This is a genomic window from Eisenbergiella sp. OF01-20 (assembly GCF_003478085.1).
GTDB lineage: Bacteria > Bacillota > Clostridia > Lachnospirales > Lachnospiraceae > Eisenbergiella.
Genome location: NZ_QUES01000001.1, coordinates 1 through 57,671 on the forward strand (window position 1 = coordinate 1; position 57,671 = coordinate 57,671).

The following is a 57,671-nucleotide window of genomic DNA, read 5'->3' on the forward strand; positions in this document are numbered from 1 at the left end:
ATATAATGGTACCCATATCCGCGGCACTCCTCAAAAAATGGTTCACAGGCATAGAGGCTGTCTGCGCTCAGACATACTGGCAGGCGTGGGAATTCCCCATGCTGCTTTTTTAGCAGCCGACGGCAGGCTTTCCGCTCACAGTCCTGTTTTTCAACCTCATTGCCTTCGTTTTCTACAAACTCTGTCATGATGCTCACAAGGATATCGTTCCGAAGTACGAGTTTTGCCTCCAATACATAGTAATAGTATTCCCGGTATTCCTCCGGGGTACCTTTTCTATGGATACGGTACAGACTCTTAGGGTCCAATTCCCTCCGGCTGCTCTCCAACTGGGTTCCATCCACAATCACCTGCCAGTACTTTCCCCTTATACGGGAGCCTTCAAACACACGGCTCCGCAGCAAACGGCGCACCAGGCCGCAGACTACCCCTTGCAGCTGACTGGGGTCCAACCTCTTAAGATAGTCATTTATCCTCTCCCAGTAGGGCAGTTCCGGGAGCTCCGGCCTTCCACACAGGTATCCGATATTTTCGATCACGGTATCCGAATTGAATTCCTGGCTTGTTTTTCTCATGCTGCTGATATAAAATATAGAGGAGAGGATGCGTGTCATCAGTAAGACATGGCTCTCGTAAGTGATATACCTCTGGTCGCGAGGATCCTCCAAGTTCTTTAACGGGGACAGGAGCCCGGGGAAATAGTGATGGATCACCTTTACCAGTTCACATGCCAGATGAAACTGGGCCAGGTGTTCCCGCGTATCTTTTCTGGTGATCTTTGCTTTTGTTTTCATGATAAAAACCTCCTTTCTTTATGCGGTTGCGAAGAAATAATTCTTTGGTCAGTTTTATTATCTCGCAATCCCACGTAAAGTGGGAGGTTTTTTTTATTCTAATTTTTTAATCGTCAGAGCTGGAAAGATATATATGGATGCACTGAAAGGCTCAATTATATATGAACCATCAAAATATCAGTTGTTAGAAAGAGGGTGGAGTAACGACAATAAATTAGAAGTATCGATTGTTGCAGAAGACTTGAATCAAATCAAGAGCCAGTTTGAAGCTATTCAAGAAATATTTAATCAAGATTATAGTCAATCAGATCTTGCTGATGGCATTCGCTCAGAAACGCAGGAGTTATTGACAATAGATGGAATTGAAAGTATCTATGTAAGTTTCGTGAGAATTCCTATACATGTATTTGTAAGTAATAATAGTTTGGATATTGATATTGTTGCGAACAAAAGAGTTTATAATGAGCTGTTATCAAATTATAAAGATGATATTATTCAGCAGATTGTAGGGGAACAAGTTTTAAAAAATCATTTTAAACGAAAATATTTAAGGGATAACTATTTGTGTGAAAGATTTGGAGAAGTGGAAAATTTTTTTCAAATGATTAAGAATGAGCATTTTGCTAAAGGAAGAAAAAAGAAAGAGATAAAAAAAATAAATTCGTTGATTTTATCATCTAGACAATTACTGGATGGAGAAGTGGAGCATATCTTAGTATTCCTTGCAACGGATTCATCAATGGTTTGCTTGGAAGTTGATAATCTTGATGACTGGGCGTATGATACGCAGTTTGTAGGAAAATTGTCAAGATATGTGGGGAAAGCGAAACTGGAAATTTCATATTCTAGATGTAGAGATGAGGGGAAAGCACTTCGAAAATTACAGCAAGGGCATGTTGTTGAACGATGTAAAAGAAGTGAGATAAATAAATATGTCTGTTGGAAATTTGATGACAAATATGAGGTATATGGAGTACCAATAGAGCGTACGGTATTGAATGCAGACACAACATGTGTCATTATTAATTATTTTTTGCATGATCTCAAAAATATGTAGTGTGATAACACTACTTTAGATAGACTACAGGAATAAAAAAATCGAAACAAAGTAGTTTTGACTGGCTCTATTTTGACTCTAAAAATTTAGAGTGGAAAAAATACGAGAACACTTTTTGAAGAACATGTATAATAAATACGCTAAAAATCAGAGTAAAGCAGTCAGTTCAAGCTACCCGCACCAGAATTTGAGTGATACAAACTTATCCTCGGAAGGCCTATTTTACAGGCCTTCCGGTTTTTTGTTCTGTGACATTACGGTGACATTATTCTATGTCTGTTATCACCTCATTTAACAAAGTGATTGCATCTTTTTATACTTTATGTACCTATTATGAATATTTACCTGTTAAACATAAAAGTATGGTACAATATTTACAATATACGCTTTTGAAATAATGAAGTGTAGTGGTTGCAGGCATCCGGCCCATCGCGAAGCGTTTCATTGTCTGGATGCAGTAACAGTTTAGATTTGTCTGAACTGCTACCTTGTATTCAATTGTGTTAAAGGATCATTATTTATAAGTATATAATTCGATAATTGTTCGATAATGGTGGGTAAGATGAAAGGAGAAACAGATTTACTATTATTATATAGCAAGGATAAAGTGATATTTAAACAAAAAATATCAAATCCTGAAATGTGGGATATCGCATTGGCTCGCCGTAATCAGCTTCTGAAAATACACTTGTCAAATGTTTCAAAGTTGGCTCGGGAATTTGGAGTCAACTTTGGCATGGGGGAATTCTTAGGGGTTATAGGATATTTACATGATTATGGGAAAGGTTCACCACAATGGAAGGAATATCTCATAAAAAAATTAATGTATGAAGATATTCCGACGATTCCCCATAGTAAATATGGCGCAAAATACTGTTTTACTAAAGCTGATTCATTTCAGTATATTGCCAATGGTGCCCGCAAAGAATGGTTTGATGTGAGGGCATTCGGCAGGTATTGGCGTTTATAGGGAAAATGAAAAGGAAGCTGGTGTATCAATCGTGATAAGGGGGCCTGTAAGTATGCAAAGTGCGTTCAGTATTGGTTCGGTAGATGTTGAAAGCTTGAAGATTACAAAAAGTGTAAATTTCGAAACAAACGTAAACAATCCATCGAAAAAAGCAGGTGATACAATAGGGCAAAAACACCGTGTCAGTAAAGGGGTATATGTAACATATGGAAGCATTAACAGACAGCTTTCAGAAAAAACGCATTTCTAATATGAGGATGTGGAGAATCTGAAAAAAGCGATACTAAAATTATTTGATAATGATGAATCTTCTGCACGTCAAAGCGGAAGTATGGAAGTAATAAAAGTCATCTGGTGGACACATACCGACCAAGTAGTATCTTCTGCTAAGGTACACCGTTGACTTAAAGTCAATCATGATGGAACCTATATGCTGACCTCTATAGACGGAGTAAAAACAGAGGAGCTTGACGGGCAATAAGTCCATAGAGACAGTAGTATTGATTGTCAGAAGCTGGTAGTTTAAAGACAGGGGCAAAGGAAAAAATCGTTACCGTGGTCCTGGTGGATAGTTATAATATTCTTATGCAGGGATATGTCTGTGACGGAAAAGATACACAACAAATTATGAATATCGACGGAAGGATGAAAAAAATGGATGTAATCAATAGAATGTCTGAAATTATCGGTCTTGAACCAATTACAGATAAAATTAATTATGTCTGCCATTCCGTTATTGATTGTGATACATACACGAGAAATAAAATAGAATATGTAGTTCATGGCCGAAGCATCCCTGCCTTTCTGCTTGTCCCCAAAGGCCATGGACCCTTTCCAGCCGTTTTGGTTAATCATCAGCACCATAGTCAACGAAACTGGGGCAAAAGTGAAGTTTGCGGATTAGTTGGTAATCCGTTACAGGCTTTTGGAAGTAAACTTGCTTGTGCAGGATTTGTGGTAATTGCTCCCGATGCAATATGTTTTGAGGAACGAAGGGTAAACGCATCTGGTACGGAAGAAAACCATAAAGAAGATGAATGGAATCATTTCCTTGCGCTATGTCATGGTATTTTAACAGGTGAAACACTGGCGAAGATTGCTATAGAAGATGCCATAGGTGCAATTAGTGTTCTTAATGGTTTGGATATTGTAGATAAATTTAAAATCGGCTGCTTAGGTCATTCCTACGGAGGAAACACGACATTTTTCGCTGCCGCTTTTGACCAAAGAATAAAATATGCTGTGTCAAGCGGAAGTGTTGTCAGCTATAAATATCGTATGGATAACTTAACAGGCATAGAAATGTCCAGTATTATCCCTGGATTTCTCAAAGAATTTGAAATTGCAGATGTAATAAAAGAAATAGCACCGAGACATTTCCTGATTATTTGTTCCGATGATGATAAGTATTCAAAGGATGCGCCACAAATCTTTGAGACGGTAAAAAAGCACTATACATCAAAAAATGCAGAACATAACCTGCAGATAAAGCAATATAAAGGCAGTCATCAGTTGACACAGGAACGCGTTGACTATATCTTAAATTGGATAATCGGCTTTGCTAAATGACTCGTATGCATAAATCCAATTGCCGTAATCAGGAGGATACGTAATATGATTGATGCACATGTTCATTTAGAAAAAGGGGAATATTGTATCGAATGGATTAACGAATTCATTTCCTATGCAGTATCCCGAAATATTGATGAAATTTATTTTCTTGAACATACTCACATTTTTAAAGAATGCCAGAGTTTATATGATGAAATGTCCCAATATAATGCGTATCAAAATCTATGGTATAAGAAAAAACTAAAAATGTCACGGCCGCTGAAAGACTATACAGATTTCATCGAACGAATGAAGAATAATCATTTTCCGGTTAAAGTGAAGTTTGGGTTGGAGGTATGCTATTCCCCCGGGCACGAGGCGGATATAGAAAGGCTGAAAAAAGCATATCCCTTTGATTTCCTTGTTGGTTCAATACATTTTATTGACGGCTGGGCCTTTAGCCATATAAAACAGCCATGGAAAAGGGAGGATTATGATTTAAAAGTTTTGTATCGTCGTTATTATAAATTGATGTATGCGTTAGCAGACAGTACTCTTTTTTCGGGGTTAGCGCATCCGAATTCATTGCAATGCTTTGGAGCATATCCGATAGAAGATTATATGGAAGAATACGAAAAAATTGCTGATGTGTTAAAGAAAAACAATATGTATATTGAAGAAAGCAGCGGATTGGCAATCAATTATGGGGATATGGAATTAGGAATGAATAAACGGATGCTGGAAGCAATGAAGAACAAAAAAGTCAAAATCGTTACCGCATCAGATGCCCATATTCCTCAAAATGTTGGTAAGCTGATACCGGAAATGTATGATTATCTCACTAAGGAAAATCGTATTCTCCATTTAAACCAAAATATGGATGGATTCTTTTGAGTCGCATGATACAATAAACTTGTTGTTGTAAGATTATTGCTGATATGGTGTTAGGATAGCAGAATATAACAGGAGAAAAGGAATGGCAAATTTACAAGTGAAGAAAGAGATATTAGAGATAGTGGATAATCAGTTAAAAGCAAATGATCCCCCTTGCACGAAAGCAGTTTATGAAAGATTACTTGAGGCCGGATGTTCTAATAGAGAGGCAAAGGAAAAAATCGGCACTGTAGTCTTAACGGAAATTTATGATATCCTAAAGCAGGGAAAATCATTTTCTGAGGAAAAATATGAAAAAAGTCTGAAAGAAATGCTTCAGCAAAGCCTTGATTTTGAAGAGGATGGTTCTCTTAATGCAGAATGGGATGAGCTTGTTCAAAAGGGATATGAATGTATAGGGAAGCAGAAAACAGAGGAGGGATTGGGATATTGGGAAGAGGCCTGGTTAAAATTTCAGTCTGTTATGGAACAGCAGGCAGAAGTGCTTCCGCTTATTGAATTGATGGAAGAACTGGATTATAGTTACCCAATAGATGGATGGTTACAGGATTATGAAATGGAACTTGGTAATGCCGGAAAAAATGAGGAAAGAATTGCTTTTTGCCGGAAAGTATTAGAAATATTCGATTGGAAGGCGGAGGATGACAGCTGCTTTCAGTGTGGGGTGGCAGATTCCCTTTTTGCAATGGGAAAGAAAGAGGATGCCTGTAGCTATTATGAAAAATGGCTGACTGAGGATCTCCGGAACAGTAATGGAATAGCTGGATTCAGTTGGCTCCTTTTGGAAAACGGGGAAGCAGAAAGGGCATATGAATTAGTAAGAAAAGCAACATGGGGTATCTCCTGCAACATAGATAATTTGATTCTCTTTATGCGGGCAAAACAATTGGCGGAATATGTTGGAAAACAGGATGAGAGTGAATGGTATCAGCAGCAGCAGGATAAGTTTGAGGAATCCTTTCGAAATTTGGAATGGGGTGAGGAGGATATTTTTGATGAATTTACAGCGCCCAAACAGATACCTGTTGTAAAGCCGCTAAAGATATATCCGAACGATCAATGTCCGTGCGGAAGTGGAAAAAAATACAAGAAATGCTGCGGAAAAAAATAATTACAATAAGAAGAAAGCGGATGGTGAGGGTTAATGAATTTATCAAAGTTTTTAAACTCAGTGGATACTTTATCCCAGTTGATGGACAGGGAACAGCTTACAGCATTTATTCATGAAATTGCCAGATCGCTTCCGGAAACAAATCGTACTAATTTTCTGAAAAGACTGAAAAACAGTACAGATTCTGCGGGAAAAGAAAAGGATTATAAGGAAACAGATAAGAGCAGGTACATAGAAATAAAAAGAAAGCTTGAAAAGATAGAAGAATGGGAAATGAGTTAATGCAGTACTCTTAACGAAGAATATGATGATTGGTATAATAGTGATGCGGAGGAGTATCAGGATTATTCGGAGGAACCTCTTACAATTGAGGAACTGGAGGATTATAATCTTGCGAAGATTAATTATAAGGATCTGGCAGTAGAGGCCTTGTATCTTACGTATTCTATAAACCCGCTGGATGGAAGAGCGCAAGCCTTGTATAGCATAATTCAAGAAGCAGAAATAAGTGAGATTTCTTTGGAAATGATTATGCAGTGTGGAGAAGAACTTACAGAGTTTAACGAATTCCTTCCAAAGTGGATTGCATACCTTGGAAATCAAAATTCTCATATAGCCCTGAAACTGTTGAATGAGGCGATGGAACTTTCAGGCGATGCATAGTGTTTGTTGACGAGTGCGAGAGCTTACAAGGAGCGGCATCCCGGACTATACGAAAAATATATCAGGGAAAATCAGAATAAATTAAGTTATGAAAATTTGTTGTTAGTGGGTAAAGAAGCATTGGAAAGAATCGTTCCTAAGCATTTGGTCAGAAGTCGTATAGCATTACTCCTTGCAAATATGGTAATAAGAAAAAGCGGAAAAGTAACGACAGAAGTGGAGCAATACTGGATGGAGACATTTCGTTCCGATTCATGTACGGTTCATTTCCTGCGCATGATGATGGAATGCCGGGATTTTTATAAATGGCAAAAAAAACTACAAGAAATCAATCATGGTTTTCTTATTAAAAACAAGAATGGAAATTCATATGCTTATGACAGAGCTTCTGATTTAAAGGAGAATGAGCCGAATCTGGAGAATATTTATCTGACTGCAATCTTAAATGGAGAATATAATTTTATAAAGGAACAGGGAATGAATTATAAAGGAGCGCTGGGGTGGAGCGCGTCTTATATGAAAAATGGGCTATCTGCATTTTTGCTGCTTCTCCTGAATTCTGAATTGCTTCTGCAGGGGGGAAGGGAAATGTTTTGTCCAATCGAAACGGCGGCATCCATTGTCTGAAACGGAGCAGGATAGCTATTTGAAATGGGTTGAGCAGCTTGTAAGAAAAAGAGTGGATGGTATTATGGAAGGTAATTATAGAAAGTATTATCATGAATGTGCAGGATATATTGCAGCATTAGGTGAAGTGATGGAGTCCAGAGGCATCTTGAAGGGAAAGCAAAGATTGATGCTCGGGTATAAACAGGACTATTCCAGAAGAAGGGCATTTCATGAAGCATTAAGGAATTTTGGTATGAGGGATTAACATGAATAAAGAATATGATGGATACCGGTATGTAGAAGGCGGCGTATGCGCCGCAATAGGGTTTTCCGCTAATGGTCTGAACTGCGGTTTGAATCCTGACAAGTCCAAAAATGATTTGGGAATGATCTATAGTGAAAGGTTGTGTACGGCTGCTGCAGTATATACGCAAAATAAGGTAAAGGGCGCCCCTGTCCTTGTGACAAAGCGGCATCTGGAGGCCAGTGGCGGTACTGCAAAGGCGGTTATCGTCAATTCGAAAAATGCGAATACCTGTAACGCAGATGGCGTGGATATTGCAGAGGAAATCTGCGGACTTGCGGCAAACGCTCTTGGGATTTATGCCCGGGAAGTGATAATTGCATCTACCGGCGTTATAGGACAGCCTATGTCTGTGAAGCCGTTTGCGGAGCATATGCAGGAGCTGGCGGCAGGTTTATCCAAAGATGGGCATAGAGAAGCCGCCACGGCCATTATGACGACAGATACGGTCAGAAAAGAAGCGGCTGTAGAATTTAAGATTGCAGACAGGGTATGCCGTCTGGGAGGTATGGCAAAAGGAAGCGGTATGATACATCCCAATATGGCAACCACCTTGAATTTTATAACAACGGATGTGTCAATAAGCGCAGAAATGCTGCAGAACGCATTAAAAGATATCGTGAAAACGACCTATAACTGTTTAAGTATTGATGGGGATACCTCCACCAATGATATGGTGAGTGTTATGGCGAACGGCGAGGCCGGAAATCCGGAGATTACCGCAGATGGGACTGCATATCAAAGCTTCCGTCTGGCATTGTTTATTGTTATGTCGGAGCTGACAAAAATGCTGGCGGCAGATGGTGAAGGCGCCTCCAAGTTCCTGGAGTGCTCCTGCTCAGGAGCACCTGATCAGCGGACTGCCGTAATGGTAGCCAAAAGTGTAATTCAATCTTCTTTAGTAAAATGCCTGATGTTTGGCGGAGATGCAAACTGGGGACGGATTATGTGTGCAATTGGTTATGCAGATGCAGAATTTGATATGAACAGAGTGGATGTGGATGTATCCTCTGACGCTGGCACTATAGAAGTATGTAGAGGAAATTCCGTAATCCTGCCATTTTCTGAAGAAAAAGCAGCGATGATACTGGGAGAAAAAGAGATTACAATTGCTGTTAATCTGAATCTGGGAGAAGCCGAGGCGAAAGCGTGGGGCTGTGATCTGACCTATGATTATGTGAAAATAAATGGGGATTACCGTTCCTGACGAACCTTATTGGGAAGCTCAGATTCTGTTTAATTACAATAAAGGAGATCCATAACATGCATCCTCTTATGAAACCGCAAAAACTGCGTCCGGGAGATACCATAGCAACAATATCCTTATCAGGAGGACGGGCCGGCGATCCTGACATGATAGAACGATATACCTTTGGAAAACAGCAGCTGAAAGAACATTTCGGTTTGCATGTTGTGGAAACGCCCAATTCCCTGAAAGGGAAAGCATATTTGTATAACAATCCCCGATGCAGGGCGGAGGATTTGAATTGGGCGCTGACGAATCCACGGATAAAAGGAATCTTCGTGAATTCGGGGGGAGATGACGGTGCACGACTGCTGCCGTATCTTGATGTTAATCGGATCAGAAGCAATCCTAAGATCCTGCTTGGCTATTCCGATGTATCCGTGTTTCATATGATGTTTACCTATGCAGGGGTCTCTTCCTTTTATGGGGCAAACGTGCTTTCATCAATAGCGCAGCCGGATGGCCTTGATACTTATACGGAAAAGTGGATCCGGAAGGTTCTCTTTTCCGGATCCTGCATCGGAGAAGTGGAGCCTGAAGATAAACGGGCTGAAATCCAGTGGGATAAAACGAAAAAGTCCGAATGGGTCACGAATACCGGCTATGAGCTTCTGCAGGGGAAAGGCAGGGTAACAGGCCGTTTGCTGGGGGGCTGCTGTGGTTCTATGCAGCAGATCATGGGAACGGAAATATTTCCGGATAAGGAGCTATGGAAAGACAGTATTTTGTTTATGGATATCGGTACCCCTTATGGGGTGGAGACGGCAACGCTTCATCAGCTGAGGGCTTTTGCCGCAGCAGGGATATTCAAGTATGCAAGAGGATTACTCTGTACGGGAATGAATGACAGTGATAAGGATATATTGATAAAAGTAATACGGTATGAGGAAGGTTTAACAGATCTTCCGGTTTTGTATAATCTTGCTATTGGCCACAGAATCCCTATGACGGTTATACCAACAGGAGCCTTGGCTGAAATTGACTGTGATCATACTACTTTTTCCATATTGGAAGCAGGCGTAAAAGAATAATTTTAACGCCTGCTGCTATTATTCGTTTATAGAAACAGGGGGTTCTGATAATAAGCGTGGGTTTAAAGCGGCTTGTACCTGGAAGCACAGGAAAAACAGGGAAGATAACATGGGGGTAGATATGGTTTATGACGATTTGCTGGATAACATTGCGGAACAGCTTTCGGCAGCGGGACATACGGAGCTGCTGGAGAAGATAAGAAACCCGGAGGTCTGTATCCATTTGGCTTTATGCAGGGAACCTTATATTCAGTACATGATTAGCGGTAAAAAAACAATCGAATCCAGAATCACGAAGAATAAATGTATGCCCTACGGAAAAGTGGAGAAGGGGGATCTGGTTATCCTGAAACAGACATCAGGACCGGTGCTTGCGGTTTTTTCCGTAGCTGAGGTGAACAGCTTTGATACCCGGTATAGCAGCCTGCCGGAAATAAGACACACCTATCAGAAGCAATTGTATATCCATGATGACTGGTGGGAAAATAAAAAGGATGCCCGTTATGCTGCTTTGATCGGAATCAGGGAAATTGCCGCTCTGCAGCCAATCCGGCTTGCTCTGGAAAAAAACAGGCAGTCGTGGATCATACTGAGAGAGCGGGGGGAGAAACCAAAGGTACCGCTGAATATAGCGGAGAAAGCAGCTTCTTTCTATCCATATGCAGGAATTGATCAGCTTCAGGAGGCATTCAAAGCGGGAAAATTGACGGTAAAAGAACTTGTATTGCTTTACCTTAATCGGATAGCAAAGTTTGACTGCGGTGACAATGGCTTGAAGGCTGTTTTGGAAATTAACCCGGATGCGCTGTTTTTGGCGGAGGCTTTGGACAGAAAGCTGGCAAGAGGAGAGCAGACAGGCGCCTTGTTCGGCATACCGGTTTTGATTAAGGACAACATCAATACGTCTGACAGAATGCATACGCGTGCCGGTTCTTTTGCGCTGAAGGATAATTATGCCCCTGCCGATGCGGCGATCGTCAAAAAGCTGCGTGAGGCCGATGCTGTTTTGCTGGGTAAAGCAAATATGACGGAATTTGCCAATTTTATGACCGACGGGGAAATGCCGGACGGTTACAGTGCCTGCGGCGGTCAGGTGATAAATCCCTATGTGCGGGAAAAAACACCCGGCGGTTCCAGTTCAGGCTCCGCTGTGGCAGTTGCGGCCGGGTTCTGTACGGCGGCAATCGGTACGGAAACCTGCGGCTCCATCGTTTCCCCGTCGGGCCAAAACGGAATTGTCGGGATAAAACCAACTCTGGGTCTGGTCGGCCGAAGCGGGATTATTCCTATTTCCAGCACGCTGGATACGGCAGGGCCTATGGCAAGAACGGTCCGGGATGCTGCAATTGTTCTTGATGTAATATCCGGTGAGGATCCGGATGATCCGGCAACCTTTCTGCAGCCCGTAACGGTATGTGCGGACGCAGCGGCGGAGAGCAGTCTGACGGGTCTGAAAATAGGTATTTACCGGCCGGGAACAACTGCCTGTCAGGAAATGCACAGAGCACGATTTGCTTTCCTATGTAAAAAAATAAGGGAATCGGGTGCAATTCTTACGGATAACCTGGAATTCCATGAGGATTTTAATGTATGGCATATAACGAAATACGAGTTCAAATCGGCCATGAATTATTATCTTTCCACATGTCATGCGGACACCAATATAAGAACACTGTCGGATATCATAGCCTGCCATGAGGCGTACCCGGATATTGCATTACGATATGGACAGAGAAATCTGGCGGAAATAGAAGCGCATACCGGAGGAAATCTCACGGAGGCGGAATATCTGCATATGCTGGTCAGGCGGGATGAGGTGATACAAAGTTTTGATGCGTTATTTGCGAAATATGACATTGATATTATAATGTGCGAAACCTATAACAATACCATTGCCCCGTTCACAGGATTCCCCAGCCTAATTCTTCCTATCGGGCAGAGAGAGGATAAGCTTCCTATAGACTGTTATTTTATGGCGAGGCGGTTTCAGGAAAAAACATTGATTAAGGCGGCAGCCGCAATAGAAAAGCTCCTCGGGGTAACATTACGTCCTGTACTTTAATACAGATGTGGTAACTTGTAAGGGCATGATATATTGTAAGGTTGACATGACAGAAAAATACGGATATACTAAACGTAAAGTTTACCTTACATAGGAGCTTCGCATACGGACAAGAACAAGTGTGAAAGTTCCTTTTATACTACTTATTGTTGCAGTATCACGGGTTTACCTGCGATATGCGGAGGATAGAAATGAAAAACAGGATAAGGCAGCTGCGGGAAGAAAAAGGGTTAACCCAGGAGCAGTTAGGAGAGATGGTAGGGACCTCCAGGCAGGCCATTAACGCAATAGAAACGGAAAAGTCCGAACCGTCCATCTGGCTTGCCTATGACATTTCCCAGGCTTTTGGATGTTCAATCGAAGAAGTTTTTTTATTTGGAGAAAGTCCCAGAAAATCAAGGGCGGACAGCAGCAGGAGGGATAATCATGGCAATCAGGCAGCTTCGATATAACCAGGATCCGATTTTGCGGAAACGGTGTAAAGAGGTAAAGGAAGTGAATGACAGAATCAGGCTTTTGCTGGATGATATGCTGGATACCCTGCATCATACAGAAAACGCGGCGGCTCTGGCCGCCAATCAGGTCGGTATCGTAAAAAGGCTGGTGGTCATCGATTATTGCGACCGCCTGCTGAAACTGGTAAACCCGCAGATAATCGAAAGCAGCGGTATCCAGGAATGCATGGAAGGCTGTCTCAGTTTTCCGGGCCGTTTCGTGAAAACCATCCGGCCTCAGCGGGTCACTGTCCGTGCCCTGAATGAGTACGGAGAAGAAATCCGGATATCCGGAGAAAACGAGATGGCAAAATGTTTATGCCATGAAATCGGACATCTGGATGGTGAGATTTTTCTTGATAAGGCCATTGAGGAAGATGAAAATGAGGGAAGCTGACCCCCTGTATCTGGGAAAGCTTCCTGTAATGGAGTAGGAGGAAGGATGCAGCCGATAAGGGGGATGGCGGATGAAAGATGAGAGACTGGAAAACATGCCGGATAACGATCTGGAAGTTACTGCATGGAGGGATGCTTTTTCAACAGAAGTATGTACTTGGAAGTATCCGAAACCTTATGATATTTATAATCTTCCCGATTATGAAATATTGTGCAGGAAATCCATCGGTTTTGCCAATGAGGAAAAAAAGAAAAACTTCAGAGGGGTTCTGTGTCAGGGGAAACTGATCGGTTTTTTTAACCTGAAGGATGAAGGTTCAGAAGTTTTTTTCGGTATCGGAATCCGGCCGGATTGGTGTTCAAAAGGCTTTGGAAGCCGTATCATCCGATTGGCGACAGCGGAAAGTGCCCGCTTATATGGCGCCAAAACAATATATCTGGATGTAAGGGAATGGAATCAAAGAGCTGTTTCCTGCTATTCGTCTGCCGGATTCCGTGTCCGGGAAAGGCTCGCACAGGATACATATGCGGGAAGCGGGGAATTCATCCGAATGGAATTTGATTGGAAGGATAAACGATGAAAATGACTATTATTTTTCCGTCTTTTACAGAGGCTCTTCTTCATAGTGAATCGGAAGCTTAAGAACCTCCGGCTCCAGTTTGTCATGATAAATATCGTCTCCGCCCGCTTCCACATAGACTTTTCCTATTTCTTTAAAGGTTTTCAGGCCTTCGGGCGTCACATATTTCTGCTTTGTAAATTCCATATGCAGCCTGTAAAGTGTGGAGCGGAAGGAAGAGATGGTACGCTCATTGTCCCTGTCTATATGGGATTCCAGCAGTACTTTTATTTCCTTAACATCGGTGTGAGTCTCTGCTTCATATTGGCGGAGTGTTTCGATTTCTGACTGATGCTGCTTCAGTGTGTTTTGTATCAGGGTATCCTTATCCTCAAGCCCTTTCCTTTTTCTGTAATATCGGGTTAGAAGGCTTCCGAGAGTGGTAAACAGCTTAGACAGGCAGGAAATCAGGGATGAGAGAAAAAAGATGACGCCAAAGATTGTTATCGTGTCATATGTTCTTAGAGAATCGATGATTGTATCCATGTAAACGTTAAACCTTTCTACAGCTTGATGTATTTATTGGAAACATAACCTGTTTTTTTCTGGAATTCGATATAATACCAGCCGGTAGCGGTATCCTGATGAAGAATGTTCACGGTGTCATTTGCCGATAAAATAAACGCGGCTTGTCCGGAAATAGGGGAGCGTCGGCAGTTTAGCCGGCTGCAGTTGGAAACGGTTCCTTTGACGGAACGGATATAAGAATAGCTGCACCATTTATCCTCTGTGCGGCTGATTTTACACCAGTTATTTTCCATTATGTATATATTTACGGTGTCTCCCTTGTGCATCTGAGCGATGATTTGCCCGGATGTGGAGGGAGCATTTCTTATATTGAGGGTTGATGCGGTAATTTCATTCCAGTGCCTGTTATCCGGAGCAGATGGGGGAACGGCGCCGGCAGCGTATTCTTTGTATAAATGATTAACATCTATGGGATTCATAGAACCGGGAACGCGGGCGGAGCCATACTGCCATATTTCATATTTTTCCGCGGAGGGGGGATTGACAGAATATCGTGCGCACCAGATATCATATTTTTTGAGGCGGCTGTAATCAACCATGGTCTGAAACCAGTTATCCGAGGCATATACGCCCGGCAGATAGCCACGTTCCCGGATTCGGTCACAGAATGCCATAATATTTTTGGTACGCTGTTCTTTTGTGAGATTGTCGGCACGTCCCGAATGGGATTGGTTGGCGTATTCGGAATCAATGAAGATGGGATAGGTGACCGGATAGTTTTTGATTTGATTTATTGTCCAGTCGGCCTGTTGGATAGCTTCTGTTTCGTTGACGGATTGATCATATAAATAGAAGCCAATTCTCATGTGATTGTTCAGGGCTTCTGTTGTGTAGAAAAGGAACTTCTTGTCAAGAGTCAGGACGCCGGTGGTGTAAGAACGGTAGCTAACCCGGATGATTATATCTTTGTATTTGGCAGCGGTGAGGGACAGGTTGATGGTATTGTGATGGGAGATATCGATTAAATCACGAATCGGATTGGAGGGCCGGGAATGAGGGGGAGAATTGTATTTTCGTGCGTTTGTATAGTCAATACCGGATAGTTCTCCATAGTATGTGAAGGCATTTCCGCGGGAAGAATATTTGGTTCGGACAAGATCGTCGGCAGTACTTTTTGCTTCCAGGATCCACGCTTCGCCGGTATCGTCAATTTCAATGATGCCGATATGTCCGCTGCGCCAGATAAGCATACCGTTCATCAGGCGGCTGGGATCGGAGACTCTGTACAGGTGGGTCATTTTTGCTTTTAGCTGGGAACTTCCTATGTGGGGGATTCCGAAGGATTTGCATACAAAACCGGAACAGTCAATCCCTGTTTTCCCGACTTTGCACAAGGCCATGGCTTTGATGGATGGGGTATAGACGGTGGGGTACATGGAGGCGAGGGCGGCGATTTTGGATGGGGTTATGGGTTCGTATTTCAGGCCGTATATGTATACGATGCCGGTGGAGAGCATTTCTTTAGCAAGGGTGATGGCGGTTGGGATTGAGGTTGGCATGTGGTGGGGGTCCTTTCTTTGTTGGTGGGTGAGGATGGGATGGGGTAGAGGCGGTGGAGATTTTTAATGGGGGGAGTATTTTGTTGTGAGGGAGGATAATGGGGATAAGATTGAGACGGATTAAAATAGGGGAGGGCGGAGAACGTGTTGAGAATTGTGGAGGAAATTATTGCAGATAGGGTTAGATGTATAGATGAAATAAATGCATTAGTTAAATAGATTGGTTTGGAGGTTAGATTATAAAATAGCGATTTAGGAGGGTTAAAATTTAAGGAGGAGTCAGGAGTAAAGTATATACGAGGTGCTGATGCAGTATGGGTCCCATTTAACGGCATATCCTATATTGCAAATCTCAAAGGCAAGTATGGGACAGGCAACAATGCTTATATAGCGGCTACGCCCGAAGAAATTCAAGGTTATGAACTTGTACTTTATGGATTTACAAATTTAAATGTTGCAGGAGCAATGCAAGCTTCAGTGATTAGTGCCGATAATGCTCGTGTTCAGGCGGGTTCTCAATATGGTACTGTTGTTTCTGGCATGTTTGGCGGTTATTACATCAAAACCGGAACTCCTTATATAATCAAGGAACACGCTCTCGTAAAAACCTCAACAGCGAATTTGAGTAATAACATTCCCGGTTATAGGCTTGTTGGAGGTGTATTACATTTTAGCGACTATACTTCTAGTCAGTCTGGAGGTGCTGCAATAGGAAATCTGACTATGGACAACACATCTGATACTATGATCGCTAATATTTCATTCCAATACTCCGACGTTATTGCAAGTGCAAAACTTTTATATTTGCCAGGTTCAAGCCCTATATGATTGCATGCAGGGAAAGATTATTAAATTTAAGATATTCTAAGGTTGGTTATCCTTACAAAACTTTCCTTACCCGTATCACTTCCTGGTGTTAGCGTTATCCTCAAAAGCACATATGGGCTTATATTCATATCCTTTCCTATGGAATAGGAAAGATTCGTTGAGATGCCACCTGATGTAGTGCCTACAAATGAATAAGTAATCCACTGATTATTGTACTTTTCTATCTTTTCAATGTAGAAGGTTTCATAATCTTCTACGTTGAATTTATACGCTACCTGGCATTGGCGGTTTGCACCCCCAACATATGCCCATAGTTCGGGCATCACAATAGGGTTTTTACCCAATTTTTTTGGTACTGAATCGGCACCCATAACATACTTCCCGGTGGCATCTTCATAGAAGGATAGGCCCCCTAAATCGCTACTTTGTTAAATTGACAAACAATGATATTATTGTACATAAGCAAATAAATAATATGGATTTTCTAAACGTTTTATTAAATAAAGTAGCGATTTATCCTCCCTGAACGACAGCGGAGCGATTAAGGGCATGGATGCCAGGGAGGACGGTGTGTATATTACTTATATACCCACTACTGGTGCCGATACAGTGACAAAAAAATTAGGTAACTCCATTTATTTGGGAACTGCAAGGGGCACTTTTAAAACTCTTACTCCTAAACTGGAAATACCATATACCTATGATTTAAGTCAATCCGATGCCGAATATATAAGGTTTGTGGTTAATCCTGAGCCTACAGGAATTTTTATGGGTTCTGTAGAACAATCTTCTAATGTACCTTGGATGGGTTTAAATTCTTATAATATTACAATTGATACAGAACACAAAACTTTAAACATTACGATGACTCTAAACGTACCCTGGGGAAGTATTGGTAATTGTGAATTTCGATGTGCATTCGATATTTATCTTTTATCATTTTAAAGCGGGCATTAAATTAATAAAAAAATGGAGCCACTGGTATAAGCATTTCCGTAAGAATTTTTAAAGGCAGCTGTTATCGTTTGGCTTGTTGCAGCTTTTATTGTAAATATACTGTTGTTCATAATCCTATTTTCGTCAGGCATCGTTATACAGCTTGATAGCAGTTCCGATTCACAATCAAGCTGGATTTCAAGCGTTTTATTCATTGTGCTTATTACATTTACCACAATGATTCCTTCAGTAATACCGTCAGGAAGCTGAATGGAAATTGCTGTGCTATTATTTATTTTGTTTTCGGCAGCAATTTCTCCTGATTTAAAAGGGTGAACTGTATCAGCACCATCCTTCCAGCCTGGCCGCCCATCGACTGTATGTCCGAAATGATTGCCCCCTAAATCGCTATTTAATTCACTAACCAACGCCGTACTAGCCGCAATTTTGTCGCTGTTCGATTCCCGCGAGCTGGAGATGCCATCGATGGCACCTAATTTGGCCTGAGCGGTCTTTCCATCATCGAATTCCAGTGTATTTGCTTTCGTCCAGTGGGATACAAGCTGGAAACCGGATGAAGTTAATATGTATTTTTTGAATTTTTTGTAACCTGATACAATGCTCATATTATTTCCCTTTCTTCGTATTCTTTATTCCAGAAAAACATACCTTCCATTTCTTCCAAAGTAGGTTCTGTATCTGAATAAACGTTATAAATTTGGCGGTTTTTGCCTGAGAGCTGCTGCTCGATAAAAACCAGTTTCTGTTCTATGAAATTGAAAAGGGAGGCGGTGAACGCCTCCAGGTCAGGATGATTCCGGATAAGGCCGGCGGCGCCTGCCGGATTGCCGGCTTTCAGGAGCGCTTTGTGCTGGTCGGAAACATCCTTGTTCCGCAGACGGGCTGAGCTGTGCGGGATGTAGGTAAAATCGTCATTGTTCATGGAAGCCTCCGTATCTAGTATTCGGCGAACCATTCGGTTCCGGGGCCGAAGTCACCCGCCGGTTCCGTCTGGTCTTCTGTAATTATTACTGATTGGGATAAGGATGCAACCTGCCACAGGTCGTGAAGGCCCTGTTCGATTTTGTTTATGCTGTCCATATCAATGATATAGGGCTTCAGGAGCTCCTGATTTTCTTCAAGCAGCCTGGAAGCGGAGGCATAATCCTCCTGGTCCATGTATTTATAGTATTCCAGGACAAGGGGGGCAACCGAAGAGTCCACATCTTTATAATTTGATAATTGATAAGCCAATATTTCACCTCCTTCCTATCTTGGAATCTCATAATCGTAATATAGTGGATGAAAACGGTACATGGTTATGGAGGTAGTTGGTACGGTGCCTCCCAGGTTATGAGATACGTTTTTAATAATATATTGGTAAGGATCGGGGGTATCCTGTTTTTGCCAGGTTACCTTTTCAAATACATCCAGCCAGGGGACGCACAGGGTGGTAATGGTTACGATGTCGTTCCAGGATGAGGTTTTTATATTTTCATAGATGGCATTTTCCATTGCCACGGAATCGGATTGTATGTTTTCATAGGTATCCCCGGTTTTGACGTCGAGTACGATGCCTATCTGCTGTATGGTGAAGGGGTTGTCCGGTTCCACCCGGAATACAATATTCTTGCAGTTATACCGTTCTTTAAAATAGTCTTTGGTATATACGGGATCGTCCGAAGAAGCGGTAAGCACGCATACGGCGTGGGGCTGGTACTGGCCGAGATAGTAGAAACGGCCTGCTTTTTCCACCCTTTTATACTGCAGAACATAGGTTTCATCCTTATGCATGGTCCCTTTTTCAACGGGTGTGGTGGTGTTTTCGTAATAAATGGGAGTGGGAGAGAGGTTGTTAATCTGCAGCTGCATACCGTCCTGGTTATCGCTGGTTGGGATAAAGGCAATATAATCATTGGATGCATATTTGTCATATTCGCTGAGCTGCAGACGGTAGGTATTTCCCGAGGTGGTGCATTCCGTAGCCATTCTGTCAATATCGTAGACGGAACCGAGGACTTCAGTTACATTTTTTATGTTTTCGATATCATAGTCCACGGATTCCCCGCTGTCTGTGATTACCGATTGCAGGAAGGCATTGTCCAGGGTAATCGGATCATTTTCACATGAAGGGATCGAATGGCAGCAGAAGTTATTGTATACGTCAAAATATTTCTGGATATTGGGATAGAGTCCCGTAATTTCGTTAATTTCGTCGGAAACCATACAGCCTATATTAAATTCCAGGTCATAGGGAAGGCGGTTCCAGTCGGGGTTATCCTCCCGGTATTTCTCATAGTCCGGGTTATTGGAGGGCATACCGTAAAATTCACCGATATCATCAATAATATAATTGTGGATATCGCCCTGTTGTTTGAGGATGGTTGAAAGGATATCGCGTAAAGTGGATTTATTTCCTTCCTCATCCTGAACGGGAATCTTAATGAGAGGGGTACCGCCCACCTGTCCGTTGCGGGTGCCGTTTAACTTGGCGAACCAGTCGGACACGGTCAGGGAAAGCGTGTGGCTTGTGCTGTTATATTGGGTATTGGAAGCCGTAATCAGATAGGTGCCGCAGGGGTACCATACATAATCTTTTTTTATAATGCTGTACAGGCCGATTTCAAAGGTAAAATCCAGGCCGAACCAGCTTTGGATTTTTTCTTCGATGTTTGTCTGGAATTCATCCAGGGATAACGTAAGGTTCAGGGTACGGCGGATATCGGATTCCCCGTTTATACCGTAGGTCCCGGCCTGGGAAATTCCGTAAAGCACATCGACGATCCGGCTGCCTATCATAACGCTGAGGCGGTATTTATAGTCCAGGGATCCCTGGCTGAAAAGAAGTTTATCTTCTTCGGTTATTGTATATCTCATAAATCACCACCATTCTACGCCGACAGGGCTTAATCCATTGATATACAGGGATTGGGGATCGTTGACGTCCCCTGTCTGGGTGAACTGGAAGGTGATTTTGCGCAGGTCTTTATGACCCTCCTCCGTGTCGGTCGGCGTACCCACAATTTGTATCATCCAAATGCGTCCGTCATCCCATTTGAGTATTTTGGGTTTTTTATCGGTTAAAAAGTCAATGAAATCCTTTCTCAGCTGTACGCCTCCGGCGAGGTCTACGATACAGTCCCGGGTATCCGATTTGAGGAAAACGCCGGTAACTGTGCCGGTATCGTAATTAAAGGCGCCGTTGCTTATGACCTTGGCGTATTGGCTGTTTAAAAGGTTGACAGCTTCCCCGGAGACTGTCCTGGTCGTATCGCAGCCGTCCAGGTTGTAAATGGTTCCCACGGCATTGTCCTGGTTTACCAGGAAAAATCCGTTAAAGCCGGAGTGGACTTCCTTGGTGACATAGCTGTTTTCAATCCCGTTGCAGGTGGAAGCAAGCATAAATTCGTAATCGGTGTCTCCCCGTGCATAGCGGTAAAAGTAAAGCATTTTGAAATCGTCTATGGTGTTGATGGTTTTCGTATGAATGGTCATCCAGTCCATGCTTCCTTTTTCACGGCATTTAACCACCATTATGTCGGTGTTTCTTAAACTGAAGCCGGAATTGCCGGCATCCAGGCTGTCGTCGAAGGGAGCGCTCAGCAGCGTGTCTCCATTCCATTCGTTATGGGTGCTTTCGATAGGCTCCTCCGCGTTTTTGCTTACATAGAGATGATCAAAGGTGCCGTTTGTGAGTTTTATTTCCGTGATCGGGCTGACATGTACGGCAGGAGGATCCAGGGTGTGTGAGCCGCTGAAAAAAGTGGTTCCAAGAAATAGCATAGTGCGTCAGTCTCCTTTCAGGTATCTTCGATAGTGGTGTTCGCTTCATAATACACACGCAGGTCATACAGTCCTTTTTTGAAGCTTATTTCAAATACTGCGGTATAAAGATCCGGATAATCGGTACCGGCGGCCATGAGCAGGTTGTTTTCAGTGTCGGTGAGCAGGAAGCCCTGCGAATCGGAAAGGAAGGGCTGAGGCAGTTCTGCAAATATGTGGTAGTTTCCAAGGGTTTCTCCATAGGGGATATGCAGTACTCCATAAAAGGCTTTTCCAAGTTTTTCTATGTGCAGGTCGAGGTAATTTCCGGTTTCCGGGCAGCGCATTTTGAAAAAAGCGGCTTGCAGAGGGATTTTCCTGGCTTTGACAAATACTTTGAACTCGTCGGTAATGGTAAAGCCGGCGTTATAGGTCAGGGTGTTGTCACTGCCGATAATCAGTTCGCTGTTTTTAATGGTGTAGTTGTCATTGTCGATCTCATAGCCGATGTCAATAACTCCGCTTTCCAGGGATATACTGCCGTCTTCCGGCTGGTTCTTTACTTCAAACAGAACATTGGCGGGCATGAGGAAGTACTGGACACTTAATTTGATGTATCCGGTATCTAAGGAAAAGCCGTGGGCTGTGGTACCGGTTGCCCTCACATAATACTCACTTTCATTTTTCAGGCCGTAAAAGGTGTGGCTCATGTCGGATGTATCGTATTTATGGCCGGAGGAAGCTGCAGGGGATTTATCATAGTTATAGAGAAAAAACTGAAAATCCTGCAGAGGTTCCTTTTCTTTTTGGAAATAGAAAAGATCGATTTCAGGGTTGGCCGTATGGATAATCGTATCATTCGGTATGTTTTCAAAATGAAATTCGGGCGTAGAATAACAATAAAAGAGTACGGGGGCGGAAAGGGCGGACGTATTGCCGTAAGCATCAAATACCTGGATTTGGATCTGGTAGCTTTTGCCGGGGGTAAAGGTATCCGCCGGAAATACGTGATCCAGACGCATGCGGTCCTGTTCGGCATCATATATGGTCTGATAGGTTTCGTTATCCAGTACAACGGCGCGGTTGCGGACGGTCTGGTTCCCGGTATACGTAAAAGGAACGGAATGGTTGTACCGGGGATCGAACGCGTTTATGGGATGTATCATTGGAGTATTTAAAATTGCCATGGCATCCTCCTTAGTATTCCTGAAGCCAGTAATTGTTTACGGACAGGCCGGAAGGTTCGGTCGCGCTGATTTTTTCTTTGGTTGCACCGCCGCTCAGGGTGGTGGTGATGGATACGTTTCCGGAAAGGTTGGTGGAGGCGGAACCGGTTACATCCCCTGTGAGGGAGATTGTCCGGTTGGCGGAAAGCCTGGCTGCACTGGCAGCGGCACCGCCCGGCGTGTCGGAACCGGCATAATTGTGGGTATGGGATTTGGCAGCGGCATCGGTAATGCCGTAGCCCGCCAGGGTGGCAGGGTTGGTGCCGCCGGTTACATGGCCCTGGGCGTTTACGGTAACGCTTTTGTAAGTGCCTGCCGTTACCCCGCTGGACGGGTGGGTATATTTATTAGCTTCAGCAGCAATCCCGTTTAACTTGCCCAGAAGAGCCGTCGTGAAATCATTGGAGGACAGGCCTTTTCCTGTTTCCTTATCCACTTTGTCGGAGACGGTATTCCATTTGTCAACCACTGGCTGGGAAATAGAATCCAGAATGCTTTTGTTGGCATGGGTATGGTTCTGGCCCGTGTCCACATCGGCAGAGGTGAGATAGCCGGCATCGTTGGTAAACTGAGACAATTTGGTAGGCATGTCGGTTATCTGTGACTTGGCGTGGGTATGGGCGGAGGGCGGGAAAGCGGCGGGTTTATTTTTGATATAAGAATCCGAGGCGGTATCGGTTATGTTCCAGTCCGCCTGGACATTGACCTGGGCGCCGTTTGCGATCCCGGAAAGCTTATCCAGTGTGGCCTGTGTGATTTTGTCAATTGTGTCTTTGTTTGCATGGACGTGTTTTTTGGTGTTGGCATCGTTCCAGTTTGTCCGTTCGGACGCTGTGACGGCGGCATCGTCGGGAAGGCGGTAAACGGGGGTTTCCGTGCCGTTGATTTTGATATTTCCGTTGACGGAGGAAGCTTCTGTTTTCGTGGCGTCCATTCTGGCATGGGCCGCCAGGCTGTGGTCGTACGCTTGTTTTCCCAAATCGCCGGGGAAAGCGGTAACCCCATCGCTGCCTAAGGCAACACCGATGCCGTCGGCGCTCACGACGGTTTTCCCCACAGAACCGGAAATGCCGGTAGTGTCAGGCTTGGCCGCTACCGAATCGGCGGCGACGGAGATTCCGTTTCCGGCTCCTACGTGAAGGGTACGGTCGGCCGACAGGGAGCCGCCGCCTGTAAGACCGTTCCCGGCATTGATTTTTCTGGTCTCAATGACCGCGCCGTCGATATTTGTCTGGCAGACGGTCCAGTCGGAAGGAAGGCCGCCGGAACCGTTTCTGTCCGTGAGCGCGATGATCAGATCGCCGGTTTCACAGGTCTGCCCGGCGTAGGTGCCGGGGGTGATAACGCGGTAGGTCCAGCCTGTCAGATAAGCGGAGGGCAGGGCGGTAATGGTACCGCCGGTTCCGAGTGTTCCTTTAAAAATCATGGCATCGGAAGCGGCGATTCCGTTGGCAATTGCCCGGCTGACATATTCCGTATTGGCAAGCTGTCCGTCATTGCTGTCCGGTTCCGCGGTGGGGGCGGTGGGGATACCTGTAAATACGGGACTGGTGAACATGACGGCTTTGGATTCATTTGTAACATTTCCCAGGCCGACCTGGGCTTTTGTTGTGGCATGGGGATTGCCGGTATCGGCTTTATGTGTGTTGAGGCTGTCTTCCAGGTTTTTGCCTGCACAACCTTCAAAGACGGTTCCGGCTGCGTTGCCGAAATTTAGGTTGGCGGAGGGAAGCTTTGTGTTTTCATCCAGAGGGGCGATGCCGTCCGCGGCACCCACGGTCTCCTGATGGGCATAATAGGTATTGATATCATCGTGCCATTTCAGATACTGGACAAGCTGCCTGAGCGTACCCTTGCGGGTAGTATTCTGGTCTTCTATGATCGTGATGTCAGAATCCTGGAGATTCTGCACCTCTTCTAAATTTTTCAGTTTTTTATAAGGAATGGGCATATATTCACCTCCATAGTGAGGATAAACGATTATAATTTTGCAAGGATCACCTTTCGGTTAAAGTCCCCGGAAATGCAGTAAACCAGGCATTTGTTTCCGGGAGTGAAGGTGAGTGCGGTTCCGTTTTTAATATCATAGGGCTTCTGGTTGACAATGACCCGGCAGGTGCCGTCCCCATTGTCTTTCTGGATAAAGCCTTCATAGTCGTATCTGGTGTTGTTCAGGGTATCGGCAATTGCCCTGGCCAGGACGGAAATTGCCTTTTCGTCGTATTTTTCCATAGTGTAAAGGGTATGCATCAGCTGCAAACCCTTGTCCGGTCACCCCCTTTTTGATAATTCCTGTTTAATTTGTGTCGGCAGCCGCATGACGATTTGTTTGGATAGTGTATCCGCGTTCTGTACATTTTCAAGAATGACATCGCCGATGCTTACGTTTATGAGGCTGTTCTTATTATCGTTTCCTAAGAGCTGCATGGATGCCATGGAAGCAAGAGAATTGTCTAAAATGGTGTTATGCAGCTGTAATTCGGGCACAGAAGAGAGGACAGAGTGCGTATCTCCCAGGAATACCCCATTTGTGCCTCTGGCGGATGCTTCCCTTTTTTTACGGATTAGGGCAAGGGTCTGGCTGTTGTTAAGTACCTGATCGCCGGGGCTTAAATCGGTCAGTGTGGGAGAAGAAGTAATTTCGTAGGTTCCGTTTTTATGTATGATGGTTTCCAGCTGATTGTATTCAGATACCATGGCATTTCTGGTACCATGGGAAACGCCGCCTTTCGCAAGGGCAGGGCCGAGAGGACTGCCGGAGTTTATAGAGGTTTCCGTTGCGTTCATTGTGGAAATGACAGCCGCGATATTCATGAGGTTACTCAGGATGGCAGAAAGCACATTGTTTAATTCCTGCCATTTTTGGATCTGAGCAGGAATTCCGGTTTCCTCATCCAGCGCGGCCTGGGATTGGGCAGCCATTGCTTCCAGCAGGGAACCGGAATCCTCGCCGTTGCCTTCACTGCCTTCGGAGGAATCTTTTTTCCCGGAGGAGGAGCCGGCAATGGCTGCTTTGGCTTTGTTTACACTTCCTACGATACTTTGGGAGGAATCTTCGGAAGATTCTTCTCCGGCAAACGCATCCGCAACATTGTTGATGATGGGAACGCTTTCATCCTCCAGTTGTTTCACTGCATCAATAAAAGAAACATCTCCGGTTCCGGCAGATGTTTTGGTATCGGTATTGGTTCCGAGTTGTATGCCGGTACTGCCGATGACAGATCCTGTCATCTGGCCTGCCGCGGCTGCAACATTGGCAAACTGATCGATTACGATTCCGAGGGAATCATTAAGATTGGCAAAATCGACGCCTTGGCTCAGGATGTCCATATAGCCCTGGGTATCCTGCAGAAAGCTGGGGAGGGCGGAGACATCGATGCCGGTCAGGTCGGATAAGGAGGACAGCATTTCTTTGTTGCCCGCATAAATATCGGATAGGATTCCAAGGTATTTTTCTCTGACACGTTCAAGAAGTTCGTCATTGGAAAGGTTTTCGATATCCTCCTGTGAAATCCCTATGGATAGGAGCCGGGCGTTCATTTCCATTTCTTCCTGGAGTTCCTGAAGCGCTTCCCAGCGTGATTTGGTTTCTTCCGCACCGTCGATCTGGGCATCCCAATAGGATTCGGTATTGGCTATCAGCTGTTCGTAATATTCATCAACCCGGTCGATCTGTTCACTGATTGCATCCTGCTGTTCTTCCAGGACTTCTTTTTTCTTTTCCAGGAGGGAGATTTCTTTTTCGATATCGGCAATGCGGATTTGATCCTCCGCTTCTTTGACGGCCTGTTCCTGATCACGGATAGCACCGGTATCTGTCTGGTAAATAAAACCTTTATCTTTGCCGCTGTAGACGTATTCGGTGCGCTGGTTGCGCAGCCTTTCAAGCTCATACTGTTCCTTTTCCAGGTTTATGGCATTTTCGCGGGCTTCGTTTTCTTCGTTAATGGCATCGATCTGGGCCTGTTTGGAATCGATCTGTTTATCAATTAACTTGATTTGTTCTTCGATGGCATCCTTTTGGGCTTCTAGGGCTTCCTTGGCCGCCTCCTGCTGTGATTTCAGGGAATCGACGGCGGCGTCCTTTTGATCGTTCAGGGAATCGATATGTTTATCGATCTGTTTGACAACATCGGATATGACGGATTCGTATAGGTCTCGCATACCGTCGAGGTATTCTTTTTGGTATTTGTTGTATTCATCGATGTATTTTTCGTTGCCTTTGAAATACCTTTCATTCATGGCACGAAGGGTATCGAGGTATTGTTTTTCGTTGATTTTGTCGCGGTCTCTGATATCTTTGAGCTTTTTGTATTGTTCTTCAAAGGCGGTTACGGTGGCGTCGGCGGCTTCTTTGCTGGCAGCTCCTGCGGCTTTGGCGGCACTGGCACCGGCTTTTTTGCTCCCTGTCATAAACGATGCAAGTGACGACATCATACTATCTACAGAGGTATTAAACATGTCGTTATATTTAGTCAATATGCCCTGGATTTCTTCATCGGTTGCACCGTCTTTTTGGGCTTCAGCAATACTTTTTGCTATTACGGCGGAGGTATTCTCATTCAAAGCTTGTGTTTCTGAATTGATTTTCTCAACTGCCGTTTGCGAGGCATCCGCATTTTCATTTGTTGCGTTTTTTGATTTGCTTTTGGCAAGTGCTTCAATTTCAGCAGCAGCGGCATTCTCTAATTTTGTACGGTATTCTAAGAGCTGCATTGCAACAAGTTCTCTATAGGAATCTTCATTAATTACCAACTGACCATTTTTTACTTCCAACATTGCTATATAGTTTTCATCGGCAGTTAATAATGATTGAAGTGTATCTAATGATAAAGAACCATTTTCGTTATATTCTGCAATTGCATTTGATACTATACCATATGAAGATTGTAATCCGTCTATTTGCGCTGTTAATCCATCAAATTCTGCTTGTGCCTTTATGGAATCAGCAATAAGATCCTTTATCATAGTACCAAATTTTGAATCGGAACCAATGTTGGAATCTGCCAAAATGGAATCTGCATATTTTTCAGAAATTGATTCTAATTCATTGCCCAGTGCTTTAAGGCTGTCAGGTTGTTCCTCAATAAATTCCCAATTTAATGATTCTCCCATTCCGGCTACTGCACTATTAATATCTTTAATCGAATTTATAAGTTCTTCGGAAGAATAATTTCCTGAATATAGAGTGGCTAAAGAATTTTTTAGTGTATTGATATTTCCGGTTGCCTTACTGAGACCATCTAAAGTTGAATTTGTAGATTCGTTTCCATACTGTTCTGAATTATTTGGAACGCCTTGTTGTTTTAAGTCATTAAAGTATGTTACGGCACTTTGTGGATCTTTGTTGTATTCTTCGGAAAGATTATCAACCGCATCTTTCTTGGAAGTGAAGACTACAGGGATTTTAATAGAATTTTCTTCACAAAAGGATTTAATTACTTTATATGCTTCGTTAAAGCTTCTTAAATATTCTTCAATGGACTCATTATCAGTAGGAGGGGCATATAGGTTAATTAATGCTTCCTTTGTTGAACTATTTCCTGATAATTGTTCTATAAATTCGATTATTTGGTTTTTTACAAACGCCATTTTATCTTCATCATACTCAAGGGATCCCCAAACTGTTTTACTGCTTATATCTTCTATATTAAATCCTTTTAAGTACTCAGAAACAAAAATTTGTTGCTCATCAGATAAAGAGGAAAAGCCGTCGGCATATTCTGCGATATTGTTCAATTCTGTTTGAATAGAATTATTAGCCGCAGAAATGGAATCTTTCATGTCTAAATATGTCTGAGCACAACTAGTAGCTTTTTGTGTAAATATATCAAATTGGCTGTCATCAAGTTTAACATCTTCAGAAGATAAAGATTTGGTAATAACATTAATATTTTTTGCTATTTTTTCTACATAATCGTCCCAAAAACTACTTTCGCTCCAAGTACCATTATCATTGAAATATTTTTGGATTTCTTTTTCGACATCTTCTACTCCAAGCAATGACATAATCTGTTTTGCCATATCTGTAGATGAAAAGTTAACTCTATCTGTATTGTATAAATCATACAGAGAATCTTTGAATGAAGAAAATTTGTTACCGTATAACACATTTCCGTTATTGGATAAAACCTTGCCGTCTAAGGCTTTGCTATATTCCGCAATATGACCGGACATAGCAACATCCAGTTGCTCAAGATTAGTCATTTTCCCTAATTCATTCTGACGTTCTTGTTTTTGTAATTCAATTGCACGTTCGATTAATCTGTTTTTATCTACAAGATACCCATTTTCTGTATTATAACCCTCTGTCAGGGAGGGAGAGATATCCACTATCTGCTGTATGATTTCTTTATATCTTTCATATTCTTCAGATGTTAATGATATATTCTTGCCATACTGGGATACACCTTTTGATAATTCATCAAATTCGGTTTTTAAACCTTTCAGAGTAGAAATATTCGAAGAATTGGTCTTTTTAAAATCATTATAATTGTCACTTAATTCACGGGCTGATTTTATGGCATTTTCATTTTTGTGAATTAAATTATCAATAACACTACATAGGGCAGATATAGCGATACTTATCCCCATGCTGAGAGCAGCATTTAGGGCAATAGCAGCAACTTTTGATGCAACCATAGAAAAAGTCAACCCGTTATGTGCTGCTTGTGCACTTTTAACTGCATCATTATAGTTGGACATGGTTGCAGCGTTGTTATTAAAATTTTTGAAAAAATCATCCAGAAAATCGTTATTGGTACCTTTGTCTAAAAAAGAAGCTAAAGCTTCAGAGCCGTTATCAAATGCCTTATTATATTCAAGTAATTTTTCTTTTACAGTTGTTTCATCAAGAAAATTGATAGGGTTACCGTCTTTCCAGGCATCTGCAATTCCGGATAGGGTGGCATCATTTGTCAGTGAAATATAATTGTTAACATTTTTCCATTTTGCGGAAATGGCATTTGCCATATCAGAAAAGGAAATGCCAAACATCCCCCATTTTGAACTCATGGTGTCTATATCGCTATTTAGAGTTTTGAATATCGTACTAATATGATGTGTTTGGCACATCTTAAGATGCGTGAGATTTATTTACAAATATTATGATGTATAGTAGAATATAACATAGGATCTGTATTTGCAGGAGAATCTGAAGGGGATATTATGAAAAAGATATTGATATTATTAGTTGCTATAATGGATTTAATTCTCATTGGTTGTGGCGAAAGCAATCAAAATATTGAAACAGCATCTGTAACGGAAACGGAGTCTGTTACAGAAATGGAAACAGAGTCTGTTACGGAAACAGCAGAGTTATTGACTGCTGAACAAATATCATATTATGAAGAATTCGCTCCAATAATGGATGAAGCTTTATCAAGAATAGCTTCAGAATCTGATAAAACCTTTGTAATGAGAAATATATACTTAAAAAAAAGTTTAGATGATAGGTTTAATGAATATACGATATTATTTAATGGTATAATCACCTTAACGTCACCCGGAGAGGCATACCAAACGGGTGTCATCGAATATGCAAGCGTAAGCTATGGTTATAGTACAATTTTTGCTGCATCTTCTTTTGAATCCAACACTAGAGCATTGGACAATGAAATGAAAAAAGCTAAGGAGATTATAAACGGCGGGTACTCCCAAGCAACTGAAAATGATGTTTTTGAAACCTACGCTCCCGATATAATACATTGGACTCGTCTTGGGGAAGACGGTTGTGATATATATTATGGTCGTATGGTTGATTCAGAAATGGAAAAAATCCAGGAAAAGTATAGCACTAAATTTAATTAAATATACTCGTAACATAATTCGTTCCAATAGTAGCATATGTGGTAGCAGAATTTTCGCTATTTCTTCACCATTCATTCCAATAGCAGGAATGCCAAACATGCAATAAAGGCAGAAGGTAAAGTTCCTGCCTAATAATTTCACTGTATTGCTCAGTGCTAGTCCCGAATGTCTGTTTAAACAGCATCGTTTCATATACTGCTTATGAGGATGTCATTACTGTGGGGATTCCGCTCAGATGAGACGGCTTTCCTGCTGACCAAATGAAACTCACGCATTTTTACAAACCTGAAATTGTCACCAATGACAGGAGAGTAGCAGAGTATTAACATTTTTCCCAGGCATAGAATTATTAACTATGCGCCTATTCAGGCCATATACCTCATTTAGCTTGATGTATTGCATCAAGTGTAATATCTAAAACTTATCTTTGATAAGAAACTTTATTACTGTCGGCATATTTATATGAGGGTTAACCTTTTAACCCTACCGACATTTTTTATTCCGGCGAATAAACCACCGGCAAGTCCAAGTGATCCTGCCGGACCAAGAGCATCAGTCAGTTTATTAACCATTTCCAATAAGGAATTCAAAGCATTGATGCCTGATATAATAGCATCTGAATTAGCGATATTCCCAACCGTATCCGTCCAGGTATTGGAAAGCCGGTTGAGGCTGCCTTCCCAGCTGTCTGCTGAACTCATGGCAGCTTCCATAGCGCTGCCGCTGCCTGCGGCATAGTCTGTAAGCATCTGATCAAAGGAACTCATATTTTGAAGAAGGGCGTCTAATTCTTCTGACTGTTCACTTCCTCCGATAGAAGTAAGGAGTTCTCCTTTTAAGGAATCGGAGTCCCCCAACCGGTTATAGGCATCTGATAAATCCCTGAGAATAGAAATAGGATCCCGAAGCTGTTCCGAACCATCGACCATTTCTGTCATGGAAACATGGACGGCATTTAAGGTGTCAACAACATCCGATGATGTGGTATCCTGTAAATTGCTGAGAATAGAGTTGATACTGTTGCCTATTTCGTTTCCGGATCCATGTGTGACAGAGCCGATAGTCCCTATCATGGCCGATAGTTCTTCCACTGTAACACGATAGCCGGATGCAGCAGTTCCAATAGTACTCATTGCTTCTGCCAAGTTGTTCAGAGAAATATTATTATGAGTTGCGATGCTGGTCTGTCCATCAAGGACTTCATTGAGTCTTTTTGCCTCACCATTAAATTTATAGGCCGCGTTTAAAGCCAATATATATTTGTCGGCTGTTTCAGCGGTCATGTTTCCGGCTGTTTGGGCAAGAAGAGATTGTTCAGCCAAATTTTTTCCCTGTTCTCCGGTATAACCGGAGTCGGCCATTTTCTTTACGCCGGATAAATAATCAGATGCTTTTTTCCCATAGGTGCTGGCAGTTTCAAAAGAGGAATTACCAAGCTGTTGTAACTGATTTTTCGTCAGATTTCCTGTTTTCCCAATATCAGTGAGAAGGGTATCAATACCTTGAAGTTCTTTTATAGATTCCTGCACCTGAGTTTTGATTCTATCTTTAATATTCCATTCGGATAGTTTGCTCATAGCACCTTTAAAGATATCACCCAAATTTTTTCCGGCTTTTCCGGTAACAGCTGCCTCATCTGTTATCTCCGAAAGATTTTTTATTAAGTTGGACGGAGCAGGATCATCATCTATTTTAGTGATCGTTTTCCCTAAATCAATAAGCTTTGTATTTAGTTCGTCACTGATGTCAGCAACACTTTCCAAAGATTGCTTTAGGTTGGCTTGCTGTTCCAGTACTTTTTCATCAACTTTTACGTTGAGTTTGATTTGACTTTGTTTTTGCAGCCTTTTTTGCATAGTTGCTAACTGTTGTCTGATTTTTTTCTCAGATTTTGTTTCGTCCAGTGCAGCTATTAAAAGTAAGCGTTTGTCATTTTCCATAAACACCTCCTGTTTTGGAGTACGAATCGTGCCGGTTTATTTTGCCGCTTCCATTTCCCGAAGCTTCTGGGCATCGTCGTGTATCTTTTCATACATTTTATCCTTGAAATCAGGGGCTGCCGTCATTTCTTCCATAAACTTCAGTACGGTTTCCATATTCTCACCGGTGAGTTTATTTTGTATGTCTGTGGTGTCTCCCAGAAGGGCGTGAACCAGATCTGCCAGCTCTTTTATATTGCTGCAGATATCCGCCCCATTAATAATCAAAAGCGTCAATGCATCCCTGCGCAGTTTCCTTAATTTCAGATAGTTCTTCATTTTTGTTATCATAAATTTTCCTCATTATTTTCTGTTTATTCTATTTCCAGTTGCCGCCGCCCGTCACCGCAGCTGTTCAATTGCCTGTTTAACCTTATCATATCCCACCATGGATCCCATCCAGTTAGCGATTCCCATGAGCGGTACATAGATAATATTCAGCCAGGTAAACGGAATGCCGGAACCGATATAATACAGAATCATTCCCCCGCATCCCACAACCAATGCAATTACCAGTACTACGATATTGGACGCATAGCTGACATGCTGCTCATCCAGAAACTTTTTTACCGCTTCGGTTACGGTTGCCGTTAAAACGGCGAAAGACATCAGTAAAAAGAGAAAGTCAGTACCATTCATATAATCACTCCCATCCGGCAGAACTGCTGTTGTCCCTGCCTGCTTCTGTTGCCGCCTGTCCGTTATCCGGCCTGTTTTCCAGCCAGTATTTCCAGGCCACCTTGGTTTCCGGAATAAAATAAAAGGCTATCAGTTTGCCGCCGTAGCCTTCATCGATCCAAACGGGCTGGACGCCCAGCTTGGCGTAGGTTATGATCTGCCTGATATTACAGATCCTGCATAAATTGGTTTTTCCATAAACTTCCGTTACGTCTTCAAAGGTTTTATATTTGATGTTGTCCATCTCCTTTTCGTAAAAAATAGGGATGCATGACCCACAAAAAGAATATTGTGAGTGCAGGCATCCCTGTCGCGGTTGTCCGGCCCTTCCCGGTACAGCGTACCGATACTGCATTCACAATATGGGTACGTTGTACCGGGAAAAACCGGACAGCCGCCGCTGTCAATTCACAATATCTATAATAGATCCGATACGGATAAAAGAAGGGGGGAGCCGGACTCCCTCCCTTCTTCCCGGGGCAGATTATTCCGCTTCGTCGGAGATTTCCACGATTTCCGCAAAGTTGCCGTCCTTGTCCTCCAGAAGGTCGAAGGTCATGGTAATGCTGGCAGGATCACCGGCGGAAGACTGGGAAAGAGAGAAGTTTCTCTGAGGCTGTGCCTTGTAGAAAATCATCTTATAAGGTGTCAGTACCTCGTTGTCATCCTTTTCAACCGTGTCCATCGTGATGTAGTAAGCCTTCGGCAGCTTGCCGTTATTGATGGCAATACGCTTCACACCGCTTGCCTTTGTGGCAACATAGCCTACTTCATATTCGCTGCCTGTTTTGATCTCTGCTTCGGAAGCAGCGGTAAAGGTGTTGTCGGCAAAAGTACCTTCGATTTCTTTTCCTGCAAAATCGCCTGCATTGTATACAAATACACTGCCGGGCATAGCATTTGCGGGAACCTTCAGGCTGCCGTCCGCATCTGCTTTCACTACGGTTCTTTCCGGGTAGGCGGCATCTGTTTCAATTACGCCTCCGGAGATCAGGGAGTACAGCTCAAACGGATAAACCTGTGCTTCAATGGTAATGGTGCCTTCAATAGGGTTTGCGAAAGCGATTCTTTTTACGCCTTTTGCCGTTGCATATACGGACTCACCGGTCAGTGCCTGGGTAGTCGTATTGGCGGTTTCGAAGAAAAGTACGGGTTTTCTGTCAAGGGAACGAATATCTACATCACAAACCTGTCTGTTAGCTTTATTAATACTGGGCATAATAATCCTCCTGAATTTTTAATAGTATGGGTCCGATGGTTTTCGGACTGTTATTACGGCTTGATACAATCAAACCATTGTGTGAAATCGACCTTGTTATCCTTGTTTCCCCATGCAGCGACGGACATTTTGAGTACGTCAAAAACAGTGTTTTGCTGCATGCGTGCAAACAGGTCGTATACCTGGTAAACCGTTAAATCCCAGATGTTCAGAATATTGATGGAGCTGTGGCAGGCCGAAACCGCTGAGATAATATTGGGAAGCTCCAGTTTGGGATCGCTTTTTGCTTTTTTTTCCCTGCCTTTTTTCCTGCTATTCAGTTTTTCAATAATTTTGGCCGCCGCCTGATTTTTGGCATGGGAGGTATCCATGGTGTTCGGGGATATCGCATTCAGCTGCAGGATTACACTCTCAATTTCGGGAAGCAGCTGGGGGGAGATGATGCCGGAGGGCGTATCCGTTTCTTTTCCATAAACTACAAAAGCATGGTCCCTCGGTGAAAAAGAAAGGGGGTCACATATAAAGAAGGAGAGTGCCTGTTCCAGCTGTTCCAGGATTCGGGAATCGAAGCTGAAAATGTCCAGAGCCGCGATGCGTACTTTGTCCTGCTCCGGCATCCGGTCATATTCATCGCGGATTTTCAGGATAAGCTGCTTTTCTGTCTCCGGGTAACCGGTAAAATAGCTTTCCCCCAGATCATCCAAATTTTTATAATAAGAAGCGGTATCTAAGAGCAGCATGGACAAATACATATTATAGGTACAAAATTTTTGCGGCAGGGAATCAATTTCCCTGAGAGTGGGAGAGTGTACACTGCACAGATTCAGTTTCAGTGCAGATGGACTTATCAATTGGCTGTAATCGAGTTTCATGCTTATCCCTTCGTTTTAAAATCAGGTACGGTAAATAGCATCTGCCTGCCATAATAGCGGTTATCCAGCACGTTGCTGGTTACGGATTCCAGGCGCAGCTGTCCGATGCCAAACTGGCTGGAAGCATGCAGCTTTCGCTCAATCATATCAGCAAGGATATCGGGCCTTGTACCAAGATATCCGTCTTTTTCATACTGCATTTGGGTAAGAGGGCTGTAAGACCATACGGTGATTTTCATATCCTTTATCATACCGGTAGGGATCTGCGGAACATCCACCTCAAAACAAAGGCAGGTTTCGTTATCAGCCTGTGTGTTTATATAGAGATAAGGGAAAATCCGACTGTAGAGAAGGCTGTCTGCTTCCTCCTGCGTAAACTCCTCTTTATTGAGCAAAAGTCCGCAGATATCGGCATCTTCCGTCAACATGGACAGCAGTCTGGTTTTGTATAAACCGATATCATTAATGATGGATTTTTTCATAAGCGTTTCTGGTTTCCTTTACTAATTTTACTGACAGGTACAATTCTTTTTTTCCGGAAAAGGAGGAGCCGGCGGCAATCCTGTCAGAACGACAGCGCCGCCGCCGGCTCAGACGTGAAGAGGATAGTACGGCTGTGTAAGGGCGGCACAGCCGGAATCTATGTAAGCTTTAAAGCCGGCAATGTATGAGGACAAGATGCGATATCATAAATTCTGTGGAATCGCCTGTATTCCCGTTTCCTGCGCAGTGGGAAATGGATTGAGAGCCGGTTACTCTCTCATAATAAACACGCTAAAATGGGGGCTGGAAGCTGAAAAAAACAATAAAAATCGAACACCTGTTCCGTATTTTTGGATGCGTTATCATTCACATATCGGAAACGGAGGGGATAAAGTTGGATAAAAAAGCCTCCTTATTCTGCCTGTAAAGGGTATTCAGCATCCGTCTGCCGTATTTGGTACTGTATTTCTTTTTGCAGTGAGGATTGTTATTTTCTTCCGAGACATCCAGCGCTATTTCAATCAGACGGTTGATGGTTTTGGGATTGCCGATTTTTATCTTCCTTATAGAAGTGATGAATTCGTTTGTGACTTCATCAAATTCGGTAACAAAGTCTTCTTCGTCAAACCGGTCGTGGTTTATTTTGATAAAGCTGTCGTAATCGGATACAAGCTTTTGTATTTTGCTGATTTGTCTGTCATTGGCTTTTCCTTCCATATGGATAAGGAACTGTCTGGTCGGAACGGTATTTTCCTGACTGGAACTTTGGATTTTGTCCAGCCAGTCCTGAAGCCAGTTCATGGGACAAATCAGGTTCGGGTTGATCCGGTCATTGATTTTAGCTTTCTTTCCTTTGATTTCTTCATAGGGGATGTCTTTGCCCCTGGAGGAAACGGATATGGTTTTTACATATTTCAGAAAGGAAGGAAAATCTTTTTTCTCCTCATGAAGCGTGGGATTCATGCAGTCCAATTTCTTTATCCGTTCGATTTCCGACAGCGCATCCACCTCATACTCCCTTTTACAACCGTCAATGATTACCTGGGCCAGCACGGACAGAATGACAAAATTATCATACAGCTCCCGGTTCGGTGCGGTCCAGTAATAGGTCAGGGCAAGCTGGGCCAGATTGCTGGATTCTCCGATGCCCCGCCGGGACAGGGCGAATTTGTTATCCATCCGGGCATAGGCAAGCGGTGTTTTCTGATAGGTAATCCCGCTTTCCTTCAGCCGGTTTACAATGGTGGGGAAGGATTCATAGCACTGCCCTGCATATTTGACAAAGGTGGGGTGGTTCGTAACAAAGAAGAAATCGGAGTCATGATCCAGTCCGTTGCCTCTGTCCTGGATATCGGTGCCGATGCAGTTTACAACAATAATGTTGCTGCTGAACGGAAAATAAGCTTCCATTTCCGGGCTGTAATGGTTATGGAGGTAACAAATATTATTAGGCGAGTTATGGGGGGAACGGAAGGCGCAGAGGTATTCCCCATCCGTAAAACGGCTTGTATAGCATTGTATGGTGCCGTCCTCATGCACAAGGGTGGGATCCTTTTTCCAGTCCGCCCCGACAGAATATAAAAGAAGGGCGTAAGGGTTGCTGCAAATGGTGAGGTTGTCCCCGTTTACCATAACCTTTCCGCTTCTTATTTTATTGACATAGCTGCGGATGATCTGCCTTTTTTCATACCGGTACCATTTGCTGTCGGCAAAGGCCGGATTCCTTTGACTAAGATCGGCCATCATTTCATAATGGTTGACTTCGTTTGCATTCTTCCGGAGGAATTTTTCAAATTCCCTGTCATCGGATTTGAGCCGTTCCACATAGTCTATGCTGAATTGGGCGATTTCCTTTACATCCTCCTTCGTACAGGGAAGCGTATTCAGCATCTGATAGCTCATCTGCTGTACCTCTCCCAGCTTGCTTTCATGATCGGTCTTAACTATGCCGAAGCAGGAACCGTCGGCGTTTACCCGATCGCACCAGAAGCGGTAGGCATCCGCCGGCGTATCGCCCATCAAATCCATAAACTTGATCCATTTTACCGCATTGTGAGTAGTGATGAGCCTGATATCCTTTACATAGTGCCATTGGCCGAACATATCCTGTACGCGCCAGGTATTGTAGTCCAGGCCGTTGTCCCTGCACCAGTCCTGCATAAAGGTACGGATGGAGCATTTGAAGGCACAGGCTTTGAAAAAATGATTTCTCAGCAGAGCCATTCCGTTTACCCAATCCGGCAGGCAGGAGGCTTCAATAAGGCCCATTCCGTCCCACATGGTATTTTTTACGGCCGTTTCTTCACACGTAACCACACATTTCTTTTTCCGTACCGGCACCTTTTTATATACGTTCCGGTACACCGGATTCCCCTGTAAATCCAGTTCCCCCGCCTCTAAAGCCCGCTGTCTGGCTTTAGCTGTGCCGGCTTCGTCCAGACAGCGCCGGGTGGCTTCATAATCTTCCGCCTTCACCACATTTGCCATTGTGGTAAAAAAACTGTCCTGATCCTTCAGTATCAGAATATCCTCCACCGGGAGGGAAAAGGTGTCAAGAATGGTGCTTGTGGTCAGGGGGGCATAAGCGGAAAGCTCAACAATCTTTGCATTTTCCACGGGCATTTTTCCTCCAAGTCCCATGGTCAGCCAGTCATATGCCGCATCGTATAGCTTTTCATTCAGGAACATCACCTGACCCAGCTTTGCTTTTGCACTGTTCCGGTAAAACATCCGGTAATGGATGGTTTCTTCCTTAATAACTGTTCCCTGCTTATCCTTTGCGGGATAGGTAACCGTTACCCCGTCCCGGTAAAAAAGCTCCCTGATTTCTTCCTTGCTCTTTTTTACATATTTATATTTATTCTGCTCTGCCTTTTCCATAATCCGCCGGATATTCTCCCGGGCCGCTTCATCAGCCGCCTTATTCAACAAATCCGACAGATGTTTTCGTTCTTCTTCATAGGAACGGGAACCGAAGTCGAAATCAAGACAGATAATGTCCCTCGTACGATTCGCTTTTGATACCTTCATTCCATGTCCCTGAAGAAACTTACGGAACAGACTGTGATTTAACACGCCGGTGGTATAGTCATACCGATCCCTCACCCCCAGATTGTATCCATATAAAGAGCCTGCTTTGATATTCAGAATCTTGATTCCTGTTTCATTCATAAATGATTTTTCCTCCTTATAAAAAAGTATGTGGCTGCTATGTACCGCATCCGGCCCTGAATAACCGCACCAGGGGCCGGATGCCTGTTTATGCGTTCTTATGTTCCGCGCGGCCAATGTACCGATCAGTCGGAACGGCTGCTTTCCCGGAACATTTGCAGGGAACGGGCAATTCTGTCCGTGATATGCGGCGATGGATGCCCGGTACAAAAGTCGGAAAGACATAGGCATCCTGCATATTGTTTATGGAATTCCGCCCGTGTCGGAATATGGGTATCGGTATTTTCGGACAGGTACGTTTCCGGTCTGTTTTCTCTATATTTCTGCTGCAATTGTAATTTCATTGCGTTCATTGTTCTGCCTCCTGTTGTTCAGTTAAAGTAATATTAGTGGGAATACCTACTATTTCTCCGTTGCTGTAAAAAACGGGTGTGTCACAGAACAGGAGAAAAAAGCCGAGTCCGGTTAATGGGACAGCAAGTATAGTATGATTGGAATATAAAGGAAGAAAAAATAGCGATTCGGCAGTTCTGTACATTTACTGCGGAGACCGTAAGAGAGTGATTCAGAAGTGTGGAAATTCCGTCGCCCCAGAGACCGCAAACGGAAGTATACAGGTAATTGCGAATGTTAGGAGGTGTCGTTAAAAGATTAATAAAAACAGAACAAACGTTCGAATATTTGTTGACAAGAACATATGTTCGATATATACTCAAGCTATCAAAGGGATCCAAAAAAGACCAATCCTCAAACGGTGTTGGCGCACCTCGGATTGGTCTTTAAGCACATAATACATAAACTTTCACCCAGGAGGGCAGTAAGCTTATGAAGTACAGCAGAAGCTATACATCTGCATTATTACATAATAATTGTTGTATAGTCAAGCACTTCTGCTAAATTCCCTTTTCCCATATATTACAGCCTGTATAAAGGATGCTTTGCAAAAGCCGGATTCCGTCATTGTCCGCTGCTTTTCCTTAAGGTTACCCTGGTACTCCATCTGGATGGAGTACGGGAGTGTATTTGAAAATATGTATGATAACTATGAAAATAAGAAACCGTTACGGAGATCTTATATTTGGAGGTGAATTCATGGACAATACGCCTTTTTTAGAGGAGTACTATGCCCAAAACGCAAAGAAAATCAGGAATCTGGTAGATAAGCTTCTATATGGATTCGGAGGTGTGGCGCAGAAGGATTATGATGATTTTTATTCTCTGGCAAACGAAGTATTTGTGGAAGTGCTGCGCCGATATGATGGAAAACAAAGCTTTGGAGTCTTTCTTTACAGCTGTCTGTCCAACCGTATCAAGACGGAAATTACACGCAGAAACAGAGAAAAACGGAAAGCCGATAGAGGTACCCTTTCCCTGGATACCCCCATCGGAGAAGGAGAGACGGTGCTTGGAGATATCCTGGAATCGGATTTTAATATAGAGAGGGAAGCGGAGAACGAGGAGTCCCGTTTTCCCGGCCGGAGGCTGAGTGCCTATTTTGAGGCGTTGTCCGGGCTGCAGAGGAGAATTGTTGAATTAAAGATGGACGGGGCCGCAAAGCAGGAAATTATGGAAAGGCTCGGGATTACGGAAAACTGTTATAAAAAGAATTTGGAAGAACTGCGAAACTTTGAGAAAAGACAGCTATTATTCCGGGGACAAAAAAAACGCAGGGTGTGTAAAGGGGAGGAAAGCAATATGATCCAGATATTATCACAGACGGCCGAAAAAAGTAAGCCGAAAAACTACCAGGTATATGCAATTATCCAGAGAATGTACGATTATTCCATCCGTTTGGATCATCCCTTACAGCGGGAATCCGAGCAGTGGAGCAATGTGATGAGAGGGAATCTTATCTCCGATATTCTGCAGGACAACCCGATCCCGCCCCTTGTATTTGCGGAGCAGGTGATTGACGGTGTGGTGATTATCTGGGCCATTGACGGGAAACAGCGCTGTTCCAATGTGGAAAGCTTCCGCAGAAACGGCTTCCGGATCAGCAAAAATATAGAAAGGTATCTGATCAAATACCAGACAGCGGTGGAATCTCAGGACGGCAGTATCCTTCTGGATGATAACGGCCTTCCCCGGTACGAGGTGAAGGAGTGTGATATCAGGGGAAAATGCTACTCCGACCTGCCGGAAAAACTCCAGAGAAGCTTCAATGAATATAATTTCGAGGTCACACAATATCTCAACTGCAGCAATGAGGATATTGAATACCATATCAGAAGATATAATGCCTCAAAGCCTATGTCGGCCGCACAGAAGGGGATAACCCATCTTGGGGAGCAGTATGCCAGAATCGCAAAGGCGATTGCGGAAAAGCATTTTTTCAGGGATAAAGGAAACTACAGGGTATCTGAATTCACAAACGGGACGATGGACAGAGTGATTACCGAAAGCGTTATGGCTGTCAACTTCCCGGAAGACTGGAAGAAAAAGAATGAAGATATCTGTACCTATCTGAAGGAAAATGCAAGAATCATCCACTTCAATACCTTTGAAGATTACATAGACAGGCTCGATGAGGTGATAACCCCTGAGGTATCGGATATGTTTAATTCCAGAGACTCCTTCCTGTGGTTCGGACTATTTCACCGGTTTGCCCGCCTGGGAATGGAGGATGAACAATTTATCTGCTTTATGCAGGAATTTAAGAACAGGCTCCATAGCAGGAAGGTTTCGGGAATCTCATATGACGAACTAAATGAAAAATCTACAAAGGACAGGAATATCGTAAGCAGAAAACTTGCTTTGCTGGAAGTGCTGATGGATGAGTTCCTGCATGTTCAGAGAAAGGAAACGGTTGGAAAATTCATTATAAAAAATGACAGACTCCTTCCATTTATCGAAGAATTCAATGCCAGCGATATCGTAAAAATGATCCGGGTGCGTCCGGAAAAAGAAAAGATAAAAATTGCGGTACAATCACTTATGGTGGTTTCCGGAGAAACAAAATTTTCCGACAGGGCCGTTCAGGAATATATAAGGAGTAATTCTTACGGAGATGAGAATATAGAAGATACGCTTCTCTATCTTGCCGCATTAAATGACTGGACACTGAATGTGAATAATAATTCCAGGCTCTTTGAACAAAGTAACCTGCCCGCCCTGATAGGAGTGGTAGCCTATGCCTACAGAAATGACATGGATGATCGGATATGTGAGGAATGGCTGGAACGATTTGTGGAAAATTTCGATACCGGACATGGGATTTCAGGAGATATAAAAGAGAAACTGGCGGCCATAACCACCGATTTAAAACATTATGAAGCGTATAAAACACACAGGACGGCATAGAGGAAACTGGTTGTTTCTTTGAACTCGCAATTGTGATAAAATAATAAGCATGGCTGGTAAATAAGAGTGCGAGACAGGGTTCCCAGCAGGCTGAATCCGATCGCAGGATAAAGAGAGGGAAAAAATGGAGGCTGTTCTGCTGTTTATCGATGGGACCATATGTGATATGAGGCATCGTATACCATTCATGGGAACGGATGATTTTTACTCGGATGACAATATTGGGAAGGATATTCCCACGGAAGGAAGTGTTGCTTTTCTGCAGGAACTGGCGGAAACCTATGCGCTTGTGTATATCGGGGCCAGACCCGCATGTTATACGGATACCACTCATAGATGGTTACTGGAATCCGGTTTTCCGGATGGGGAAGTGTATCTGGGACAGGATCAGCAGGAGAGAATGCAGATTGTCAGAAACTTAAAGCATAAATACGTTTTTGCTGCCGGGATCGGCGACCGCTGGGATGATAATGAGCTTCATCTGGAACTTGGCTGCAGAAGCTTTATTTTGCAGGAATGGAAGCCCGACTGGGATACCGTAAGAAAATACGGGATAAAGCCCGAACCGAAATGCAGATATTCTCAGTTTGATGCCGAAGCAGTTCGTGAGGAGCTGCTGCGCCGTTATCAGATAGAAACGCCGGTTGTGTGCCGGTTATATGATTACGGTATGAACGATATCTACAGGATAAAAACAGAAAATAAGATCTTTTACCTGCGTATTTCTTTAGCCGGTATCCATACAAAAAAGGACTACCTGGAAGAAATACATATCATAAATACCCTGGTTAAAAAAGGGATAAGGGCGGCTGCTCCGGTGAAAACAAAAGCTTTCGACGGGCAGCAGGAAGAATTTGTATGGGAACTGCATGCCCCGGAAGGGATACGCTATGCTGTTTTGTTTACGGAAGCACCGGACAGCCCTTCGGAAGATAAAGAAAGCTGTGCCTATAACTTGGGATGCATGCTTGCCGAAATGCACATGATTTCAGACAGAGAGAGATTCCAGGTGTCGAGAAAGCCTGTGGACATGCATCAGCTGGCGGAGAAACCCCTTACGGATATCCGGCCATATCTGACGGAACGGTTACCGGATTATGCTTTTTTAAAAGAAAGCGCGGAAAAATTGGAACGGTTTATCTGGGACAGGCTGTCGGAAGATGCACCTGTTTATGGGTACTGTCATGGGGATGTGCACAGCGGTAATGTGTTTTTTGAAGGAGATATGCCCACCTTGTTTGATTTTGACTGCATGGGTTATGGGTGGAGAGCGTATGATATCTGCGTATATGCATGGAATGAGACTTTTAATGATGAGAACTTTATGGATGGCGCTATCTGGAATAAATATCTGGAAGGCTATGAGTCCGTAAGGAAGCTACGGCCGGAAGAAAAAGAAACGATCCCGGCATTTGCAGCGCTGCGGGAACTGTGGATGATGGGCCTGCATGCGGATGTTATGGACAGAAATGCCGGATGCAGTTGGTATCAGGACGATTATTTTGATTACCAGATAAAAATATTCCGGCTATGGCTGGACCGATGCGGGCTGTAAAAAAAGAAAACATGGTAATAGTTCTGGCTGATTGGAACGGTTACGAAATATCAGGGGGAATGGTGCTGTGAATACAATAAAACATAGGGGCACGGTACGGCTGGAAACCGGCCGGCTGATTCTGCGGCGGTTTACAGAGGACGATTTGGTACCGGTATTTCAGAACTGCTGGAGTGATAATGAGGTGTGGAAATGGACAAATTATAAACCCATGCATTGCATAGAGGATGTATTAACTTCGGCGAATATGTTTACAAAGAAATGGCTGGAAGCCTATGACCGGCCCAGCCGTTACAGCTGGGCGATCCAGTGTAAGGAATCCGGCGAGGTAATCGGAAGGTTATTTGGAATGCACCCGGATGATGATATCAGCCAGGTGGAGTTGGCATATGAACTGGGACGAAGATGGTGGAATCAGGGGATAATGACCGAAGCTGTAAAAGCCGGGATTGATTTTTTCTTCCGAGAAGTGGGCTTTAACCGAGTTCATGCATATCATGCGGATAAAAACCCGGCCTCCGGCAGAGTGATGCAAAAGTGCGGAATGAAATATGAGGCCACGCTGCGTCAGGCCTGTCTGTGCAACAACGGGTTATTTGATAAGGTGTGTTATTCGATTCTTACGGAGGAATATACATGAAACGGAATAAATTATTGGAAAATATAGCTCCCTGTTCCCTGATGTGCTATACCTGCGGAGGTTATGAAAAGGGAGCTATTTGCCGGCTTTCCGGAGAATTGGCCGGTTATCTGGAGGGAATGTATGAATTTTATGAAACACACGCAGACCCGGATTACCGGGAACACTTAGAACGGTTCCGGATATTTCAGGAGGAACTTTTCAAGCTGGGCGAAGCCAAATGCGGGGGCTGCCGAAGCGGCATTCATAACGGCTGCAGTATCCGCAGCTGTTTCCTTTTGGAATGTGTGCAGACACACAGTGTGGATTTCTGCGGGGAATGCCCTGAATTTCCCTGTGATAAAGTACATAGCGTATTTGAGGAAGAGGTTTATGTACAGTGGCTGGAAGGAAACGAGAAGATAAGGGAGTCCGGTGCGGATCAATTTTGGGAGGAACGCCGCCGTATGCCCCATTATAAAAAATACAAGGATACAAAAGAATACCAGCAGAAGCACGAAAAAAAGTGACTGTTTGTAACAGTTCGGTAAACAAAGTAAAAATAAATCTGCGAGGGGTAATATAGCCATGTCCCGGAACAAGGATAACCTGTCTGCCAACGATGCATGGAAGGCACTCATTGAAAAATACCATATATTGGAACACGTGGAAACGGAAGGCTGCTTTCCGATAAAAGCCAGCCAGATCAAGGAATTCCGGGAACCGCGGCTGATGGCCAAGTGGGACAGCACCGATGCCCTGCCGGAGGTGCTTCGCAAGAATAAGCTCAATATTCTCCCGGACAGCCGCAGCTCTTATGTAATAGGGGACTTCCTGCTTTACCAGGAGATACCGCCGCTGGATGAACCGGTTACGAAGATGGAGCATGTGGAGCTGCCGGAATATGAATCCATTGATAGTAATCATATCAGTTCGGAGGCCAATGCCATAAATGTATTAATCCTTTCCGGCATATTAAATGATTTCCTGGGATCCGGCGAAAATGTCTCTACTTTTAACGGCAGGATGGGAACGGGAAGCTTTACCTTCACGGTGGATACCTGCAGAGGGATTAAACGGCAGATAAGCGTCAATAATGCGCAGTGCGAAATTGACGGCGGATTTGAAAATGAAGACTCCGTTGTCATTATGGAAGCGAAAAATGTGGTGCACGAGGATTTCCATATAAGGCAGCTTTATTATCCCTACCGTCTGTGGAAAGACAAGGTGAAGAAGCCTGTGCGGCTGGTTTTTTCCGTATATTATAACCGGATATACCGTCTGTTTGAATACCGTTTTACATCGCCGGAGGATTATTCCTCTATTGAATTGGTAAGAACCAAGAATTATTCGCTCCAGGATACCCGGATTTCCAGGGAAGATTTACTGGAGGTAAGAAAGCGTACGATAGTCCGGACGGATGATAATATGGATCATACAAAGATCCCCTTTATCCAGGCCAATTCCATGGACCGGATTATTTCCCTTTTGGAAAATCTGTATGAAAACCCTATGACGGGGCTTCAGATTGCGGAACTGATGGATTTTGAACCCCGTCAGTCTGATTATTATTTCAATGCGGGAAGATACCTCGGCCTGTTTGAAAAGCAGGAGGATGACAGACAGAAGGTGATCTCCCTTACGCCTGCAGGCGTGCGTGTTTTCCGGCTGAATTACAAGAAACGGCAGCTGAAGCTTGTGGAACTGATTCTCGAGCATGAAATATTCGGCACTTTTTTTGATTCCATGATGCTTACTGGACAGATGCCGGATAAAAACAGGATTGCCAGTGAAATGAGAAGGCTTCATGTGTGTAACGAAGGCCAGATCGTGCGCAGGGCCGGTTCTGTTTCCGGCTGGCTGAAATGGATCAATAATCTTACAAAACTGTAAATACCAAGTCATAGGTGATCAGGAAGTGATTCTCAGGAAGGATGAGAGTTTTCTGTTTATGGGAACATCCCTCATGCGGTATGGAATCATTATGACGGGGAAACCGTGATGATCGGCATTTCCGTAAAATAGGCGGGAGCGGAACACGGAGGAAGGAAAGCAGGATGAAAAAAGCAAATCTCATTGTAGTGCTTGATAAAGAAAACAAACATGTCCTTTTATGCAGGAGAAAAAAGAATCCATACAGGGGCCTTCTTAATTTCGTGGGCGGAAAACTGGAGGAAGGAGAGGACAGCTTTACTGCCGCGTACAGGGAACTGAAGGAAGAAACAGGGATAACAGAGGAGGATATCTGTCTGACCTATCTGATGGATCTGACCTATTTTACATGGGATCTGAAGCTGGAAGTCTTTTTCGGATGGCTGAACAGGGATATGGAGCTTATAGAAGAGGAAAATGAGCTTCTTTGGTCTGACAGGGAACAGAATTATTTTGATATGGCCTGTTATGCAGGAGAAGGCAATATGGGGCATATCATGGAGCAGATCAGACAGTATGAGAAAGAGCAGGCGTTTTCCCGATAGAGAAAACGCCTGCCTTAGATACCAGAACATATCCCCGTATTCCATTCCTATACATAGTGGGGAAGTTTGGGGAAATGCGTATGTATTTCCGGAACATGGGGATTGGTGTCCGTGTAATTAACGGTGGTAAACATACCTCCCAGCGTGGGTACGCCATTATTGGTAACATGATGGGGCATATGGCAGTGCATCGGCCAGACACCGGGATTGTCGGCAATAAATTCAATATCCCAGGTCTCCCCGGAGGCTACGAGAATGGTATTCTTGCAGATTTGGGCATTGGGAGAGATGGGAAAACCGTCCGCACCTGTTACCCGGAACTGATGGCCGTGCAGATGGATGGGATGATGGTGCATCTGGATATTGCCGAAACGTATCCGTACCAAATCGCCGCAGTCCACCTGCAGAGGGAGCGTCTGTGGATAGGCTTTTCCATTGATGGTAAAGAAATTGAACATCGGCTTCACAAAAGTCAGCGGATAGGTACCCGGGGTGAGATCCCCCCAGGGAAGTTTATTAACGGCCCATTCCTGCAGGATACACAGATAATCCTTATCCGGCCCGGGACACTGCGTACAGGGGTTTTCCACAATCAGCCCGCCGAAGAGGCCGGCATTGTCCTGAATAGGGACTTCCACATGGGAGTGATATAAATAGGTACCGGGGGGATTCCGGATCGTAAAGGAGTAGTCGAAATATTCTCCCGGGTCAATGTAGGGAGAAGGCTCCAGAGGCGGTACGCCGTCCATAACGTTCGGAACCTCAAGCCCGTGCCAGTGGACACTGGTGCGGTGGGGAAGGTGATTGATGACCCGGAAGGTGACTTTATCTCCGGGATATACATGGATCGTGGGACCGGGCGTGGATCCGTTGTAGCCCCATGCTTTCACAACGATACCGTCAACCAGCTCCCACAGCACTTCCTCTGCCGTCAATTCAAAGAATTTTCTCCCGTTTACAAAGGTGCAGGGCAAATCCGGAATGCCTGGTGTTATTACCATAAATACTTCATCCTTATAGATAGGTGTTGCTACAATATATTTTATATTCCGCAGAATATGACTTAAGAAAAGGTACATCCTGCATTTTCATTATACCAGACAAGGTACCTGTTTACTTCAGAAATAAGCTCGGGGAAGGCTGGAAAATGATTCTATGGTAAAATGATTAAGAAACCATGATGTATTGCGTTTTAGATAATTGTAATCCGGCTGTTTATTGTACTTGTTAAGCTGTGTATATTATTCATTTTGTTTAACGGCCGGATGTTATGGGTAAGGACATGGGATAGGGGTAGGGAAAGGGAAAACGAAAATATGGCAAAAGAAAACGATAATAATTTAGAAAAGAAGGCAATATCCGAAAATATATTAAAAGGCTGGGGCATAACCGGAGAAGCAGAACAGATTTATAATACGACCTGGCGTATAGAAGACAAATACGTTCTGAAACGTTATGAGGATCTGGATACACTGAAAAAAAACGGACAAATCCTTACCGTCCTTCATGAAATGGGAATCCCTGCTGCTGAGATTATCCCTGCAAATTCCGGGGAGCTTTATGTGGGCCGGGACGGCCGGTATTATATGCTGACCAAAAAGCTGCCTGGGAATAAGAAAACCGATATAAGGCAGGAAGGCATGGCTGAGAAAATGGGAGAAATCCTTGGACGCCTGCATCTGGCCTTTCAAAAGTGCGAAGATCGGCTGGTGTTTTGCGACAACAGCCTTCTGGATGAAATGAACGGCTGGGTTGCCGAGAGTCTGTTACGGGAAAAGTGGATGGAAGAGGGGCGCTTCCGCAGGGCCGTCAGCCATTTACAGGAGGAATACGAAGCATTGCCCAGGCAATTGATACACAGAGATGTTCATTTCGGTAATTTTTTATTTGATCAGGGAGAATTTTCCGGATATATTGATTTTGACCTGAGTCAGAAAAATATCCGTATTTTCGATATCTGTTATTTCCTCACAGGTCTGTTGTCTTCACAAATTGACAGCGGTGTGAACACGGACGAATGGTTTCGGATTGTGCGGGAGGTGGCAGCAGGTTATGAGAAGCAAATCCCGTTACTGCCGGAAGAAAAAAGAGCCATACCTTATGTAATGGAAAATATTGAACTGCTTTTTGCCGCTTATTTCAGCCGGCCGGAACAAGCCGTTTACAGGGAAAACGCACTTATGCTGTTTGATTTTGTGAGCAGACATGAATCACGGCTTCATAAGCTGTTGGAAGAGTAAATGGTGGGGGAAATAAAATGTAGGGATTCAGACATTTTGCTTCCTCTTTCCCCCTGCTCCGTAACGATTGATGAATCCTATCGGATATGGCGGGAACTGGTGAAGGAATTGCAGGAAATTGTGAAGGCGGAAGATAGTGCAGGTAACGGCGTGTCCAGAAAGGAGGAACTATGAAATTAAGCAATTCTTCCTTTTTAAGAGCAAAAGAATTTATATATAAACATGGAAGAAAAATTGATATAGCATGGTTTGAGTATCACTTCATTCACCATTCCACGGAAGTGTTTATGAAGATCTTGGAAGGGTACCAATATGAAAATGGAGGATTTGGGGGACTTGTTACAGAATTTGAATATACAGGTCCCTGTTTAAAAAGTACGGAACATGCTTTTCGTTACATATTTGGTTTAAAAGAAAGGCCAGATGCAGGAAATCCGACCATACAGAAAATGATGAAATATATATTGGAAAGATATCAGCCAGAACTAGGTTGCTGGGGAAATTTACTTGTACCTGAGGTAAATGAAGCGCTACATGTCTGGTGGTGGGAATATAAGAATATAGAAATTTATTATAAAGATTTTGATAGTCAGGTAAAAAGCTATAATCCGAATGGACAGGCGGCATTAGCAGCATTTGTGGCATTATACAGTGAACTGCTCTCTCAAAAAAAATATAAGGAAATAATAAGTTGCCCTGTGGAAAAGGTGCTCAGATATTTTGATAAAGAATCTCCTTTCTACTGTGAGATGTCTTCGGATCCCTCCTATGAAGCTGACTACATGGTGCCGTATAATATCAAATGTTATCAGCAATTCGTAAATTGTTTACAAGCAGATAGTAACATTTACAGGGACGATGCTTTAGTAGAAAGATTAAAGCAAATATTAAGCAGGGAACCGACAGCATGTATGGAATTAGAAGAAACTGCCTGGGCAGATGGATATCATGAGACACCATGTGACATAGTAACGGATCCTGACAGTTTTTTGTATCCATTTGTTAAGACGGAAGTAGATGGGGCACTGGATTATTTAATCCGCCGCCAAGATAAGGATGGGGGGTGGCACTTGACTTATCAATTCGGAGAGCAAGATGAATTCCGTAAATTAGAAAGACAATACGAAGCCAATATGACGGTTTTGTATCTGGCAGAACTAAAAAACTTCCACAGAATTGACATAGACGTATGAGGCTCCTTTATATTATAGTAAACGTCTGTGCCGCTCTTATGCCGCATAGGCGTTTACAGCAATCATAACATCATTCTCTTTACCGGCCGTTGTGCCGGTCGTTTTCCTTGTTTCCCTTTCGGCGGCTTCCCAAGCCCGGCCCTTAGCTCTTTTTCATGACCAGATTGTAGTTCGAATCATAGTACAGTCCCAGGTCATTGCAGATCCGGTCGTTAATCTGCATCAGTGCATCATGATATTTTTTGTATTCCGGGGAAAGGCGGATCATATTAGGAATAAAAATATCATTATACCCGCAGTCCTGAAGCCGTTTCATAAATCTGCGCTGGGAAATAAAGGCAGGATGGTATTTGAAGAAGAAACGGTTCTTCATCCGTACATTTTGCTTCGTTTTTTCACGCAGCTTCCGGTATTCTTCTTCTGTGGGAGAAGAGAGCTGCCGCAGCTGTTCCTCCATCCGCGCTGCGGCTTGTTCCATGCCGGGTTTGGGGAGAAGGTACATCACGTAGCTGCTGATCCACATAAACAAAGGAATACGGATTTTGACATTGTCCCAAAAGGCGAGGATATTCCGGTAAGCTTCCTGCTGTTCTGGAGTAGTGATGGTGATTTGCAGATAGGGCTGGAAATGGTTCATAAAAAAGTATCCGAAAAAACCGGGCAGCATGTCGTGCATGGCATCGGCTATGCTGTGGTAATCCACTGCCTGATTCAATGCATCCGCATTATTATCCGTCATAAATTGACGCAGGGCTTCCAGTTCTTTCTGATTCTCCAGGGAAAGGGCCTTTTTTTCTTCATAAATATGCTCCAGAAGCTGTGTGTCCGCTCCCGACAGCAGCGTGCGGATGGAGGATATGCCAATCCCCAGCTTCCTGTAGGCGGATATTTCTTTCAGGGTATTGATATCCTCCTCTGTATAATTTCTGTAACCATTCGTGTCCTTCCTGATATGGAGAAGTCCCTGCTCCTCGTAATACTTAACTGCCCGCTTACTTAGTCCGGCCTGTTCAGCCGCCTCGTTGATTTTCATAGCGAAGCCTCCCTTCTAAGAGGATTGTAAACCAATACGCCGCGTACAGGTCAAGAGGAAAGTTATAGTAACCGGTAAAAAATCAGAAAAAACCTTGACGGCAGGAGGCAGCAGGCGTATTATATAGTAAATGAACAATTCATTCACTTGGAGGTGTTATGGAAAACGAAAGAATAAAAGCGATACACGATGCGGCGGTCCGCCTGTTTCTGCAGCAGGGTTATGCACGGACGCAGATCAGCCACATTGCCAGGGAAGTGGGGGTTTCTGTGGGAACCATTTACCATGATTTCACCGGAAAGCAGGAAATCATGCATTTTGTACTGAAATGTACAATCACTCCCGGCTTTCTGGACAGGGAATTTGAAAGGCCGGTGACTGATGAGCTGTTTCAGGGACTGGAAGACGAAATTATGGCTGTTTTCCGGAAATCGGCGGATGCGTTTTCCGGGAGGTTCAGAGAGGGCAGGGAAAACTATGATTTTGCTTCCCTCATATCCGATGCTTTTGATATGCTGTCCCAGTATGCGGTGGGATGTCTGTTTATTGAAAAGAATCAATTTGATTTTCCGGCGCTTGCCAGGGATTACAGAGAATATCGGAAGCGTTTTTTTACTGCCATGACGGATTACCTTACCTTTTTTATGGAAAAAGGGATGATAAGGCCATTAGAAAACAGGGAGCTTACCACAGCGCTGATTGTGGAGCAGCTGGCCTGGTGGGCAATGGATATGCGGTATAACTCCTTTGAAGCGCATCATATATCACTGGAGGATGCAAAAAACGTATGTATGGATAACCTGATCCATGCGTATGTGCAGAGATAGCTGAAATTAACAGGGCAGGGCGCCCTTTTAATTTTATTTCAAAAATGAATGAATGATTCATTCAACACATCTGGCCATATTCGGGCTTTCCGGGATCGCTATAAAAAGATTCGGTTCATCTTCCCGGAAAGAAGCCAATACCAGATGAAGTGCTGTCAGCACGGATTGGAGAGGAAATGAGTAAAAAATGGAAAAAAACGATAGCGGGATGTGTTCTCCTGTTTGCGGGTATTCTCGCTGCCGGCTGTACCGGTTGGAAAGAAGAGCGCATGGTAAACGAAATGGTTTTCGATTTGCAGGGAATATCGGAGCTTGCGGTTACTTATGATGAAGATACGATACTCTTCTATGAAAGCCGGGGAGAGAAACTGGTGGTCAGGGAATATATGACGGAAAATAAGAGGCGGTATTATGCCCATACGGACATGGAAAAAAGCCGAATCCATATCAGCGAGGGAAAAAGGCCGTTTTTTAAGGATGGATTTACCTGCCGGGTAGAGGTCTGGCTGCCAGCCTCTTATGATCGGGATCTTACCGTTATCACAACAGATGGTGAGATAGACATGTCACAGATGAAGCTGACCCTGGATTCCCTGCGTGCGGAAACCACTTCCGGCAGGATACGTCTGGAACAGGTGGAAGCATCCTGCCTGGAATTTGCATCCACAAGAGGAAGCCTGGATTTGGGCCGTATCTGTGCCGGAGATATTAAGATACATACTACAGAGGGAGAGGTGAAAATATCCCGCCTGGAAGGAAAGGTGAATTATACCACTACCCATGGAAGCCTGGAAGTGGACGAAGCTGTAGGCAGCGGGGGTTATCATACCTCCAATGACGGCCTGCTGCAGATCCGCTATGTGAAGGCGGACGGGGATTTACAGCTTTATAATAAAAACGGAGATATCCAGCTTACACTTCCTCCGGCACTCGGGTTTCACCTGGAAGCGGTAAGCAAAAACGGTTCCGTGGCTGCAGATTTCGGGATGGAGGAAAAGGCGGAAAAAGGATGGATAAAAGGTACAAATGGCGATTCCCCCTATGTGAAGATCCGTCTGGAGTCCCGGAACGGAAATCTGATAATAAAAAAAGGATAAGGGATCAACTTCTGGACCGGCTGTATACGATCCGGGGAAAAAAGGTACCCGCTCCTTTGCACCTGCCGCAGCGGAGTATAGACCAAATACCTGCGGATTTTAGTCCATTGTGCTTGCTGCGGGATATTTATATTTCTTATGATAAGATGACATACAGTTGTCATATTATGTATGTTACTATGAAAAAGGATTCAGATAAATGTAACACTTCATATCGGACCGGACGGTCACGGATAAGCAGGAAGAAAGGGGTTTAAAAATGGAAGAAAGATATTGCCAGAGCTGCGGTATGCCTATGGGTGAAACAGAGGAATTGTATGGGACGGAGGCGGATGGGAGCAGGAGCAGCGACTATTGTTCCTATTGCTATCAGAATGGTGCCTTTACGTCGGAATGTACCATGGAAGAAATGATAGATGTGTGTATTCCGCCCATGCTGGAGGCAAACAGCGATATGAAAGAAGAGACAGCGCGGGAGATGATGCAGAACTGGTTCCCTTCCCTGAAGCGCTGGAATGAGCAGGCGCTCTGAACCGTTGAAGACGCAGGCCGTCAGGAAAATAGAAGCCGGCAGTACAAAACAGCGTTTAGGGGGACACCCATAGAACAGCATAGGAATGTTTTCGGGAAACGGCATAGCTTCGGCTATGCCGTTTTGCCTTACTCTGTATATCAGCTTTCATAAATCGCAGCGATATCATATATTCTGCGTTTTATTTCTGCGCGGATAGGTAACGGTTCTAAACACTCGCATTTATTTCCGAAACTCAAAAGAATATCGTAATAGTATTCGTTCTCTGTGAAAGGAAAATTAACAATGTAATGCTCGTCCCCGTCTGACGAAAAATCTTCATAAGTACAAAAATCAAGCACTCTGTCCATGACAGATTCATGAATGCGGATTTTAATTCTTGTCTGCATGGCTGCCCACATAGCATCAAAATCCAACTGCGGTTTTTGATAATCGCGCGGCGTGAAAATTTCCTCTTGCATTTGCAGATTTGACATGCGGGATAATCTGAACAAGCGAAACTCATTTCGATTGTGGCAAACCCCATATAAATACCAGTGGCTGCTTTTCAATACAAGCTGATACGGCTCGACTGTTCTCACAGTTTTGTTCCCGTGGTGGGCTATATATTCAAAGGTCAGCAGCTTGCTGTCCTGCAAAGCTGTTTTGATAAGTTCCAAATAGGGCTGTATGTTGCTGTTGCCTATCCACGGACTTAAATCTATATATATTTGATTTACTTTTAATGCAATGTCTTTCGCTTTGTCAGCAGGTATAAAACTTTTGACTTTTGCGAGAGCGTGTACCAGTTCATCACCTCGTATCATGTTTGAAAGACTGGAAAGCCCCATTAAGAGAGCGGAAAGGTCATCGGCCGAAAAAAACTTTTTATCAATCTTGTATTCCTCCATGATTTCAAAGCCGCCGCCCACTCCCGATGTTGAGCGAACGGGGATACCTGCCATATTGATTGCGTCTATATCGCGGTAGATTGTGCGGGGTGCAACTTCAAACATATCTGCTAATTCCTGTGCGCCTATCCGCTTTTTATCAAGAAGTATCATAATAATACTAACAAGCCTGTCTACTTTCATTAGCAGCCGCCTTTTATTTTAGATTGTTGCCATAACGTTGTCAACAATTACATGGTACAATAAAATTGGAAACAAATCAACTGCCTATCAGGAGGAAACACTATGCAGAAAAAAGCTTTAGTCGTTATAGACATTCAGAATGACATAACAAAAAATTACAAAGAAATTATTGATAATATCAATATGGCTATTGATTGGGCGGTCAGTCATAACCTTCCTGTTGTTTATATAAGACATGAAAACTTATCGGCTGGCACGAGGACTTTTAAGCCAGGTACACATGGAGCTGAATTGGTTTCAGACTTGAAAATAGTATCAGACAACATTTTTACTAAATGCAAAGGAAATGCATTGACCTGTAAAGAATTTTCAGACTTTATCAGTAAAAATGAAATATGCGATTTCTACATTACAGGGGCAGACGCCGTTGCTTGTGTTAAATCGACCTGTTACAACTTATGCAAAGCAAACTATGGTGTTAATGTACTATCCGATTGCATTACCAGCTATGACAAAAGAAAAATTGAAGAGATGTTACGCTATTATGAAAGCAAAGGCAGTACAATTATTAGTTTGAGTGACCTAATGATTTAATGCCGTGCGGCATGCCGGCTGTTTTTCTTTTACCGGAATCCAGATTTCACTGCTGTAATCGGGTGCGGAGGTATCACCGGGAGTATACATTTCTATATTTATGCTGTGGGCAATTTCATATCTGGTATTTCCCGGAAGCCATTCTTTGAAAATCCGCGTATTTATGGCCTGTAACGCTCCGGGAAGAGGCCCTGTGCAGCCAAATTTCACCCAGGTGAAGGCAGGGATTTCCATAACCTTCATATCCGGTGGGACAGGGCCTCCTTCATAGTCTCCCGCGATTACATAGCGGAAGCTTTTGGGATGCTCCTTATCAGCGATGCATATCCCGTATTTTCCCAGATTGCTGTTTTCACCCAATTGCTGACAGAGCTGTTCCTTCCTGCCGGTACAGAACTGCTTCCAGAAGGGCGGGATTTCATCATATGCGCCGTCATAGAAGAAGGTTTCCTCTATTCCTATAACAGGAAAGGCATCCAGTTTTTCCAGGGTATAGTTCAGATTACTTCCGCCTTCCACCGAGATTGTGATCTGAAGAGGCAGGAAAACCCGGAGCCTGTGAGGCTGCTTCTTCAGCTGGCGGGGCGCCAGGCCGTGAAAACGGCTGAAAGCCTTGGTAAAGCTTTCCGGCGTTTCGTATCCATATTTGTAGGCGAGATCGATCACTTTATCATTCCCTGCCAGTACATCCAGGGCGGCCAGGTACAGACGTCTGTTCCTAAGATACGTTCCGATGGTCATACCTGTAATGATTTTGAAGCCCTTCTGGAAATAAAAGGGGGAAATACTTACATGCCGGGAGATATCCTCCGGCGTGATAGTTTCCGGCAGATGCGCCTCCATATACCGGATGGATTCCTTCATTGCTTCCAGCCATTCCATGCTTCGTTCTCCTTACCTGTTTTTTTGCTCCGGCTTTTCTTCCGCTATTGATAACAGGAAAGGGGCCGGTACTTTCTTTTTGTGAGATATCATAACACATATGATTGCAGAAGGGAAACCGCGTTTTAGGGGGGATTTCACAGACAGATAACCTAATGCATAAATAGCATTTCCCACACAGTGTCAGAATGTGCTATAATATTCCCACAAAGATAAAAACACAGTCCCGGTAGGTAGTCCGGGCGCAGCGGACAATATTCATAAAAGCGCTGTCAGTAACCCTCCCTCCTTGGGTCGTCCGTTCTTTGTTCATCACATGCATTAAGGAGGATATGTCATGGACAAAGTATCGGCATCGGTCAAACTGAAGGTGTTTTTTGAGGAACCCTTCTGGGTGGGCATTTTTGAGCGCATCCGGGAGGACTGCGTATCGGTTTCCAAGGTGACGTTTGGAGCGGAGCCAAAGGAGTATGAGGTGCTTGCATTCCTGTTGGAAAATTATGATAAGCTGCGGTTCAGCCCGTCAGTGAAAACGGTAGTAAAAGAAACGGGATCCAATCCCAAACGGATGCAGCGGATAGCCGGCCGGGAACTTAAGGAACCGGGCATCGGGACGAAGTCCCAGCAGGCTTTAAAGCTGCAGCAGGAGCTTGCAAAAACGGAGCGCCGCATTTACAGCAGGGAACAGAAAGAAGCTGAGAAAGAGCAGCGCTTTGCGCGCAAGCAGCAAAAAAGGAAAGAAAAGCACAGGGGCCGGTAAGGTCTCTGTGTTTTTCTTTCCCAGATGGGGAATCAGCCCCTTTCCGGCATACGGAAGCCTGCCAGCGCCTGATTCAGGAAGTCATTAAAGGGCCGCATCTGCAGAAATACGGCGGCGGCATTCCGGGCAAAGCATTCGGCATTTTCCAGCTCTTTGTCGGATACGGGATATTCAATTGCCCAGCTTTTATGCTTCAGATATTCAGCGGTGGAAAGCGTTTCCTCATAATCCTTCGGAACCTTTTTCAGTTTTTCCCCGATCAGGGTAAAGTTTTCCGTAAAGGCCGGATCCGTAAGGATAGCTTCCCATTGCTCTCCTTGGGTGGCAATGCGGCGGCGTATCATAGAGGTAGCCTCTTTAAACTGGGAAGCGAACAGGCCGCCTCCGAGAAAGCTGTTTCCCGGTTCAATATGCACATAAAAACCTACCGGAATGGGAAGGCGCCCGGCGGGGGATATATGGGCTCTTAAGGAAGTATGGTAGGGGGATTTGTCATGGCTGAACCGGGTATCCCTGGCATACCGCAGGATAAAATCTTTCACGTCATGTCCGCCGGACATGGGACAGCCTGCGGCGGAAAGCCCGGAAAGGATCCGGCACAACAGGGTTTCAAAATCGGCATTCGCTTCCCTTTGCCAGCTTTTATTGCCGCTCAGCCATTCTTTGCTGTTATTTTCCTTCAGGGCAGTTAAAAAGG

At 43.9% G+C, this 57,671-nt stretch carries 59 protein-coding genes and 1 pseudogene (1 of these 60 running past the window's edge); 33 read left to right on the top strand and 27 right to left on the bottom strand.

Annotated features, from left to right (window positions below; genetic code table 11):
- A pseudogene (locus tag DXA36_RS00005) lies at positions 1 to 794 on the bottom strand (hypothetical protein); the annotation flags it as partial.
- Positions 795 to 927: 133 nt separating this feature from the next.
- Here DXA36_RS00005 and DXA36_RS00010 point away from each other — a divergent pair.
- The 16 genes from DXA36_RS00010 (at position 928) to DXA36_RS00095 (ending at position 13,763) form a co-directional block, all read left to right on the top strand.
- The gene (locus DXA36_RS00010) at positions 928 to 1,851 is read left to right on the top strand and encodes a hypothetical protein (protein ID WP_118675651.1); all 924 of its coding nucleotides are present in this window, start codon (positions 928 to 930) and stop codon (positions 1,849 to 1,851) included.
- Between the two features lie 562 nt (positions 1,852 to 2,413).
- On the top strand, positions 2,414 to 2,821 hold the full coding sequence (locus tag DXA36_RS00015) for a hypothetical protein (RefSeq protein WP_118675652.1): 408 nt from the start codon (positions 2,414 to 2,416) through the stop codon (positions 2,819 to 2,821).
- A 52-nt stretch (positions 2,822 to 2,873) separates the two neighbouring features.
- Entirely contained in the window at positions 2,874 to 3,071 is a 198-nt protein-coding gene (locus DXA36_RS34355; protein ID WP_118675653.1) for a type I CRISPR-associated protein Cas7, read from the top strand.
- Between the two features lie 254 nt (positions 3,072 to 3,325).
- The gene (locus DXA36_RS00030; protein ID WP_147366520.1) at positions 3,326 to 4,390 is read left to right on the top strand and encodes a prolyl oligopeptidase family serine peptidase; all 1,065 of its coding nucleotides are present in this window, start codon (positions 3,326 to 3,328) and stop codon (positions 4,388 to 4,390) included.
- Positions 4,391 to 4,435: 45 nt separating this feature from the next.
- Complete coding sequence (locus tag DXA36_RS00035) at positions 4,436 to 5,266, top strand: PHP domain-containing protein (protein ID WP_118675656.1); 831 nt, start codon at positions 4,436 to 4,438, stop codon at positions 5,264 to 5,266.
- Between the two features lie 82 nt (positions 5,267 to 5,348).
- Positions 5,349 to 6,377: a tetratricopeptide repeat protein gene (locus tag DXA36_RS33815; RefSeq protein ID WP_279221529.1), complete on the top strand. Its 1,029-nt coding sequence runs from the start codon at positions 5,349 to 5,351 to the stop codon at positions 6,375 to 6,377.
- 33 nt (positions 6,378 to 6,410) lie between these two features.
- Positions 6,411 to 6,659 carry a hypothetical protein gene (locus DXA36_RS00050; protein ID WP_118675657.1) on the top strand — a complete coding sequence of 83 codons (249 nt, stop codon included), beginning with the start codon at positions 6,411 to 6,413 and terminating at the stop codon, positions 6,657 to 6,659.
- Positions 6,660 to 6,854: 195 nt separating this feature from the next.
- A complete protein-coding gene (locus tag DXA36_RS00055) occupies positions 6,855 to 7,040 on the top strand; it encodes a hypothetical protein (protein WP_147366521.1) in 186 nt (61 codons plus the stop codon).
- Between the two features lie 231 nt (positions 7,041 to 7,271).
- Complete coding sequence (locus tag DXA36_RS00060; RefSeq protein ID WP_118675659.1) at positions 7,272 to 7,667, top strand: hypothetical protein; 396 nt, start codon at positions 7,272 to 7,274, stop codon at positions 7,665 to 7,667.
- Between the two features lie 19 nt (positions 7,668 to 7,686).
- The gene (locus tag DXA36_RS00065) at positions 7,687 to 7,914 is read left to right on the top strand and encodes a hypothetical protein (RefSeq protein WP_147366522.1); all 228 of its coding nucleotides are present in this window, start codon (positions 7,687 to 7,689) and stop codon (positions 7,912 to 7,914) included.
- A 1-nt stretch (position 7,915) separates the two neighbouring features.
- Positions 7,916 to 9,160 (top strand): bifunctional glutamate N-acetyltransferase/amino-acid acetyltransferase ArgJ, encoded by a 1,245-nt coding sequence (gene argJ / locus DXA36_RS00070; protein ID WP_118675661.1) that lies wholly within the window; start codon positions 7,916 to 7,918, stop codon positions 9,158 to 9,160.
- 56 nt (positions 9,161 to 9,216) lie between these two features.
- A complete protein-coding gene (locus DXA36_RS00075; RefSeq protein WP_118675662.1) occupies positions 9,217 to 10,230 on the top strand; it encodes a S66 family peptidase in 1,014 nt (337 codons plus the stop codon).
- A gap of 109 nt (positions 10,231 to 10,339) precedes the next feature.
- The gene (locus DXA36_RS00080) at positions 10,340 to 12,292 is read left to right on the top strand and encodes an amidase family protein (protein ID WP_118675663.1); all 1,953 of its coding nucleotides are present in this window, start codon (positions 10,340 to 10,342) and stop codon (positions 12,290 to 12,292) included.
- Between the two features lie 191 nt (positions 12,293 to 12,483).
- Entirely contained in the window at positions 12,484 to 12,744 is a 261-nt protein-coding gene (locus tag DXA36_RS00085) for a helix-turn-helix transcriptional regulator (RefSeq protein WP_118675664.1), read from the top strand.
- The gene (gene def, locus DXA36_RS00090) at positions 12,719 to 13,183 is read left to right on the top strand and encodes a peptide deformylase (protein ID WP_118675665.1); all 465 of its coding nucleotides are present in this window, start codon (positions 12,719 to 12,721) and stop codon (positions 13,181 to 13,183) included. The genes DXA36_RS00085 and def overlap by 26 nt, the downstream gene beginning before the upstream one ends.
- Before the next feature lie 70 nt (positions 13,184 to 13,253).
- Complete coding sequence (locus tag DXA36_RS00095; RefSeq protein ID WP_118675666.1) at positions 13,254 to 13,763, top strand: GNAT family N-acetyltransferase; 510 nt, start codon at positions 13,254 to 13,256, stop codon at positions 13,761 to 13,763.
- 24 nt (positions 13,764 to 13,787) lie between these two features.
- On the opposite strand, the gene DXA36_RS00100 is transcribed toward DXA36_RS00095, so the two are convergent.
- Both DXA36_RS00100 and DXA36_RS00105 read right to left on the bottom strand, forming a co-directional pair.
- On the bottom strand, positions 13,788 to 14,288 hold the full coding sequence (locus DXA36_RS00100; RefSeq protein ID WP_118675667.1) for a hypothetical protein: 501 nt from the start codon (positions 14,286 to 14,288) through the stop codon (positions 13,788 to 13,790).
- 17 nt (positions 14,289 to 14,305) lie between these two features.
- Positions 14,306 to 15,829, bottom strand: a complete 1,524-nt coding sequence (locus DXA36_RS00105) for a GH25 family lysozyme (protein WP_118675668.1) — start codon at positions 15,827 to 15,829, stop codon at positions 14,306 to 14,308.
- A 477-nt stretch (positions 15,830 to 16,306) separates the two neighbouring features.
- Between DXA36_RS00105 and DXA36_RS00110 the strand changes: the two genes are divergently transcribed.
- Positions 16,307 to 16,657: a hypothetical protein gene (locus DXA36_RS00110; RefSeq protein ID WP_147366523.1), complete on the top strand. Its 351-nt coding sequence runs from the start codon at positions 16,307 to 16,309 to the stop codon at positions 16,655 to 16,657.
- Positions 16,658 to 16,683: 26 nt separating this feature from the next.
- Here DXA36_RS00110 and DXA36_RS00115 read toward each other — a convergent pair whose 3' ends face one another.
- Positions 16,684 to 17,028, bottom strand: coding sequence for a hypothetical protein (locus DXA36_RS00115; RefSeq protein WP_118675670.1), 345 nt, complete (start codon positions 17,026 to 17,028; stop codon positions 16,684 to 16,686).
- A gap of 199 nt (positions 17,029 to 17,227) precedes the next feature.
- Between DXA36_RS00115 and DXA36_RS00120 the strand changes: the two genes are divergently transcribed.
- Complete coding sequence (locus DXA36_RS00120; protein ID WP_147366524.1) at positions 17,228 to 17,602, top strand: hypothetical protein; 375 nt, start codon at positions 17,228 to 17,230, stop codon at positions 17,600 to 17,602.
- A gap of 8 nt (positions 17,603 to 17,610) precedes the next feature.
- On the opposite strand, the gene DXA36_RS00125 is transcribed toward DXA36_RS00120, so the two are convergent.
- Genes DXA36_RS00125 through DXA36_RS00165 form a run of 9 tightly spaced genes read right to left on the bottom strand, consistent with a single transcriptional unit; the run spans position 17,611 to position 29,595 of the window.
- A complete protein-coding gene (locus DXA36_RS00125) occupies positions 17,611 to 18,219 on the bottom strand; it encodes a hypothetical protein (protein ID WP_118675672.1) in 609 nt (202 codons plus the stop codon).
- Complete coding sequence (locus DXA36_RS00130; RefSeq protein ID WP_118675673.1) at positions 18,216 to 18,536, bottom strand: hypothetical protein; 321 nt, start codon at positions 18,534 to 18,536, stop codon at positions 18,216 to 18,218. The genes DXA36_RS00125 and DXA36_RS00130 overlap by 4 nt, the downstream gene beginning before the upstream one ends.
- A gap of 14 nt (positions 18,537 to 18,550) precedes the next feature.
- On the bottom strand, positions 18,551 to 18,847 hold the full coding sequence (locus DXA36_RS00135; RefSeq protein WP_118675674.1) for a hypothetical protein: 297 nt from the start codon (positions 18,845 to 18,847) through the stop codon (positions 18,551 to 18,553).
- Positions 18,848 to 18,862: 15 nt separating this feature from the next.
- A complete protein-coding gene (locus tag DXA36_RS00140) occupies positions 18,863 to 20,470 on the bottom strand; it encodes a DUF5048 domain-containing protein (protein ID WP_118675675.1) in 1,608 nt (535 codons plus the stop codon).
- 3 nt (positions 20,471 to 20,473) lie between these two features.
- A complete protein-coding gene (locus DXA36_RS00145) occupies positions 20,474 to 21,376 on the bottom strand; it encodes a hypothetical protein (RefSeq protein ID WP_118675676.1) in 903 nt (300 codons plus the stop codon).
- Between the two features lie 17 nt (positions 21,377 to 21,393).
- On the bottom strand, positions 21,394 to 22,542 hold the full coding sequence (locus tag DXA36_RS00150) for a hypothetical protein (protein ID WP_147366525.1): 1,149 nt from the start codon (positions 22,540 to 22,542) through the stop codon (positions 21,394 to 21,396).
- Positions 22,543 to 22,552: 10 nt separating this feature from the next.
- Complete coding sequence (locus DXA36_RS00155) at positions 22,553 to 24,532, bottom strand: hypothetical protein (protein ID WP_118675678.1); 1,980 nt, start codon at positions 24,530 to 24,532, stop codon at positions 22,553 to 22,555.
- Between the two features lie 29 nt (positions 24,533 to 24,561).
- Positions 24,562 to 24,840, bottom strand: coding sequence for a hypothetical protein (locus tag DXA36_RS00160; RefSeq protein ID WP_118675679.1), 279 nt, complete (start codon positions 24,838 to 24,840; stop codon positions 24,562 to 24,564).
- A gap of 12 nt (positions 24,841 to 24,852) precedes the next feature.
- A complete protein-coding gene (locus tag DXA36_RS00165) occupies positions 24,853 to 29,595 on the bottom strand; it encodes a hypothetical protein (RefSeq protein WP_118675680.1) in 4,743 nt (1,580 codons plus the stop codon).
- 153 nt (positions 29,596 to 29,748) lie between these two features.
- Between DXA36_RS00165 and DXA36_RS00170 the strand changes: the two genes are divergently transcribed.
- Positions 29,749 to 30,390, top strand: a complete 642-nt coding sequence (locus DXA36_RS00170) for a hypothetical protein (protein WP_118675681.1) — start codon at positions 29,749 to 29,751, stop codon at positions 30,388 to 30,390.
- Positions 30,391 to 30,848: 458 nt separating this feature from the next.
- Here the strand turns inward: DXA36_RS00170 and DXA36_RS00175 are convergent, their stop codons facing one another.
- From DXA36_RS00175 to DXA36_RS00215, 9 genes are all read right to left on the bottom strand, one after another.
- On the bottom strand, positions 30,849 to 32,330 hold the full coding sequence (locus tag DXA36_RS00175) for a phage tail tape measure protein (protein WP_118675682.1): 1,482 nt from the start codon (positions 32,328 to 32,330) through the stop codon (positions 30,849 to 30,851).
- A gap of 36 nt (positions 32,331 to 32,366) precedes the next feature.
- Positions 32,367 to 32,660 (bottom strand): hypothetical protein, encoded by a 294-nt coding sequence (locus DXA36_RS00180; protein ID WP_118675683.1) that lies wholly within the window; start codon positions 32,658 to 32,660, stop codon positions 32,367 to 32,369.
- A 51-nt stretch (positions 32,661 to 32,711) separates the two neighbouring features.
- Positions 32,712 to 33,008: a hypothetical protein gene (locus DXA36_RS00185; protein ID WP_118675684.1), complete on the bottom strand. Its 297-nt coding sequence runs from the start codon at positions 33,006 to 33,008 to the stop codon at positions 32,712 to 32,714.
- A gap of 4 nt (positions 33,009 to 33,012) precedes the next feature.
- The gene (locus DXA36_RS00190; RefSeq protein ID WP_118675685.1) at positions 33,013 to 33,291 is read right to left on the bottom strand and encodes a hypothetical protein; all 279 of its coding nucleotides are present in this window, start codon (positions 33,289 to 33,291) and stop codon (positions 33,013 to 33,015) included.
- A gap of 240 nt (positions 33,292 to 33,531) precedes the next feature.
- Complete coding sequence (locus DXA36_RS00195; protein ID WP_118675686.1) at positions 33,532 to 34,266, bottom strand: hypothetical protein; 735 nt, start codon at positions 34,264 to 34,266, stop codon at positions 33,532 to 33,534.
- Positions 34,267 to 34,319: 53 nt separating this feature from the next.
- Entirely contained in the window at positions 34,320 to 35,138 is an 819-nt protein-coding gene (locus DXA36_RS00200; RefSeq protein ID WP_118675687.1) for a hypothetical protein, read from the bottom strand.
- Between the two features lie 2 nt (positions 35,139 to 35,140).
- Positions 35,141 to 35,620 carry a hypothetical protein gene (locus DXA36_RS00205; RefSeq protein ID WP_118675688.1) on the bottom strand — a complete coding sequence of 160 codons (480 nt, stop codon included), beginning with the start codon at positions 35,618 to 35,620 and terminating at the stop codon, positions 35,141 to 35,143.
- A gap of 367 nt (positions 35,621 to 35,987) precedes the next feature.
- On the bottom strand, positions 35,988 to 38,792 hold the full coding sequence (locus DXA36_RS00210) for a hypothetical protein (RefSeq protein ID WP_118675689.1): 2,805 nt from the start codon (positions 38,790 to 38,792) through the stop codon (positions 35,988 to 35,990).
- A gap of 125 nt (positions 38,793 to 38,917) precedes the next feature.
- On the bottom strand, positions 38,918 to 39,145 hold the full coding sequence (locus tag DXA36_RS00215; RefSeq protein ID WP_118675690.1) for a hypothetical protein: 228 nt from the start codon (positions 39,143 to 39,145) through the stop codon (positions 38,918 to 38,920).
- Between the two features lie 739 nt (positions 39,146 to 39,884).
- Here DXA36_RS00215 and DXA36_RS00220 point away from each other — a divergent pair.
- The 6 genes from DXA36_RS00220 (at position 39,885) to DXA36_RS00245 (ending at position 46,743) form a co-directional block, all read left to right on the top strand.
- Entirely contained in the window at positions 39,885 to 42,092 is a 2,208-nt protein-coding gene (locus DXA36_RS00220; protein ID WP_118675691.1) for a sigma-70 family RNA polymerase sigma factor, read from the top strand.
- Between the two features lie 124 nt (positions 42,093 to 42,216).
- Positions 42,217 to 43,647, top strand: a complete 1,431-nt coding sequence (locus tag DXA36_RS00225) for a phosphotransferase (RefSeq protein ID WP_243114528.1) — start codon at positions 42,217 to 42,219, stop codon at positions 43,645 to 43,647.
- Between the two features lie 67 nt (positions 43,648 to 43,714).
- Entirely contained in the window at positions 43,715 to 44,287 is a 573-nt protein-coding gene (locus DXA36_RS00230) for a GNAT family N-acetyltransferase (RefSeq protein ID WP_182478846.1), read from the top strand.
- Complete coding sequence (locus DXA36_RS00235; protein ID WP_118675693.1) at positions 44,284 to 44,796, top strand: DUF3795 domain-containing protein; 513 nt, start codon at positions 44,284 to 44,286, stop codon at positions 44,794 to 44,796. Before DXA36_RS00230 ends, DXA36_RS00235 begins: the two co-directional genes overlap by 4 nt.
- A 58-nt stretch (positions 44,797 to 44,854) precedes the next feature.
- Positions 44,855 to 46,159, top strand: a complete 1,305-nt coding sequence (locus tag DXA36_RS00240; protein ID WP_118675694.1) for a type II restriction enzyme — start codon at positions 44,855 to 44,857, stop codon at positions 46,157 to 46,159.
- A 164-nt stretch (positions 46,160 to 46,323) separates the two neighbouring features.
- The gene (locus tag DXA36_RS00245; protein WP_118675695.1) at positions 46,324 to 46,743 is read left to right on the top strand and encodes an NUDIX hydrolase; all 420 of its coding nucleotides are present in this window, start codon (positions 46,324 to 46,326) and stop codon (positions 46,741 to 46,743) included.
- 47 nt (positions 46,744 to 46,790) lie between these two features.
- Here DXA36_RS00245 and DXA36_RS00250 read toward each other — a convergent pair whose 3' ends face one another.
- Positions 46,791 to 47,744, bottom strand: coding sequence for a multicopper oxidase domain-containing protein (locus DXA36_RS00250; protein ID WP_118676343.1), 954 nt, complete (start codon positions 47,742 to 47,744; stop codon positions 46,791 to 46,793).
- A gap of 315 nt (positions 47,745 to 48,059) precedes the next feature.
- On the opposite strand from DXA36_RS00250, the gene DXA36_RS00255 reads away from it, so the two are divergent.
- The 3 genes from DXA36_RS00255 to DXA36_RS00260 are packed head-to-tail and all read left to right on the top strand — an operon-like array spanning position 48,060 to position 50,176.
- Positions 48,060 to 48,983 carry a phosphotransferase gene (locus DXA36_RS00255; protein WP_182478847.1) on the top strand — a complete coding sequence of 308 codons (924 nt, stop codon included), beginning with the start codon at positions 48,060 to 48,062 and terminating at the stop codon, positions 48,981 to 48,983.
- On the top strand, positions 48,984 to 49,157 hold the full coding sequence (locus DXA36_RS32765) for a hypothetical protein (protein WP_182478848.1): 174 nt from the start codon (positions 48,984 to 48,986) through the stop codon (positions 49,155 to 49,157).
- Entirely contained in the window at positions 49,154 to 50,176 is a 1,023-nt protein-coding gene (locus DXA36_RS00260; protein WP_118675697.1) for a hypothetical protein, read from the top strand. Before DXA36_RS32765 ends, DXA36_RS00260 begins: the two co-directional genes overlap by 4 nt.
- Before the next feature lie 142 nt (positions 50,177 to 50,318).
- On the opposite strand, the gene DXA36_RS00265 is transcribed toward DXA36_RS00260, so the two are convergent.
- Positions 50,319 to 51,209, bottom strand: coding sequence for a MerR family transcriptional regulator (locus tag DXA36_RS00265; protein ID WP_118675698.1), 891 nt, complete (start codon positions 51,207 to 51,209; stop codon positions 50,319 to 50,321).
- Between the two features lie 158 nt (positions 51,210 to 51,367).
- Here DXA36_RS00265 and DXA36_RS00270 point away from each other — a divergent pair, with 158 nt between their 5' ends.
- The 3 genes from DXA36_RS00270 (at position 51,368) to DXA36_RS00280 (ending at position 53,665) form a co-directional block, all read left to right on the top strand.
- Positions 51,368 to 52,036 (top strand): TetR/AcrR family transcriptional regulator, encoded by a 669-nt coding sequence (locus DXA36_RS00270; RefSeq protein ID WP_118675699.1) that lies wholly within the window; start codon positions 51,368 to 51,370, stop codon positions 52,034 to 52,036.
- 176 nt (positions 52,037 to 52,212) lie between these two features.
- Positions 52,213 to 53,133 (top strand): DUF4097 family beta strand repeat-containing protein, encoded by a 921-nt coding sequence (locus tag DXA36_RS00275; RefSeq protein ID WP_118675700.1) that lies wholly within the window; start codon positions 52,213 to 52,215, stop codon positions 53,131 to 53,133.
- A 259-nt stretch (positions 53,134 to 53,392) separates the two neighbouring features.
- Entirely contained in the window at positions 53,393 to 53,665 is a 273-nt protein-coding gene (locus tag DXA36_RS00280; RefSeq protein ID WP_118675701.1) for a zinc ribbon domain-containing protein, read from the top strand.
- A 140-nt stretch (positions 53,666 to 53,805) separates the two neighbouring features.
- Here DXA36_RS00280 and DXA36_RS00285 read toward each other — a convergent pair whose 3' ends face one another.
- A complete protein-coding gene (locus DXA36_RS00285; protein WP_118675702.1) occupies positions 53,806 to 54,738 on the bottom strand; it encodes a helix-turn-helix transcriptional regulator in 933 nt (310 codons plus the stop codon).
- Between the two features lie 102 nt (positions 54,739 to 54,840).
- On the opposite strand from DXA36_RS00285, the gene DXA36_RS00290 reads away from it, so the two are divergent.
- Positions 54,841 to 55,332: a cysteine hydrolase family protein gene (locus DXA36_RS00290; protein WP_118675703.1), complete on the top strand. Its 492-nt coding sequence runs from the start codon at positions 54,841 to 54,843 to the stop codon at positions 55,330 to 55,332.
- Here DXA36_RS00290 and DXA36_RS00295 read toward each other — a convergent pair.
- Positions 55,321 to 56,214: an AraC family transcriptional regulator gene (locus DXA36_RS00295; protein ID WP_118675704.1), complete on the bottom strand. Its 894-nt coding sequence runs from the start codon at positions 56,212 to 56,214 to the stop codon at positions 55,321 to 55,323. The two genes, DXA36_RS00290 and DXA36_RS00295, sit on opposite strands and share 12 nt — an antisense overlap.
- A 337-nt stretch (positions 56,215 to 56,551) precedes the next feature.
- Between DXA36_RS00295 and DXA36_RS00300 the strand changes: the two genes are divergently transcribed.
- Positions 56,552 to 56,974, top strand: a complete 423-nt coding sequence (locus tag DXA36_RS00300) for a YjdF family protein (RefSeq protein ID WP_118675705.1) — start codon at positions 56,552 to 56,554, stop codon at positions 56,972 to 56,974.
- A gap of 32 nt (positions 56,975 to 57,006) precedes the next feature.
- On the opposite strand, the gene DXA36_RS00305 is transcribed toward DXA36_RS00300, so the two are convergent.
- Positions 57,007 to 57,671 carry the 3' portion of a DUF2461 domain-containing protein gene (locus DXA36_RS00305; RefSeq protein WP_118675706.1) on the bottom strand. It continues 22 nt past the right edge of the window, so the window shows 665 of its 687 coding nt (coding positions 23-687); its start codon lies off the right edge, out of view; it ends in the stop codon at positions 57,007 to 57,009.

Excerpts from the sequence above, each read along its gene's own strand:
- DXA36_RS00275 (WP_118675700.1), top strand. The coding sequence starts at position 52,213 with ATGAGTAAAAAATGGAAAAAAACGATAGCGGGATGTGTTCTCCTGTTT.
- DXA36_RS00250 (WP_118676343.1), bottom strand. The coding sequence starts at position 47,744 with ATGGTAATAACACCAGGCATTCCGGATTTGCCCTGCACCTTTGTAAAC.
- DXA36_RS00035 (WP_118675656.1), top strand. The coding sequence starts at position 4,436 with ATGATTGATGCACATGTTCATTTAGAAAAAGGGGAATATTGTATCGAA.
- DXA36_RS00285 (WP_118675702.1), bottom strand. The coding sequence starts at position 54,738 with ATGAAAGTAGACAGGCTTGTTAGTATTATTATGATACTTCTTGATAAA.
- DXA36_RS00155 (WP_118675678.1), bottom strand. The coding sequence starts at position 24,532 with ATGCCCATTCCTTATAAAAAACTGAAAAATTTAGAAGAGGTGCAGAAT.
- DXA36_RS00290 (WP_118675703.1), top strand. The coding sequence starts at position 54,841 with ATGCAGAAAAAAGCTTTAGTCGTTATAGACATTCAGAATGACATAACA.
- DXA36_RS00215 (WP_118675690.1), bottom strand. The coding sequence starts at position 39,145 with ATGAACGCAATGAAATTACAATTGCAGCAGAAATATAGAGAAAACAGA.
- DXA36_RS00050 (WP_118675657.1), top strand. The coding sequence starts at position 6,411 with ATGAATTTATCAAAGTTTTTAAACTCAGTGGATACTTTATCCCAGTTG.
- DXA36_RS00115 (WP_118675670.1), bottom strand. The coding sequence starts at position 17,028 with ATGGGTGCCGATTCAGTACCAAAAAAATTGGGTAAAAACCCTATTGTG.
- DXA36_RS00270 (WP_118675699.1), top strand. The coding sequence starts at position 51,368 with ATGGAAAACGAAAGAATAAAAGCGATACACGATGCGGCGGTCCGCCTG.
- DXA36_RS00165 (WP_118675680.1), bottom strand. The coding sequence starts at position 29,595 with ATGAGTTCAAAATGGGGGATGTTTGGCATTTCCTTTTCTGATATGGCA.
- DXA36_RS00150 (WP_147366525.1), bottom strand. The coding sequence starts at position 22,542 with ATGGCAATTTTAAATACTCCAATGATACATCCCATAAACGCGTTCGAT.
- DXA36_RS00105 (WP_118675668.1), bottom strand. The coding sequence starts at position 15,829 with ATGCCAACCTCAATCCCAACCGCCATCACCCTTGCTAAAGAAATGCTC.
- DXA36_RS00240 (WP_118675694.1), top strand. The coding sequence starts at position 44,855 with ATGTCCCGGAACAAGGATAACCTGTCTGCCAACGATGCATGGAAGGCA.
- DXA36_RS34355 (WP_118675653.1), top strand. The coding sequence starts at position 2,874 with ATGCAAAGTGCGTTCAGTATTGGTTCGGTAGATGTTGAAAGCTTGAAG.
- DXA36_RS00130 (WP_118675673.1), bottom strand. The coding sequence starts at position 18,536 with ATGAACAATGACGATTTTACCTACATCCCGCACAGCTCAGCCCGTCTG.
- DXA36_RS00095 (WP_118675666.1), top strand. The coding sequence starts at position 13,254 with ATGAAAGATGAGAGACTGGAAAACATGCCGGATAACGATCTGGAAGTT.
- DXA36_RS00140 (WP_118675675.1), bottom strand. The coding sequence starts at position 20,470 with ATGAGATATACAATAACCGAAGAAGATAAACTTCTTTTCAGCCAGGGA.
- DXA36_RS00195 (WP_118675686.1), bottom strand. The coding sequence starts at position 34,266 with ATGCCCAGTATTAATAAAGCTAACAGACAGGTTTGTGATGTAGATATT.
- DXA36_RS00205 (WP_118675688.1), bottom strand. The coding sequence starts at position 35,620 with ATGAAAAAATCCATCATTAATGATATCGGTTTATACAAAACCAGACTG.
- DXA36_RS00125 (WP_118675672.1), bottom strand. The coding sequence starts at position 18,219 with ATGAGCATTGTATCAGGTTACAAAAAATTCAAAAAATACATATTAACT.
- DXA36_RS00175 (WP_118675682.1), bottom strand. The coding sequence starts at position 32,330 with ATGGAAAATGACAAACGCTTACTTTTAATAGCTGCACTGGACGAAACA.
- DXA36_RS00170 (WP_118675681.1), top strand. The coding sequence starts at position 29,749 with ATGAAAAAGATATTGATATTATTAGTTGCTATAATGGATTTAATTCTC.
- DXA36_RS00080 (WP_118675663.1), top strand. The coding sequence starts at position 10,340 with ATGGGGGTAGATATGGTTTATGACGATTTGCTGGATAACATTGCGGAA.
- DXA36_RS00015 (WP_118675652.1), top strand. The coding sequence starts at position 2,414 with ATGAAAGGAGAAACAGATTTACTATTATTATATAGCAAGGATAAAGTG.
- DXA36_RS00235 (WP_118675693.1), top strand. The coding sequence starts at position 44,284 with ATGAAACGGAATAAATTATTGGAAAATATAGCTCCCTGTTCCCTGATG.
- DXA36_RS00145 (WP_118675676.1), bottom strand. The coding sequence starts at position 21,376 with ATGCTATTTCTTGGAACCACTTTTTTCAGCGGCTCACACACCCTGGAT.
- DXA36_RS00010 (WP_118675651.1), top strand. The coding sequence starts at position 928 with ATGGATGCACTGAAAGGCTCAATTATATATGAACCATCAAAATATCAG.
- DXA36_RS00300 (WP_118675705.1), top strand. The coding sequence starts at position 56,552 with ATGGACAAAGTATCGGCATCGGTCAAACTGAAGGTGTTTTTTGAGGAA.
- DXA36_RS00260 (WP_118675697.1), top strand. The coding sequence starts at position 49,154 with ATGAAATTAAGCAATTCTTCCTTTTTAAGAGCAAAAGAATTTATATAT.
- argJ (WP_118675661.1), top strand. The coding sequence starts at position 7,916 with ATGAATAAAGAATATGATGGATACCGGTATGTAGAAGGCGGCGTATGC.
- DXA36_RS00265 (WP_118675698.1), bottom strand. The coding sequence starts at position 51,209 with ATGAAAATCAACGAGGCGGCTGAACAGGCCGGACTAAGTAAGCGGGCA.
- DXA36_RS00185 (WP_118675684.1), bottom strand. The coding sequence starts at position 33,008 with ATGAATGGTACTGACTTTCTCTTTTTACTGATGTCTTTCGCCGTTTTA.
- DXA36_RS00060 (WP_118675659.1), top strand. The coding sequence starts at position 7,272 with ATGGAGACATTTCGTTCCGATTCATGTACGGTTCATTTCCTGCGCATG.
- DXA36_RS33815 (WP_279221529.1), top strand. The coding sequence starts at position 5,349 with ATGGCAAATTTACAAGTGAAGAAAGAGATATTAGAGATAGTGGATAAT.
- def (WP_118675665.1), top strand. The coding sequence starts at position 12,719 with ATGGCAATCAGGCAGCTTCGATATAACCAGGATCCGATTTTGCGGAAA.
- DXA36_RS00225 (WP_243114528.1), top strand. The coding sequence starts at position 42,217 with ATGGAGGCTGTTCTGCTGTTTATCGATGGGACCATATGTGATATGAGG.
- DXA36_RS00100 (WP_118675667.1), bottom strand. The coding sequence starts at position 14,288 with ATGGATACAATCATCGATTCTCTAAGAACATATGACACGATAACAATC.
- DXA36_RS00280 (WP_118675701.1), top strand. The coding sequence starts at position 53,393 with ATGGAAGAAAGATATTGCCAGAGCTGCGGTATGCCTATGGGTGAAACA.
- DXA36_RS00295 (WP_118675704.1), bottom strand. The coding sequence starts at position 56,214 with ATGGAATGGCTGGAAGCAATGAAGGAATCCATCCGGTATATGGAGGCG.
- DXA36_RS00180 (WP_118675683.1), bottom strand. The coding sequence starts at position 32,660 with ATGATAACAAAAATGAAGAACTATCTGAAATTAAGGAAACTGCGCAGG.
- DXA36_RS32765 (WP_182478848.1), top strand. The coding sequence starts at position 48,984 with ATGGTGGGGGAAATAAAATGTAGGGATTCAGACATTTTGCTTCCTCTT.
- DXA36_RS00220 (WP_118675691.1), top strand. The coding sequence starts at position 39,885 with ATGGACAATACGCCTTTTTTAGAGGAGTACTATGCCCAAAACGCAAAG.
- DXA36_RS00255 (WP_182478847.1), top strand. The coding sequence starts at position 48,060 with ATGGCAAAAGAAAACGATAATAATTTAGAAAAGAAGGCAATATCCGAA.
- DXA36_RS00200 (WP_118675687.1), bottom strand. The coding sequence starts at position 35,138 with ATGAAACTCGATTACAGCCAATTGATAAGTCCATCTGCACTGAAACTG.
- DXA36_RS00245 (WP_118675695.1), top strand. The coding sequence starts at position 46,324 with ATGAAAAAAGCAAATCTCATTGTAGTGCTTGATAAAGAAAACAAACAT.
- DXA36_RS00085 (WP_118675664.1), top strand. The coding sequence starts at position 12,484 with ATGAAAAACAGGATAAGGCAGCTGCGGGAAGAAAAAGGGTTAACCCAG.
- DXA36_RS00075 (WP_118675662.1), top strand. The coding sequence starts at position 9,217 with ATGCATCCTCTTATGAAACCGCAAAAACTGCGTCCGGGAGATACCATA.
- DXA36_RS00210 (WP_118675689.1), bottom strand. The coding sequence starts at position 38,792 with ATGAATGAAACAGGAATCAAGATTCTGAATATCAAAGCAGGCTCTTTA.
- DXA36_RS00190 (WP_118675685.1), bottom strand. The coding sequence starts at position 33,291 with ATGGACAACATCAAATATAAAACCTTTGAAGACGTAACGGAAGTTTAT.